Here is a 57671-nt window from a genome sequence, read left to right as displayed (position 1 = left end):
CGTTCCACCAGACGGGCGACCGCGCTCGCCGAGGCACCGTCGAGCAGCCGCCGCAGCGGGACGTCCACGCCGCCGGCCTTCCGCAGCCGGTCCCGCAGCAGCACCGCCGTCCACGGCTGGAGCCCGAGTGCGGTCAGGGGCCGGTCGGGGGAGAGGTGCCGGGTGTCCAGACCCAGGACGGCGGCCAGGTGGCCGGTCACCACGTCGGCGGGGATGGGGGATGTCACCGTGCCTCCTGAGCGATGAGTTCGCGCCTGCCGGGACCGTGCGGTCCGGGTCCGGGTCCCGGTGCCGGGGACGTGCCGGCCGATTGCCCGGCCCGCCGGTCGCGCTCCTTCACGATCCGGTCGACCATGCCGGTCAGGACGGTGCCCCCGCCGACCTCCGTGAAGCGCGGCGGGCGGTCCTCGTCCAGGCCGATCAGGTACTCCACCGACTCCGTCCAGCGCACCGGGTGGTCGATCTGCTCGGTCAGGGCGGCGGCCAGCTCCGCCGGCCGGTGCGGGCGGGCCGTCCGGTTGGCGATGACGGGACACCGCGGCGGACGGAAGGGCGTGTCGCGGAGCAGGGGGCCCAGCTCGCATGCGGCGGGGCTCATGTGGGGGGAGTGGAAGGGGCCGCTGACCGGCAGCCGGCGCGCCAGCTTCGCGCCGGCGTCCGTGAGGATCAGCTCCATCAGCTCCAAGTCCTCGCGCGGCCCCGCGAGCACCATCTGGTCGGGGGCGTTGAGGTTGGCCAGGTGCACGGACGCGAACCCGGAGCGGTGCAGGAGGAACCGCAGCGTGGACTCCCGCAGCCCGACGACCACGCTCATGCCGCCGCCCGTCACGGCGGCCATCGCCGCCGCGCGCGCCGCCACCAGGCGCAGTCCGTCGGTGAAGCCGAGCATCCCGGCCGCAACCAGGGCGTTGTACTCGCCGAGGCTGTGGCCGAGGACCGCGTCGGGGTGTTCGCCCCGGTCCGTGAGCGCGCGGTGCGCCAGGGCGTTGACGACGTAGACGGCGGGCTGGGTGTAGCGCGTGTCGTTCAACTGGCCGTCCCGCCCGCCGGTCAGGCACAGGTCGCGGATCGAGTAGCCGAGCACCGCGTCGGCCTCGGCGGTGAGGTCCGGGTAGAGGTCGAACAGGTCCTCTCCCATCCCCCGTCGCTGGCTGCCCTGCCCGGCGAACATGTGGACCGTGGTCATGTCGTCCTCTCCCTTCCCGCGACCCGGGCGGCCAGCAGCTCGCCGAGGGCGGCCGCGTGACGGTGCGAGAGCAGGCTGATGTGGTTGCCGGGGATCTCCTCCACCGTGACGAGCGGACAGTGCTCCGACCAGCCCATCGCGGGCCGCGCGTAGTAGCTGTCTGAGGCGTCGAAGGTGCTGCCCCGGCCGAAGTCCGTCTCCGCGGCCCGCAGGACGAGCAGCGGACCCGGGTAGGGGCCCGGACGGTACGACTCGACCGCGCCGAGTGTCTCGCGCAGCAGCGCGAACGGGTCGGGGCCCGTGGTGCCCATCCAGTCGGCCACCGAGGCGAGTTCGTCGAGGTACTCGTCGGGCGCCAGGCCGGCCGCGTCGGGGCCGCCGGACTCCGGGACGCGGGCCGCCGCGCCGGCGCGGGTGCGCTCGTACGCCTCGACCTGGCGCAGGAAGCTCCCGTCGGCCGTGGTGTCGGTCCGCTCCCCGGTCGGTGCCGCCGCGTCCAGCATCACCACGAGGTCGGGCGCCCGTCCCTGGGCGTGCAGTTCCCGTGCCAGCTCGTAGGCGATGACGCCGCCTCCGGAGAACCCGCCGAGGACGACCCGCTCGCCGGGTGCCGGCGGCGGGAGCGCCCGCGCGTAGGTCCGGGCGAGTTCCCCGACGGTACGGGCCGGGGGCTCACCCGTCAGGACGGTGCGTACGTCCTGGACGCCCACGAGGCGGGCCGGGCCGGGGAAGTGCGCGGCCAGCGCGCCGTAACAGGCGATCTGGCCGCCCGGCGGGTGCACCAGGTACACCGTCGCAGGGGTGCCGTCGGCGTCCGGGCCGGGTTCGCGCAGGGGCACGAGCGGGTCCACGGCGTCCGGCGTGCCGCCGCCGCGCACGCCGTCGGCGCCGTCCGTACCGCCCGCGCCGTCCGTACCGCCCGTGCCGTCCTCGCGCCGATCGGCCAGGAACGCGGCCAGCTCCCCGGCCACCGGGTGCCGGACCAGGTCACCCAGGGTGAGGGGAGGGGCGCCCAGATCGGCCAGCGCCCGCAGCAACCGGACCGAGAGCAGCGAATGGCCGCCCAGCTCGTAGAAGTGGTCGTCCGGGGCCACGTCCCGGGCGCCGAGCACCTGGCGGAAGGCGTCGCGCACCAGGTCGGCGTCGCGCGCCGAGGGCGGCCAGGCCACGGGCCGGTCGGCGGGGCGGACGGGGGCCCTGCCGGTGCCGCGCGGGGTGAGGCCGGGCAGGTCCTCGTCCTCGACGCCGCCGACCAGGTCCCGCACGGTCAGGCCGTCCGGGTCCTCGGCCAGCCGGCGCAGCGCACGGCCCCACAGCTCGGCGAGCCGGGCCGCGTCCCCCTCCCCGACACGGCCCGGGTCCGGCACGAACACCGTCACCAGCTTCCCGGCGGCACGGTGCACGACCGCGGTCACGGCGTACCCGGTGCGCGCCCCAGTGGCCGTGGGCACCTCCACCTCGCAGCCGGCCGCCGCGAGCCGCGCACCGGCGTCGCCCAGGGAGGCCGGGTAGTTCTCCACCACCAGGAGACTGTCGAAGAGCGGTTCGCGGCCCGGCAGCCCGGCCCACTCGTGGATCTGACCCGTGCTGACCCACTCGAAGTCCTGGAGGTCGAGCGTCGCCTCCCGGGCCTGTTCGACCAGGGCGGCGACGGGCTCGTCCGGGTCCACGGACAGGTCCAGCGGCAGGGTGGTGGCGAGCATGCCGGGAATACCGCGCACCCCGCCGGGGCCGTTCGCGCGACCGGACAGCGTCACGCCGAGTCGGGACCGGCCCGTGCCGCCGCCCCCCGCGCAGCGCCACAGCAGCGCGGCCCACACGGCCTGGAGCACGTTGCTCTCGGTGGCGGCGTGCCGGGCCGCCCATACCCGCAGCGCGTCGGCGGTGTCACCGGGCACTTCGGTGCGCACCTCCGCGGCCGGTGCCTGTGCCCGATCCGGTGCCGGTGCGGCCGGAGCGGTGAGCGGCCGGAGCACCCCGGGCAGGACGGCCGCGCCGGGACCGGCGAGCCGGTCCGACCAGTAGGTGCGGGCCCGGTCCTCGTCCCGGCCGGCCACCCAGGCGGTGTGGTCGCGGGCGTCGGGCCGCTGCGGCCGGACCGCCGCCGGGTCGGTGCCGTCCAGGTACGCCTCGTAGAGCTGGTCGAGGAGCAGGGCGACGCTCCAGCCGTCGAGCAGTGCGTGCTGGAACGTCAGCAGGACGCGGTGACCGTCCGCCTCCTGCCGGACCGTCACCCGGAACAGGGGCTCGCCGACCGCGCCGAAGCCCCGGTCGCGTTCGGCTCGCACCACCTCCTCCCACGGCGTGGCGTCCGGGCCGTCCGCCGTGAGCCAGGTCAGCGGCGGCCGGTCCTCGGGCGGGGCCGTGAGACTCGGGCGCGCGCCGTCCGTCAACCGGGCTCGCAGGACGACGTGACGGCGTGCCAGCACGTCCCAGGCGCGGGCGAAGCGATCCCGGTCGAAGGCCCCGCGCCACCACCAGTGGAACTGCTCCACGTGCCGTCCGGCCGCTGCCGCGAGGGACTCCGCCACCACGCCGTACTGCTGGGGGGTGAGCGGCCAGCTGACGGTGCCGGGCGTCCCGGTCCCGCCCGCCGGGTCGTCACCGGGGCCGGCCAGGTCGGTCAGCGCGTCGCGCAGTCGTGCGCACAGGGAGCGCACGCTCCCGGCGTCGAGGCCGTCGGCCGCCACGGGACTCCACACCACGCCCACCCGCAGCCGACCGTCGCGGACCACGGCGTACACCTCGACCGGGTGCGGGCGCCGCGCCCGCGGCGAGCGGTCCCCGGGCGGCGGCGGGGCCGGTGCGAACCGGTCCGAAACCGTCAACCGGTCAGTCTGCCCGAGGTAGTTGAACGAGACGAGGGCCGGCGGAACGGCGGCCAGCTCCTCCCGCAGGTCCGGGTCGGGGGAGAGGTGACGGTAGGCCAGGAAACCCGCGTGGCCGGCCGGGGCGGCGAGCGCGCCGGCGGCCTCGCGCAGGAACTCCCCGGCACCGGCCTGCCGCGGGCCGCTGACGACCACCGGGTCGACGGAGGTCAGCCAGCCCACGGTGCGGGACAGGTCGGCGTCCGCGCACGTCTGTGGTCCGGGTCCGGCCGCGCTGCCGAGGCGGCCGTGCGTCTCCACGTCCAGGGTCACCAGGCGGCAGCCGCGCCACCGGGCGAGCGCGAGGGCCACCGCGCCGGTGAGAACGGTGTGCACCGGCAGACCGAGCCGCTGGGGCACGTCGCTCAGCAGGAGCCTGGTCGGGTCGGCGGCCAGGGCGAACTCCTCGTGCCGCGCCTCCTCCTCGCTGCACGGCGGCAGGGAGGCGAGGAGGCCGTCGCACTCGTGCCTGGCCTCGGCGACCGCCCGCCAGTAGGCGGCGCCCTCGGGATCGGTGGCGGCCCGGGCGAGGAGGGCGGTCCACTCGCGTTCCCCGGTCGGCTCGGGTGCCAGGCGGGGCAACTCGCCCTCTTGCAGGGCGCTGAGCGCCGTGTCCAGGTCGGACAGGACGATCCCCCAGGAGACGGCGTCCATCACCAGGTGGTGCGCGGTCAGACGCAGGACGTCGCCGCACTCGGCGCCGGAGTCCTCACCGGAGTCCGCGCCGGACGCAGCGCCGGAGTCCGCGGCGGCGGTGGGGGCGCCGCGGACCAGCAGGGCGCCGAAGACCCGGCCCTCCTCCGGATCGAGACTGCGCTGCACGTCCAGCCAGCGCCGTTCCACCCCGCCGCCGTCCTCGCCGCTCCCGCCGTCCTCGGCGGCTTCAGCGGCGTCGACGACCGCGAGCAGGTTGCGTACGGCCCCGCCCGAGGACGCGGGCGAGGGTCGCACCCGGTGGGTCTCGCCGTCGGGGACGATTCGGTGGGTGAGAGCCGGGTGAGCGGCGAGGACGCACTGCAGGGCCAGCCTGAGGAGGAGCGGGTCGGCCGGCCGCCGCAGCCGCACGGCGGCCGACAGGTTCCAGTGCCGGCGTTCCGGTCCGGCGACGCGCTCGAAGAACCACGACTGCACCGGCGAGGGACCGGGGACGGCGGGCGCGGCGTCCGCCCGCGGCGCTACGGGTGCCGGGGCGTCCCCTCCGTCGTCCGAGGGCGCCTCGGACGCGCGGCCGGTCAGCAGACGGGCCAGGGCGCCGGGTGTGGGGTCGCGGAAGACGTCGCGGGCCGACAGCGAGAACCCGGCCGAGCGCAGCCGGGACACCAACTGCACGGCGAGGATGGAGTCACCGCCCGCCGCGAAGAAGTTCGGCCCGTCCGAATCGGCGTCCGCCCCTTCGTCCCCCTCGTCGGCGGGGAGTGCGGGCAGCAGGGCGGCCCAGGCCTCGCGGCAGGCCGTCAGCGCCCCCGTGTCCACGGGGGAGGGCGCGCCGGAGTCCGCTTCGTCCGGAGCGGTGCCGTCCCGCGTCCCGGGAGGGGCGGTCGTGCGCGTCGCGGAATCCGCGCCGTGCGCAGGGGCGGTCGGGTGCGCCGCGGAATCCGCGCCGTGCGGCACGGAGGCTCCCGGTGTCCCGGGCAGCGCGCGGCCGAGCACCTCGACGACCGTGTCGTCGGGGGCGGCGGCCAGCGCACCGGCCACCGCGGCCACCTCGGCGGCACAGCGTTCCGCCGAGGGCCGGTCGAAACGTTCCCGGTCGTACTTGAGCAGGCCCCGGATCTCGCCGTCCCGTTCCACCAGGGTCAGGTTGACGTGCCCCACGCCCGGCTGCTGGATCTCCTCCACGACCTCGGCCGTGAGCCCGGGGGCGACGTCGCCCGCCGGGTCCACCTGCTCGTGCAGGAAGGCGAACGGGCAGGTGAACGGGGAGCCGTCCTCCGGGTCGAAGCCGTCGTCCAGGAGTTCCGCGATACGGGGGAAGGGCAGGTCGCAGTGGTCGAGGCCGGCGGTGAGTTCGGCGCGTACGGCACGGACGTAGCCGGCGGCCGTCGTCGAGGCGCCGGCGTCGCCCGCGGGGAGGGGGGAGCGGACCGGGATCAGGTTGGTGAGGTAGCCGACGGTCCGGTCGAAGCGCGCGTCGTGCCGGATGGCGACCGGTGTGCCCACGGCCAGCCGCCGCCCGGGATCGTGCCGGCCGAGGGTCAGGAGGTAGGCGGCGAGCAGTACGGAGAACACGCTGGAGCGGCTCCGAGCGGCGAACGACCGCAGCGCCGCCGTCTCCCCGGCGTCGAACCGGACCGGGACGCTCGCCGACGCCCGGGTCCGCCGGGTGGTTCCGGGCCGGTCGAAGGGGAGCACCGGTGCTCCCGTCACCCCGGACATCCGTGCGCGCCAGAAGCCGGTCAGCCGCTCCTGGTCCTGTGCGGCGCGCTCGGTGCGCAGGGCGGCGTAGTCGGCGAACGACGACCCCGCCGGACCCGGGGCCCCTGGCTCGTCCGGGGCCCGGTACAGGGCCCAGAGGTCCTGAAGCAGCACCACCGACGAATGCCCGTCGAAGACCAGGTGGTGCACGACGAGCAGCAGGGTGTGGTGGTCGGGGGCGTGGGCGAACAGGACGGCGCGCAGCAGGCCCCGTTCGGGGTCCAGGGGCCGTTCCGCCTCGCGCGCCGGGACCGCCCGGTGCGACCCGGGCGGTGCGTCCGGTCCGACGGCCGCCTCCCGCACCTCCAGGCGCGGCGCGGTGGGAGCGGCCACCAGGACCGGCCCGTCCGGACGGGCCGTGACGCGGGTGGCCAGTACGGGATGACAGGTCGTCAGCGCGTCCAAGGCCCGCACCAGTCGGGGCACGTCGAGCGGCCCGCGCAGGTCGACGGCGACCGGGATGTCGTACAGGCCGGTGCCGGGGTCGAGCCGGTGCAGGAACAGCAGGCCGCGCTGCTCGGGGGTCAGGGGGATCTCCGACGGCTGCCCGGACCGTTCCGGCGCGGCGGTCGCGGGGCCCCGCGCCGGAGCGGGGTCCCCTCGGCGGCTCAGCAGGGACTTCAGCCGCTCCCGCTTGGCCTCGACGCTCTCGTCGGGGGTGCCGTCCGTGCGGGTGCTCGTGGGTGCGCTCATGTCTCCTCGGCAGGTCGGAGGGAGGCGGTGTGCCGGGCCAGCAGGGCGTCGAGGACGGACTCGTCGAGTGCGTCGATCTCGTCCTCGGACAGGGCGAAGGCGTCCTGCGGAACGGACCGCGACGCGACGGGCGGGAACGCGGCCGCCGCGAGGGCGCCGAGCACCGGCCGCTCGTACAGCTCCGTCAGGGACGGGGCACGGCCGCCCGCGGCGGAGATCGCGTGCACGATCCGCACCAGGCGCAGGCTGTCCACGCCCAGCGCGAGCAGATCGGTGCCCCCGGTGAGGCGGTCGGGGGGCAGACCGGTCTCGCGCGCCACGATCGCGGTCAGGCGGGGCAGGGGACCACCGGATGCGGGGAGCTGCGGTGGGGGCGCCGGTGCGGTGGCTGTGTCCGGTGGTGTGGGTCCCGGTGCGGTGGTCGTGTCCGGTGGTGCGGGGGTCTCCTGTCGCGGTGGGGTGACGGGAGCGCAGTCGACTGGGGCGCTGTCTACGGGAGCGCTGTCGACGGGGGTCGGGGGCAGTGCGGCCCGGGGGACGGCGTCCGTCGCGGGGGGCCACGGGGCGTCCGCGCCGTCGAGCCATCCGGGGGGCAGCTCCGGCTCCCGGTCCGGGGGAACCCCGTCGCCGGTCACCACGAGGCCGCCGTCCTGGTGCGACGCCCGCCCCGCCAGGGTGCGCAGCGCCGGTACGGCGCCGTCCCCGGTGACCACCACCGCCGCGCGGCAGCGCCGGTCGCGGCGCCCGCCGCGCAGCGCCGCCGCGACGCTGTGCAGCGGCGGCGCCTCCCGCTCCAGGTGGTCGGCGAGGCGGTCGGCGTACGCGGCCAGGGCGGCCGGCGAGTCGGCGCTCAGCGGCAGCGTCACGGGTCCGGCGGGCACCGGGCCGCGCGCCCGCTCCGGCGGTGCCTCCACCACCACACTGGCGTAACCGCCCGTACCGGCGAAGCTGTTGAGCAGGACCCGGCGTTGCGCGGGCCAGGGCTCCACGTCCTCCACGACCCGTACCCGGCCGTCGCCGTCGGGGGGTGAGGCGTCGGACGGCAGGGGGGTGGGCAGCAGCCGGTCCTGCCGGAACTGCGCCAGCACCTTCGCCAACTGCCCGAACGCGGAGGCTGCTTCCATGTGTCCCAGCACGCCCTTCACGGAGCCGACCGGGACCGGCTGCGGCCGGTCGCCGAGCACCCGCCCGAGCACCTCCAGTTCCAGGGCGTCCGCGACGGCGGCGCCGGTCGCCGACGACTCGACGTACCCGATGTCGTCCGCGGTGACGCCCGCGTCGTCGAGGGCGGCGCGCACCGTCTCCTCCTGGCGGAGAGGACTCGGCATGCCGTAGGCCCGGGTGGTCCCCGCGTGCCGGCAGGAGCCGCCCCGCAGGACCGCGTGCACGGGGTCGCCGTTCGCGAGCGCGCGCTCCAGGGGCTTCAGGAGCACCGCGCCGACGCCCTCCCCGAGGATCCAGCCGTCGGACCGGCCGGACAGCGGACGGGAGTCGGCCGATGCGGCGAGCAGTCCCGTCTCGGCCAGGAACTCGAGGTGCGCACCGTCCAGCACGAGGTTCACCGCCGCCGCCACGGCGGCGGTGCACTGACCGTCCCGCAGGGACCGCAGCGCCGCCTCGACGGCGGCGAGCCCCGAGGCGCAGCCCGCGTCGACCACCAGGCTCGCCCCGTGGAAGTCGAAGGCGTGCGAGATGCGGTGCGCCAGTCCGGTCATGGTCGGCACGGCGCGCGGAGCGGTGCCGTTCCCGCCCCCGCGTCGTGCGTGGTCGTGCCACATCGCCCCGGTGAACACCCCCACAGGGCCCGCCGCGGAGAGCGCCTCGGGGCGGGTCCCGGCGTTCTCGAGGCAGTCCCGCACCACGGCGAGGAGCAGGTGTTCCTGCGGATCGACGGCGGCGGCCTCCTGCGGCGGGATGCCCCACTCGTCCGGCTCCCGGGCGGAGACGTCGGGCAGATAGGCGCCCACGGTGGCACCACCGCGCGGGGCGTGCGGGGCGGGGGAGGGCGTACGGCCGGGCGGCGGGGGGCCGATCGCGGTGCCCCCCTCGGCGAGCAGCCGTCCGAGCCCGGCGATGCTGTCGGCGGGGTCCGCGCCCGGCAGCAGCCCGGCGAAGCCGATGACCGCGACCGCGCCTCGGGGAACCTCACTCGGAGCGGGCCCCGCCGACGACGCCGAGAGGGCCGGCGCCGGGACGGCTGCCGGCGAACCGACCGCCGGCGTCGTGGCCGGTGTCGCCGGGGCGGGCCCGGCCGCGGCGGGCCAGGCCGCGGCCGGTTGCGTCGCGGCGGGTTGCGTCGCGGCGGGTTGCGTCGCGGCGGGTTGCGTCGCGTCCGGCGCGTCCGCCGGGGTGCCGCCCCACAGCGAGACCACCAGGTCCTGGCCGTCGTCCAGGGCGAAGTGCTCCCGCACCGCGGTGAAGTCCATGTCGCCGATGGGACACAGGCCCAGCCCCAGTGCGGTCGCGCGCTCCATGGCCGCCTGGCACATGTGCCCGGCCTCCACCGCGGTGTACCGGGTGCCGAGGGCCCGGCCGTAGGCCGGTTCGATGGCACGGGGCGTGGAGACCAGGAAGAGACCGAAGGCGGCGCCCGTGAACAGCGGCCGGTTGTACCGGACCTGGCTGCCCTCGTCGAGCACGGCGCCCTCGGTGACGGGGACCAGGGCACGCTCCGCCGGGTCCAGGTAGTAGACGCCGGGACCGAGGCCCGCGACCCGGCCCGGCTTCACGTACACGTACACCTGGACCGGGTAGAAGCCGCCCGCCGACGGGTAGGGCCGGCGGGTCCCCTTCCCCGGGCCCGGCTGTGTGAACGAGCGGACCAGCAGCGACAGTCCGCGGAAGGACAGCGGCGCCGGGTCGAACTCCCGGACCGAGCCCCCGCACCCGACCACCGTCGCGTCGTCCGAGGGCAGATCGAGCGCGACCCTGGACCGGGCCTCGGGGAACCGGCGCAGCGAGCGCCGCTCCGCCTTGAAGGCGGCCTTCGCCTCCGGGTCGAAGGCGATCCGCACGTCCGCGGCGTCCTGACGGCCGGCCGGGCCGCCCCGCTCGCCGACGCAAACGTCGTCATCGGCGTCGGCGTCGCTCCCACCGGCGGACGCGGGGGCCAGCCCTTCGGCTATGCCCCGGGCGGTCGGGCGGGTCACCAGGAGGTCGACCGGCACCCGGGTGCCGTGCCGCCGCTCGATCTCCCGGGCCAGCCGGATCATGGTGAACGAGGTGGCGCCGAGCGCGAACAGGTCGTCGTCCGGGGCTACCGCCGTGCCGTCCAGCAGGGAGGCGGCGAGCGAGGCGACGGCCTCGGCGTCCGGGGCGCAGGGCACCGCCGGTCCCGGGCGGTCCGACGGCGCGGGCGCGGCGTCGGTGCGCTCCGGAGCGTCCAGCAGGCGGCCGGCCGCCGCCCGGTCGAGCTTGCCGTTCGGGGTCAGGGGCAGCGCGTCGGTGAACACCGTCCGGGACGGAAGCAGCGGGGCAGGCAGCGCACGCGCCAGCTCCGCCCGCACCCGGGCCACCGGGACGGGGCCCGCGTCCCCGGCCACGCACACCGCCGCGAGCTGCACGTCACCGCCCGGTCCCCGCCGCGGCAGGACCCGCGCCTGGGCGATCCCCGGCACCGCCAGCAGCGCCGCCTCGATCTCGCCCGCCTCCACCCGCAGTCCGCGGATCTTGAACTGGTCGTCCTGGCGTCCCAGGTAGCGCAGCAGGCCGTCGGGGCCGACGCGGCCCAGGTCGCCCGTGCGGTACAGCCGGGCACCCTCGCCCTCCGGGAACGGCGAGGGCACGAAACGACGGGCCTGCTCCTCGGGACGCCGGTGGTAGCCGAGGCCCACCGCGGGCCCGCCGACGCAGATCTCCCCCGGCTCACCGGAGGCGACGGGGCGCAGCCGGTCGTCCAGGAGCCGGATGACGGTGTTGTCGATCGGCCAGCCCAGGGGTACGTCGGTGCCGGACCAGCCGGGGGGCACCGCCCAGTGCGTGACGTCGATGGCGGCTTCCGTGGGCCCGTACAGGTTGTGCAGCTCGGCACCGGGCAGTACGCGGCGGAATCCGTGCGCGGTGGCGGCCGGCAGGGCCTCCCCGCTGGCCAGCACGAGGCGCAGCGAAGCGGCACGCGCGGCCTCCGGTTCGGTCAGGAAAAGCGCGAGCATCGACGGGACGAAATGCGCGACCGTCACCCCGCTCTCCCGGAACCAGCGGGCCAGGTGCGCGGGTGACCGGTGCTCGTCGGGCCGGGCCACCACCACCGCCGCCCCGGCGAGCAGCGGCCAGAAGAACTCCCAGACCGACACGTCGAAGCCGTACGGCGTCTTCTGCGCGACCCGGTCGCCGGGCCGGAGCCGGAAGGTTTCCTGGGCCCAGTTCAGCCGGTTGGAGACGGCCCGGTGGGAGTTGGGGCAGCCCTTGGGGCGGCCCGTGGTGCCCGACGTGTAGATCATGTACGCCGGGTCGGCGGGCGTGGCCCCGGACTCCAGCGGGCCGTCGTCGAGGTGCCGGTAGGCGGCGCCGGACGGGTCGACGGTCACCACCTCGGCGGTGATCGCCTCCAGGCCGTCGCGACAACGTTCGTCGGTGAGGACGAGGACCGGTTCGCAGTCCTCCGCCAGCAGGCGGGTGCGGGCCGGCGGGTGGGCGGGGTCGAGCGGGACGTACGCCGCACCGGCGCGTACCACCGCCAGCAGCGTCGTCACCAGGGTCGCGGAGCGGTCCATGCGCACCGCGACCCGGGTGCCGGGGCCGGCGCCGGACGTCCGCAGGAACCGGGCGAGCCGGGCGCTGCGGGCGCCGAGTTCGCGGTAGGTCAGCTCCTCGTCCTCGAAGCGCACCGCGATCCGGTCGGCGTGGGCCGTCAGGGCGCGTTCGAGGCGGTCGGCGAGTGTCAGGTCCGGGTGGAAGTCCCGCTCCCGACCGCGCAGCGTGGACTGCTCGGCGGCCTCGGCCGGTGCGGGGGCCGCGTCCCGGGCCGGACGGGTGTCCGCACCGGTCAGTTCCCGCACGACGGCCGCGTAGTCGGAGAACAGCGCGTCGAGCAGGCCGTCGGGCAGGACTCCCTCGCGGGCGTCCCACTGGCAGACCAGGGTGTCGCCGACGAACATCGGCACGTGGTCGACGGCCACCCCCGAGGTCCTCGACTGGCTGTGGCGCAGCTCCACCGCGGGTGTGCCGTCGGGCCGTTCGGCCGGCAGCCGGGTGAAGACCACCGGGAACGGCGGGGCCGCGTCCGGCCGGGTCCGGGCGCGCGCCGCGGCCAAGCCGTCGGCCACCGCCGAGCGCTCCAGGTCGGCACGGAGCCGCGCGTCCACCTCCCGCACCCGCGCCCCGAAGTCCGCGGGCAGCGAGTCGTCCACGACGAGCCAGCTCAGCCGGGTGAAGTCCGTGACCAGTTCCCCGGCATCCGGCGGGTTCTCCGGCCGGTCCCAGGAGACCACCACGACCGTGAACGGCTCACCCGGGGCACAGGCCCGGCGCCAGACGTCGCAGTAGACGGTCAGCAGGACGACGTCCGGGGACACCCCCCACTCCTCCGCCCGGGCCCGCAGCGCCCGCCACCCGGGTATGTCGAGGCGCCGGTGCTCGCTGCCCGCCGACGCCGGCGCGACCGCACGGCGGGCGGGCCCCGGCCCGTCCGGTACGCGCGAGAGCACCTCGTCCCACTCGGCGCGCGCCGCGTCCGCGGCGGGGCCCTGCCGCGCCTGGTCGCGGGCCCGGAGGAAGGGGCCGAAGGCAGGGGGCGCCGAGGGGAGCACCCGCTCGGGCGGCTCGCCGGCGTGCAGCCGGAACAGCTGGTGGAACAGCGTCGCCACGGCGCGCGCGTCCGCCACCAGGGCGTCGAACAGGACGTGCAGGACGACGGAACCGTCGGGCAGCGCACTGGTCTCCAGCCGCCACGGCGGGCCCTCGGCGAGCGGCAGGGAGGTCGCGGCGAGCCGGTCGCGCCGCTCGCCCTCGGTCCGCTCCGCCTCGGCCGGCGACAGGTGCGTCAGGTCGTGGTGCGGGATGCGCGGGGCCGCGGGGTCCGCGGGCGCGGCGTCCACCGACAGGGTGCCGTCCTCGCCGATCCGTGCCCGCAGCGCAGGATGCCGCCGGACGAGCAGCCGCCACGCGTCACCGAGGCGCCGCAGGTCGGGGGAGGTGAGCCGGAACTCCTGGTGCACCCGGGTCTCCCCGGCGACACCGGGGGTCGTCATACGGCCCACCAGGTAGGCGGTCTGCATCGCCGTCAGGGGCAGCTTCGTCAGGGCCTCCGCGGCTTCCGCAGCCTCCTGAGCCTCCGCAGCTCCCTGGGCTTCCGCAACCCCCCGAACTTCCGCGGTTTCCGCGGCGGCCCGAGTGTCCGGCGCCGGCCCGGGCTCGAACAGGACGGCCGGGTCCGGCAGACCGGCAGCCTCGTCCGGGGCGAGGTCCGCCAGCGTGTCGAGCGCCGTCGACCAGGCGGAGCGGAGCCGGTCGGCGAGGTCCGGGCCGAGCGCCTCCTCGTCGTGGTCGAGGACGAGGTGCAGTTCGCCCGCCCGTTCGTGCGCGATGCACTCCAGCCACACCCCGGGGGTACGGGTCCGGCCGGCCTCGGTGCGCGCGGCGGCCGCCCAGGCGTCGTCCCCGGCGCCGGTCCCCGCGGCCCCGAGACCGTTCCCGAGGGTGCCGAGCATGCTGGTGAAGACGTACGGCGGCGCCCCGGGGCCGTCGCCGTCGCGCGCGGCCCGTTCCCGCAGCGCGCGCACCCCGCTGACCGTGCCGTGCTCCAGGTCGGCCCACAACTGGTCGCGGACCGCACCGCTCAGCACCGCGAGGGAGGAGACCGGCGGCGGCGCGAGGAACACCGACGTGGACACGAAGGGACCGACGACGCGGGGGACGTCCGGGTGCACGGGCAGCCGGTTGTACGTCGTGATCACCAACGGCACCGGCCCGGCGGCGTCCTCCGGCGGCAGGAGCCGGTGCAGCAGGCTCCCGTACAGGGTCAGTAGCAGCGCCGAGGGGGTCACCCGCAGCGTGGCCGCGTGCCCGGTGACGCGCCGCCAGCGGTCGGCGGGGAGCCGCAGCGTGAGCCGGCGCCGCGCGGTGCCCGCGGTTCCCCGGACGCCGCCCGGGCCCGTGGCGCCGGGGCCTGCGCCGCCCGCGTGCGGGGACGGCCGCATCCGCACCCCGGACAGCTTGTCCCGCCAGTAGGTCAGGGCGGCCTCGGTGCGCGCCGGGTTCTCGCGGGCGCGCACCGCCTGGACGTAGTCGCGGAAACCGAGGGCGGGCGGGGGACCGGCCGGGCCGCCCCGGTACAGCGCGTACCAGCGGTGCAGCAGCAGGGACACGCTGGGACCGTCCACCACCAGCTCGTCGAGCGCGAGGTGGACCCGTGCGCGGTCACCGGGCAGCAGGGCGACCGCCATGACGAACAGCGGCCCGTCGTACGGGTCCAGGGGCGTCTCGTGACAGCGTTCGCGCAGCCGCTCCAGCGCGGCGTCGCGGTCGTCGGGGCCCGCGGCGCGCAGGTCCGTGACGGGCACCCGGTAGCGCGGCACGCGCGGCCGTACGGCCTGCCGGCCGTCGGGCAGGATGACGGCGCGCAGCATCCCGGTCTCGGCGACGACCTCGTTCCAGGCGTCCTCCAGCGCCGTCGGGCGGACGTCCGCGACGTCGAACTCCACGTAGACCCGGGCCGCCGATCCGGCCTCCCAGAAGCGGCCCACGCAGTAGGCCTCCTGCATGTCCGTGAGCGGGAAGGCGTCCGGTGGCGACACCGTGCCCGCCGGGGCGGAGGCCACGCTGTCGGTTCGGGTCGGCTTCACTGCGGCTCCTTCAGGAGTGGTTGCGGGGGTGGCGGGGCAGGCCGGCGGCAGGGGCCCCGATCCGCTCGGCGAGGGCGGTGAGCGGGGCGTCGCCGCCGAGCAGGTCGAGCGGCAGCTCCACCCCGAACTCCTCCTCGGCCGCGAAACGCAGACTCATCAGGTTCAGCGAGTCCATGCCCAGCCCGGTCAGGGAGTGCTCGGGCTCGACGCCGGCCCCGGGGTCCGGGACGCGGGTCCGGACGAGGGCGACGAGACGGGCGAGCACGTCGTCGTACCCGGGGTGCGGCCGCGCCGTCGGAAGCGCCGCGCGCTCGCCGCCCCCGGCGTCCGCCCCGGCGTCCGCCGCGTCGCCGGCCGGACGGGCACCGGCGGGGGCACCCGGCGGCGCGGTGGGGTTCGGCCGCCCCGGGCCGCGGTCCGGGCGCGTCCCGGGGCCGGCGGACGCGTGCGGCCCGTCGTTGAGCGCGCCGGTGTCCGGGGAGGGGTGACCGTTGGCCGTCGCGCCGGTGTCCGGGGCCGGGCGGCCATCGGCCGTGGCGAGGGTGTCCGGGACGGAGTGACCGTTGGTCATGGCGAGGCTCGGGGCCGGATGGCCGGCGGGTGTCGCGCCGTTGGTCGGGGCGGGGTGACCGGCAGGCGTCGCGCCGTTGGTCGGGGCGGTGGCCTCCACCCAGATGCGCCGGTGCAGGAAGGCCGGCGGCGGCAGCGGCACGATCCGGCCCCCGGGGGCCAGTTCGCTCCAGCGCACCGGCACCCCCTGGGTCCACAGGCGGCCGACCCGGCCGTGCTCTCCCGCGGTCCACAGTGCGGTCAGGTACGACCGCAGCGCCTCGTCGTCCACGAAGGACTCGGTGTCGGCCGGGTGGGACCGTACGTCGTTGAGGTGGACCCCGGGCGGCAACGGGGCACCGGGAGCCGCGCCGGCGGCCGCGACGGCCGCGAGGGTACGGGCCAGCTCCGCCGTCGTGCGGGCGGTGCAGGCCAGCCGGCAGGGCTGTTCGGCACGCCCGCTCCGCAGGGTGTACGCCAGGTCGCCGAGGTCGGTGCCGGGTCCCGGACCGCCGGTGTCGTCCAGCCAGGCCCCGAGCCGTCCGGCGGACGCGGCCAGGTGCGCCGTACTGGGGGCCCGCAGCAGGACCAGCACCGGTGCCCGGGCCGCGCCGCCGTCCGGGGCGGGCCGGCCCGCCCGCCTCCCCGCACCGTGCAGCACCGGGTCGTACGCCTCCAGCACGGCGTGCGTGTTCACCCCTCCGGCGCCGAAGGAACTGACCCCGGCGCGGCGCGGCACCGCACCGCCGCCCGGCCGGTCCGGCGCGGGCCAGGCGGAGTGCCCGGTCGTGAGGGCGAACGGCCCCGCGGAGAGGTCGAGCGCGGGATTGACCTCGTCGGCGTGCAGGGTCGGCAGCAGTTCGCCGTGGCGCAGTTGCAGCACCACCTTGGTCAGCGCGGCCAGGCCCGCCACGGACTCACCGTGTCCGATCTGCGACTTGACCGAGCCGAGCGCCACGGGGGCGGGGCCGCCCGCCCCGGCACGCCCGCCGAACACCCGCGTGAGCGCGGTGACCTCGATCGGGTCGCCCAGGTCCGTCCCGGTGCCGTGCGCCTCGATCAGGCCGACCGTCGCGGGGTCCACTCCGGCCCGCGTGAGCGCCCGGCGGATGACCCGCTCCTGCGCCTGCGGGCTCGGGGCGGTGTAGCCGTGACCGCGCCCGGCGTGGCCGACGGCGGTGCCGCGGACCACCGCGTACACCTGGTCACCGTCGGCGAGGGCCCGCTCCAGCGGCTTGACGACCACGGCGCCGACCCCCTCGCCCGGGCCGAAGCCGGTGCCCCCGCGTCCGAACGAGCGGCACCGCCCGTCCGGCGAGAGGAACCCGAACTCCTTCAGCAGCAGCAGCCGTGAGGGGTGAAGGTAGAGGTTGACGCCCGCCACCAGGGCCGCGGCGCACTCGCCCCGCTCGATGGCCTGCGCGGCGAGGTGCAGGGCCGTCAGGGAGGAGGAGCAGGCGGTGTCCACGGGCTGGCTGGGCCCCCGCAGGTCCAGCAGGTAGGAGATCCGGTTGGCGGTGCTCCAGTAGTGCCCGGCGGGGACGGTGCGGTTGCCCCGGTCCCAGGTCTCGATCCCCACCTTCTGGTAGTCGCTGGAGGTGATGCCGGCGAACACACCGACGCTGCGCGGTTCCCCGGTGTCGTCGCACAGGGCGTCCAGCCGTTCCCCGAGCGCCCCGGCGTCCTCGAGGGCCTCCACCGCCGTCTCCAGCAGCAGGCGTTCCTGCGGGTCCACCAGGGCCGACTCGTACGTGCTCAGCCCGAAGTAGTCCGCGTCGAAGTGGTCGATCCCGGTCAGGAAGTGGCCGCGTACGTCGTCGACGGCCGAACCCGGGCGCCAGCGGTCACGGGGGACCGGCCCGGAGGTGTCGCGGCCCTCGCGCAGGTTGGCGAGGAACGTCGTGAGGTCGGGCGCGCCGGGATAGCGGCCGCTCATGCCGACGACGGCCAGTGCGTCCGCGGACCGCCGTTCGCCGGGACCGGTGCGGAGTCCGGGCGCCGGGTCCTCCCGGGGGACCGGCATCCGGTCCTCCCCGGGAGCGGACACGGTGGCCGGAGCCGGAGCCGGAGCCGGAGCCGGAGCCGGAGCCGGAGCCGGAGCCGGAGCCGGGGCCGGGGGCGAAGGCGGGGTAGGAGGCGCGGTGGTGGCGGTGGCCGCCGGGAGGGGCGGCGGGAGGGGCGCCGGAGCGGGTCGGCCGGGCGCCCGGGGGCCGGGTGCCGGTGCCTCGCCGGTCCGGGGCCCGAGCAGCGTGGCCAGGTCGTCGAGGGAGGCCGCGGCGAAGATCTCCGGGGCGGAGACGCGCGCCACGCCCGCGGTGAGGGCGTCGGCGAGCGCCCGCAGCGTCAGCGAGTCGAAACCGAGGTCGTGCAGCGCGGCCCCCATGCGCACCGTCTGCGGCGGCATCCCGGTCACCTCCGAGACGACCCGGCGCACGCGGTCGGACACGTCCCCGCCGCCCGGGCCGGCGGACGCGGGCGGCGCGGCCGGCACAGGGGCGGCCGGTGCGGGCTCGGCGGACGGGGACACAGCGGGTGCGACCGGCGGGGAGGCCGGGGGGACCGCCGGGACGGGGGCGTGTGCACGCTCCCCGTGCGTGCCGTCCGCCTCCGGGCCCGAGGAGTCGAGTACCCGGAAGGCGTCCAGCGTCGCCTCCCAGGGCTCCCGTCGCCCGTGGTGCACGGCCACGACCGGGGGCGCGTCGGGCAGGGCCAGGAGCGCTTCCAGCGCGGTCAGTCCGGTCGCCATGGGCAGGGGCTCGGATCCCGTGCGCTCGCGCATGGTGGCGAGCACCGCGTCCGGCACGGACATCCCGCCGTCCCGCCACAGCGGCCAGCCCACCGAGAGGGTGCGCCCGGACCGTTCGCCCCGGGACACGGCCGCCCCGCGCGCCTCGGCGAAACCGTCGAGGAAGCCGTTGCCGGTCGCGTAGTCCGACTGACCGAGATTGCCCACGGTGCCCGACAGCGACGCGTACAGCACGAAGAGGTCCAGCGCGACGTCCGCGGTCGCGGCGTCCAGGGCGCGGACCCCGTCGGCCTTCGGCCCGATCACGGCGTGGGCGTCCTCGGGCCGCTTGCGGACGAGGTAGGCGTCGCGCAGCAGCCCGGCCGCGTGGAACACCCCGTGCAGGGCTCCCTCCGTGCCCAGGACGTTCGCGACCAGCGCCCGTACGGCCGCCGTGTCCGTGACGTCCACCGGTGCGTAGCGCGCCGAGGCGCCGAGGCCGGCGAGGGCGGCGCGGTCGGTGTCGGCGAGCGCCTCCAGCGGGCGCCGGCCGCACAGGACGACCCGGGCGCCGTGCCGTTCGACGAGGTGGCGGGCCGTCAGCAGGCCGAGGCCGCCGAGACCACCGGTGATCAGGTGGACGCCGCCGGTGCGGATCGGGAGGTCCGGACGGCCCGTCGTGCCCGGCGCGTCGATCCGGCGCAGCACACGGCTGAGCCGGCGGCCCGCCCGCAGGTCCACGATCCGGCCCGACCGGGCGTCGGGATCCGCGCACTCCCGGGCCAGCGGGGCCGCGCAGCCCGCGTCGAGCCGGTCCACCAGGACGACCCGGCCGGTCAGGCGCGGACTCTCGTGCGAGAGGCTCTGCACGAACCCGGCGGCGGCCAGTGCCGTCGAGGGGGCCTCGGCGGCCACCACCAGGTGCAGCGACCGCTTCCACAGCCCGGTCAGCACCTCGCGGACCGGACCGAACAGCGGAGCCCAGCAGGGCTGCGGGGCGTCGGCGGGCAGCGGGACCAGGACGGTCACCCGTTCGCCGCGCGCGTGGGCCGACGGCTCCGCCACCGCACGGACGGGCTCGCCGCCGGGTCCCACCGGCCGCACCGCCCCGGACCACTGCGGGGCGAGGGCCGCGAGCAGCCCGTCCGGTGCCCCGGAGGGGTGGACACCCTCCCGTACGGTCATCGCGTCCGTGACGACCAGCAGCGGTCCCGGCGCGTCCCCGGGCGCCGGCGGCGGCTCGGGCCGCCACCGGGGTACGTAGAGGCTGACGCCGTCCAGCGACCGGGCGGGCGGGCCCGCGGCCGGGGGAGCGGCGAGGCTTCCCGCGCCGGCGGCCGGACGCTCCGGACCGCCCGGCGCGCCACCGCCCTCGGTGCCGGTGCCGGTGGCGGTGGCGGCGAGGTCGGCGCCGTCCCTGCGGGCGGTGGCGACGGCGGTGGTGGTGGTCCCCGCGTCCTCCTCCACCCAGTAGCGCCGCGCGGACGGCACCGAACCGGGCAGCGCGGCCCTTCGGCCGAGGCCCGGCGGGAACACCCGGTGCCAGTCGACGGGGCGCCGGTGGGTCCAGAGCCGGCCGAGGGCCAGCAGGTCGTCACGGGCGGCCGGGCCGGAGGCGGCAAGCCGTGCGTAGAGCTGCTCCGGCGACGGCTCCCGGTCCGGCGCGGGGCGGCCGCCGGGGTCGCCCGGGTCCGTGACCGTCCACGGCCCCGCCGTCCGCCCGTCGGCGAACGCGGCCAGTGCCGCGGCCAGTTCGTGCCGGTCCTCGGCCACCACGGCCAGCCGCCGTTCCCGGTGGACCCGGCCGTGGGCGAGCGTACGGGCCACGTCGTGCACCGTCAGGTCCGCGTCCGCGTCCGGGCCGGCCAGCCAGTCGGCGAGCGCCCGGGCCTCGGCGGTGAGCAGCTCCGGACCGCGCGCGGAGAGCACGACGAGCACCGCCCCGGTGCCCTCGCCGGCACGGCGCGCCGGGGGTGCCTCCACCACGACGTGCGCGTTGGTCCCGCTCAGTCCGAACGAGCTGACGGCCGCCCGCCAGGGCCGCCCCGTCACGGGAGGCAGGCCGACGGGCCGGCCGACCGGCCGGAACGGTCCCTGGCCGAACGGGATGCGCGGGTTGGGCTCGGTGAAGTGCGGGGTGGCCGGGACCCGCCCCGAGACGACCACCTCCATCGCCTTGAACAGTCCGGCCAGCCCCGCCGCCGCCGAGCTGTGCCCCACGTTGCCCTTCACCGACCCCACCGGAACGTGTCCGGCGGCCGGCGTGACGCCGGCGAAGGCGTCGTTCAGGGCGGAGATCTCCAAGGGGTCGCCCAGGGGGGTGCCGGTGCCGTGGCACTCGACGTAGTCGATCGTCGAGGCGTCGATCCCGAACCGGCGGTAGGTGTCCCGGACGAGTGCCGTCTGGGCGCGGGGAGAGGGCGCGGTCAGCCCGTTGCTCGCGCCGTCGTGGTTGATGCCGGAGGCCCTGATCACGAGCTGGACGGGGTCACCGTCGGCCAGCGCCCGGCGCAGCGGCTTGAGGAGGACCACGGCACTGCCCTCACCGGGCACGAAGCCGTCCGCCGCCGCGTCGAAGGGGCGGCACCGGCCGGTGGGGGACAGCATCCCCGCCTTGCTCATGTAGATGTACGGCAACTCGGTGGTGTAGAGGGTGACCCCGCCGGCCAGCATCATGTCCGCCTCGCCCAGCCACAGGGCCTGGCACGCCTGGTGCAGGGCGACGAGGGAGCTGGAGCACGCGGTGTCCACGGCGGCGACGGGGCCGGCGAGGTCGAGCAGGTAGGCGACCCGGGCCGCGAGGATCGACTGGGAGTTGCCCTGCATCACCTGCGGCAGCCGGGAGTGCGGGCTGGAGCGCTCGATCCGGTGGGCGTAGTCGTTGAGCATCACGCCCGCGTACACGCCGCAGCGCGTCCCGGCCAGGTCCGGCGGCGCGTACCCCGCGTTTTCCACCGCCCGCCAGCACTCCTGGAGGAACAGCCTGGCCTGCGGGTCGGCGAGTTCGGCCTCGCGCGGGGTCATCCGGAACAGTTCCGCGTCGAAGCCGGCGGCGTCCTCCAGCATGCCGCCCCAGCGGGAGAGCGACCGGCCGGGCGCGGCCGGGTCCGGGTCGTACCAGCGCTGGACGGGCCAGCGGTCCGGCAGCACCTCGCCCACGGTGTCCAGGCCCTCGCGGACCACGCGCCGGAACGCGTCGAGCCCGTCGGCGCCCGGGAACCTGGCACCGCACCCGATGACGGCGATCGGCTCGGGCGTCCCGGGCACGTCGCCGCGGGGGGCCGGACCGGCCGGCTCGGGGGAGGGGGGCAGGGGTGCGGCGCCCGCTTCCGGCGCGGCCACCGGTGTCGGCGCGGCCCTCGGTGTCGGCGCGGCCTCCGGTGCCGGCGGGCCCGCCGGTGGGGCGGTCAGCAGGGCCAGGACCTCGTGCTTGGACAGCTCGCCGGCGGTGAACCGGCCCAGGATCTCCCGTGTGCCTGTACCGGACGGCTCGCTCATACCGGACGGCTTCCTCTCGTCGTCGTGGGTCATCGGCTCGCCTCCAGCAGCGAGACGGCTTCCTCCAGGCCGATGCCGCCGCTCGCCAGCGCGTCGAGCACGGCGTCGGGTGAGCCCGCCCCGGCCTCCGGCGCGGGCGGGACCGAGGCGGCGAGATGCCGGGCGAGCCGGTCGGCGGTGGTGTGTTCGTAGAGGGCCCGCACCTCCAGGGTGAGATCCAGCCGTTCGCGCAGGGCCACGGTCAGTTCCTCCGTCAGCAGCGAGTCGAGGCCCATCTCCTCGAACGGGCGGTCGGCGCCGATCGCGTCGGGGTCCTCGTAGAGCACCGCGCCGAGGATGTCCAGGAGTGTCTCCCTGATCCGGTCGACGCGGGGACCCGAGCCGGGCTCCCCGCTCGGGGCCGGGACCGGGACCTGCGCCGCGACCGGTGCCGTAGTCGCGACCGGGTCCGGAGTCGGTGCCGGCGTCGCCACCGGGGCCGGAGGCGGGGTCGTCGTCGCCACCGGGGTCGGCGCCGCGACCGGGGCCGGGGCGGGCGCCGGGGCCTGCGCCTCGGCGGGCGGTGTGTCCGGTGCCGGCCGCGGTGCGCGCCCGAAGTCCCTCAGGTCGCCCCGCACCAGGACCCCGGCGTCCGTGTCCCCCCGCGATCCCGCGGCGTCGTCCAGCCGCTGGAGCTGGTTGTCGTACCAGCAGCGGATGCGCTCGAACGGATACGGCGGCAGCGTGACGCGTCGCCCCCGCCCCGCCGCACCGCACAGCTCCACGAGGTCCGCCCGGTCTCCGCGCAGCCAGGCCCCGGCCGCCGGTTCCTGCTCCCCGGTGTCGGGAGCGCCGCCCCGCGACTCGATCCGGGCCAGCCCGGCCAGCAGCTCCTCCTCGTCGCGATGGTGCACCGCGGCCCGCGTGCCCAACTGCGTCCGGCCGACGGCCAGGGTGTACGTCACGTCGGCGCGGGCCGGCGGGGTGCCCTCCGCCCGCGCCCGCACCAGGTACCGGCGCAGCCGCCCGGCCAGCTCGGCGAGGGCGGCCGGGGTACGGGCCGACAGGAACGCCACCAGCGGCCGGCCGTCGTCGGCCGGCGCCGCACCGCGTCGCGGCCCTTCCTCGACCACCACGTGGGCGTTGCTCCCGCCCGCGCCGAACGAGCTGATCCCCGCCCGCAGCGGCGCTGTCGGACCGTCCGCCCTGGCCGGTTCCCAGGCGGCGACCCGCCGCTGCACCGTGAACGGGGTCGCGGCGAAGTCGATCTCCGGGTTGGGCGGGTCCGCGTGCAGGGACGGCACCAGCGTCCGGTGCCGGAACTGGAGCAGGACCTTGGCGAACGCGGCCATCCCGGCCGCCGACTCCAGGTGTCCGACGTTCGACTTCACCGAGCCGATCGGACAGCGCGGGTCCCGGCCCCGCGCGTCCGCCCCGGCGACGCGACCGTCGCGGCCGAACGCGGAGGCCAGGCCGCGTATCTCCAGCGGGTCGCCGAGCGCGGTGCCCGTGCCGTGCGCCTCCACGTAGTCGAGGTCCCACGCGGACAGGCCGGCGTCGGCGAGCGCCCGGCCCACCAGGTTGGCCTGGGCGCGCGGGTTGGGCACGGTGTAACCGTTGGTGCGGCCGCCGTGGTTCACGGCACTGCCGCGGATCACCGCGTGGATCTGGTCGCCGTCCCGAAGGGCGGCCGCCAGCGGTTTGAGGACGACGGTCGCCACCCCCTCGCCGGGCACGTAGCCGTCGCCGCCGGCACCGAAGCTGCGGCAGCGTCCGTCACTGGACAGGAACCGCCCCTGACTGAGCATCAGGTACTTGTTCGGGTGGACCGTCACGTTGACGGCGCCCGCCAGGGCGACCGCGCAGTCACCCGCGAGCAGCGCCCGGCACGCCGAGTGCAGCGAGCTGAGCCCCGACGAGCAGGCGGTGTCCAGGGCGATGCTGGGACCCTCGAAGCCGAAGAAGTACGAGACCCGGTTGGCGATGCACCAGAAGGCGCTGTTGGCATGCGCCGGATTGCCGCGCAGCCGCTCCTCGCCCTCGTGCACCTGGTACTCGCTGTACATGGCGCCGACGTACACGCCGACGTCCCGGGGGCGGTGCGGGTCGTCGTCGGGGGCGAGGGAGGACGGGGTGTACCCGGCGTCCTCCATCGCCGCCCAACAGCTCTCCAGGAAGAGCCGGGCCTGCGGGTCGACGGTGCCGGCCTCCCGCGCCGAGATGTTGAACAGCGGGGCGTCGAAACGGTCGATGCCGTCGAGGAACCCGCCCCACTTCGCGTACGACGTGTTCGGGCGGTCGCGCTCGGGACGGAAGAACCCCTCGAGCGGCCAGCGGTCCGCCGGTATCTCGGTGACGCAGTCCCGGCCGTCCAGGAGGTTGCGCCAGAACGCGTCCAGGTCGTCGGCCTGCGGGAAGCGGCCCGCGATCCCGATGACGGCGACGGCTCCGTCGTCCCCGGCGGTCGTGTCGGGCCCGGCGGCCGCGTCGTGCTCCGGATCGCCGTCCTGCGCCTGCGCCTGTGCCGGGGTCGGGGCCGAGGCCTGGGCCTGGGCCGAGGGCAGAGGCTTGGCGGGGCCGTCGGGCGGGGGCGCCGCCTGCTCGTCCGGGCCGGGTGCGGCGGCCTGCTCCAGCCGGCTCTCCGCTCCCTCGGCGCGCAGGTGGGCGACGATCTCCGCGGCGCTGCGGCATTCGAAGAGCAGGGTGCGCGGCAGGCGCCCGAACCGTTCGGAGAGCCGTTCCACGGCGCGGATACCGGTCAGGGAGTCGACCCCGAGATCGTCGAAGAGCGTGTCCGCCGTCACCGCCCGCAGCGGATGGCCCGTCACCTCGGCCAGCACCTCGCGGACCACGACGATCAGCGGGTCGCGCGCGGCGGTGCCGTCACCGGCGTCGTCGCGGACGGGCGGCGTGACGGCGGTGGTGCCCTCACCCCCGCCCGCGCCGTCCTGACCGGTGCCGGTGCCGGTGCCGGTGCCGGTGCCGGTGTGGGTGTGGATGCCGGTGTCGGTGTCGGTGTCCGTGCCGGTGTCGGCGTCCGGGCCCGGGAGGAACCACGCCGACGGGCCGGCCGGGTCGCCGTAGAAGACCAGCGGGCACACCGGTCCGTCCGGGTCGGCGCGCAGCAGCGTCTCCAGGACGTCGAGTCCGGCCCGCGTCGGCAGCGGCACGGCTCCCGAGGGGGCGAGCAGCTCGGTCGGGTCGACGGGCGTCGTCATGCCCCCGTCGGCCCAGTACGGCCAGGCGACGGACAGCGTGCGGCCGGTTCGGGTGCCGGCCCGCACGGCGGCGGCCCGGTCCACGGCGATCCGGTCCATCGCCGCGTTGGCGAAGGCGTAGTCGGCCTGTCCCTCGCTGCCCACGGCGGCGGAGACGGAGGAGTACGCCACGAAGAAGTCGAGGTCGAACCCGGCCGTCGCGGCGTCGAGCGCGACCGTGCCCCGCACCTTGGGCCCGGCCACCGCCATGGCCGCCTCCGGGTCCTTGGTCAGCAGGAAGCCGTCGCGCAGGAAGCCCGCGCAGTGGAACACCCCGTGCGGCGCGCGCCCCTCGGCCGTCAGCCGGGCCGCGACCGCTTCGAGGGCGGCGGCGTCGGTGGTGTCCGCGACCACGTGCTCCACCGATCCGCCGGTACGGGCGGCCAGCGCGCGCAGCCGCTCCCAGGCGGGGTCGTCCGGGGCCCGGTCCCGGCGACCGGTGAGGAGCACCTCGGCCCGGTACGAGGCGAGCAGGTGTTCCGCGAGCAGAGCCGCGAGCCGGCCGTGCCCGTTGATCCAGTACCGCCCCCGTTCACGCAACCCGGGGCCGCCTCCCGCGCGCGGGGTGGCGGGCCGGAGCACCGGGGTGCGGCGACCGCCGTCGGAGCCGACGAGCACCAGGCGGGTGCCGGGCGCGGGAGTGGCGGCCTCGGCGGCCAGGACGGCGGCCGTCCGGTCGTCCGGGAACCCGTCGGGCAGCCCCACCGGACACAGGTCGAAGCGCGGGTTCTCCCGGGCCAGGGAGCGGCCGAGCGCGGCGAGTCCGGCACCGACCGCCCCGTGCCCCGGGTCGCCGGACCGGTAGGGGACGCGCAGCACGGCCCCGGTCCGGGCCAGAGGCCGCAGCAGTTCGCGCAGCAGGGCCACGGCCTCGCGCAGGCGGTCCCCCGCGGTGTCCGGGCCGACGGCGGCCGCCGCGTGGACGCCCAGCCAGACGACGACCGGACGGTCCGGGGAGGCGGCACCGCCGTCGGCCGCGCCGGCCGTCGCCGCCGCGATCCTGCGGCCGGCCAGTGCGGCGTCGCCCTCCGGCAGGTCGGTCGCGGGGCCGAGGTGCCGGACCACCGCGTCCCGCAGCGAAGGGGCGCCGCCGAGCACGAACAGCGGCCCCGCCGCCACCGGGGAGCCGGTCCGCCGCGCGGGCGGCAGCGGGACGTCGACCGGGGCGAGCACCCGTACGGCAGGGCCGTCACCGCCCGACTCGCCGCCCGCCGGCACGGTGGGCCTCAGCGCCAGACCCCTCAGCTCCGCGCACGTCCCGCCGTCCGGGTCGTACAGGGTGATGTCGAACTTGCGGACGCGCGCGCCGCCGCCCGCCAGCCGCTGCGGCCTGGCGTGCGCGACCACCTCGGTCGGCAACGGCCCGAAGACGTCGAGGCGTTCCACGGCGAAGGGCAGGTAGCGCTCGCTCGCACCGCCGCCGTGCGCGAGGAAGCCCATCACCGTCTGCAGGGCGCCGTCCAGCAGGGCCGGCGGCAGCACCGCCCCGGCCGGTCCGTCCGCCGTTCCCGAGCGGATGCGCGCCACGACATCCCGCTCGCCGAAGGAGAACTCGGTGACGACCCGGTACAGCGGGCCGTAGTGCACCGCGTGCCGGTCGAACAGCGCGTACAGGTCGGCCGGGGCCAGCGAGGACGGACACCGCTCGCGGAGCGCGGCGAGGTCGGCGGCCGGGGGCGGTGCGGGCGGTGCCGCCGGGTCCGCCGGTGCCGGCACGCGCGCGGTCACGTGGTCGCGGCGGTCCGAAGGCCCGGCGTCGGCGGACGGCGGCGCGGAGGTCACGGTGACGGTCAGCGCGGTCTCGTCGCCGCTCACCTCGGCGCGCAGCACCAGGGGCCCGTCGGCCTCGGCAGGCTGCCGGAAGGTGAGGTCCTCCAGCCGGTGCGGCCGCGCACCCGCCGCCGCGGCGGACGCGGCCCGCACGAACTCCATGGACGCGGCGGCGGGCAGGACCGGCCTGCCTCCCACCACGTGGTCGGCCAGCAGCGGTTCGCCCGGGTCGAGATCCCGCTCGAAGGAGACTCCGCGCAGTGTGGAGGTGTTGCGCTGCACCATGCCGCGGGGGCCCTCCGTCCGGCGCCCGGCCGGGTCGGCCGGGCTGGCGGGGTCGGCCGGGTCGTTCCGGGGGGCGCCCAGGGGCCAGCTGCGGCTGTGGTCGAAGGGGTAGCCGGGCAGCCGCGCCCGCCGGGGCCGGCCGGTGTCCGGGCCGGTCCGCGGCACGTCGTCGCTCTCGCCCGCCTCCCACGCCCGCGCCGCACGCTCCAGGGCGGTGGCTGGTGCGTCCGCGGCGTCGTCCGCCGCGCGTGCGCGCAGGGCCCGTGCCGCCTCCGTCACGTCCCGGGCCACCACGGCCAGGCGGCAGGGCAGTCTGCCGCGCCCCTCGCGGAGCGTGCGGGCCACCGCGTCGAGGGAGTCGGTGTGGTCCTGGCTCTCCAGGTGCGCGGCGAGCCGCTCGGCGGACGCCCGCAGCGCCTCGGGGGTCCGCGCCGACAGGACCAGGGGCACCGGCGCGGCGACGGGTTCCGGGTCCCGCGCCGGGAGCGGGGGTGCCTGCTCCAGGACGACGTGCGCGTTGGTGCCGCCGATGCCGAAGGAGCTGACGGCAGCCCGCCGGAGCCCCTCGGGCACCGGCCAGGACTGGGGCGTCCGGGGCACGAAGAAGCGGCTCGTGGCCAGGCCGAGCAGGGGGTTGGGGGTCTCGTAGCCGTACTGGGGCGGGACGATGCCCTTCTCGAGGGCGAGGACGCACTTGAGGAGCCCGGCGAGGCCGGCGGCCGTGTTGAGGTGCCCCACCACCGACTTGGCGGACCCCAGGGCGCAGGGGACCGCACCCGGACCGTCGCCGTACGCCTCGCGGAGGGCGGAGAACTCCACCGGGTCGCCGAGGGGCGTGCCGGTGCCGTGGGCCTCCACGAGGCCCACCGTGCCGGGAGCCACCGCTCCGACGGCGAGGGCCTCGCTGAGGGCGGCGGCCTGGCCCGCGGGGGAGGGGGCCTGGTAGTCCTGGCGGTCCGCGCCGTCGTTGTTGACGGCGGTCCCGCGGACCACGGCCCGCACCGGGTCGCCGTCGCGCAGCGCGTCGGCGAGGCGGCGCAGCACCACCACGCCGCCGCCGTTGCCGAAGACCGTGCCGTCGGCGCGTGCGTCGAAGGGGCGGCAGACACCGCTGGGGGACAGGATCATGCCGGGGGAGGACGGGTAGCCCGCCTGCGGGAGGTGCAGCGACACCGCGCCGACGAGGGCGGTGTCGCACTCCTCGCCCAGCAGGCTCTCCACGGCCAGGTGGACACCGACCAGCGAACTGGAGCACGCCGTCTGCACGGTGAGCGCCGGCCCGGTCAGGCCCAGGCGGTGGGCGATCCGGGTGGCGGTGAAGTCACGGTCGGCCGAGGAGAAGCGGGCCATGCCCGTCGCGTCGAGGTCCGTGATGCCCACCGGCGGCAGCGTCGGCCGGGCGGAGGAGGTGAACACCCCGGTGGTGCCCGGGGTGTTGCCGGGAGCCAGCCCGGCGTCCTCCAGGGCGGCCCACGCCAGTTCGAGGAGGACCCGCTGCTGCGGGTCGAGCCATTCGGCCTGCCGCGGGTTGAAGCCGAACAGCTCCGCGTCGAAGCGGTCCGCGTCGGACAGCGGGCTGCCCGCGGGCACGAACCCGGGGCGCTCCAGGCGCGCGGGTTCGTGGCCGAGGGCGAGCAGCTCCTCGCGCCCGTGGCTTCGCACCGCCGTCTCCCCGCGGACCAGCAGGTCCCAGTAGGCGGCGGGCGAGGACAGCGGACCGAGGCGGCACGACGCCCCCACGACCGCGACGGCGGTGGGGTCGTCCACGGCCGGTGACGTCTCCTGCTGAACGAAGGACATGGTCATCCTGCTTCCGTGACTGCGCTGCGAAAGGACCGCCTGCGGGCCCGGCGGAGCGCCTGCGGGGACAGCTCCCGGGTGACGGGCCGCCGGACGGCGGGTTCCTGCGGTTCGGCCGGGTCCGCCGCCTCGCCCGGGAGCGCGCCGGGGGCCGGCGGCCTTTCGGGGTCCGGGGGTGCCGGAGCGGCCCCCGGTTCCGGCCGGGCGGTGGCCGGCCGCGGCTCGGCGGTGTGCCCGGCGGCCAGGCGTTCCGCCACGAGGGCCGCCTGAGCGGCCGGTGTCGGGTGGGAGAAGAGGTCGCCCATCTCCAGGCGGGCGGCCGGGAACCGGGCCGAGAGGCGGGCGAACAGGGTGCCCAGGAGGACCGAGTTGCCCCCCGCCGCGAAGAACGTCAGGTCCCGGTCCACCTCGTCCACGCCGAGCAGCTCCCGCCACTCCTGCGCGATCCGCCGTCCGGCGTCCTCCGGGCCGTCCCCGGGGCCGATTTCGACAGGGTCGGCCGGGGACGCCGCGCGACCGGCCGGGGTGGCAGGCCCGGTGGCCGACCCGATGGCAGGTCCGGTGGCCGAGCCGGTGACCGGCCCGGCGGCCAGCTCGGAGGCCAGGGCGGACCGGTCCGTCTTGCCGTTGGGTGTACGGGGGAGCCGCGCCCGCACCACGTACTCCTGCGGCCGCATCCACTCGGGCAGGCGGCACGCCGCGAACCCGGCCAGGTCCGCCGGGTCCGGGTCCGCACCGCCCGCCCGGGGCACCACGACCGCCACCAGGCGCGCGGCCGCACCGTCCCCCCGGACCAGGACCACGGCGCGTCCCGTCCCCGGGTGCTCGCCGAGGACCGTCTCGACCTCGCCCAGTTCGAGCCGGTGGCCGCGGATCTTCACCTGGGTGTCCGCGCGGCCCACGAAGCGCAGGGAGCCGTCGGACGCACGCCTGACCAGGTCGCCGGTACGGAACCACCGTCCACCGAGCCCCGGAGCCAGCGGGTGCCCGGTGAACCGCCGCGCGGTCTGCTCCGGCAGCCCCCAGTACCCGAGGGCGACCGCGGGGCCGCCGATCCACAGTTCACCCGTGTCGCCGTCCGCCGCGACCGCCGGCCGGCCGTCCGGCCCCGGCACGGTGACGGCCAGGGCGGTGGCGCCCACCGGCTCGCCGAGGACCACCGGCCCCTCGGCGGACAGCTCGGCCGCGGTCGACCAGATGGTGGCCTCGGTCGGCCCGTACACGTTCCACAGCGAGCCCACCCGGGCGGCCAGCGCGCGGGCGAGCTGCGGCGGCAGCGGTTCGCCGCCGCACAGGGCCGTGAGCCCCGGCCGTCCCGGCCAGCCGCCGTCCAGCAGGAGCTGCCAGCCACTGGGCGTGGCCTGGAGCACCGTGATCCCCTCGGCCTCCAGGACCCGGTCCAGCCGGGTGGCGTCCCGCACGGTGTCGCGGTCCGCCACCACGACGCGGCCGCCCCCGCAGGCCAGGGGGAGGAAGAGCTCCAGCACCGAGATGTCGAAGCTCGCCGTGGTGACCGCCAGCAGCCGGTCCCGCGCCCCCCAGCCCAGCAGCGTCCGGAACGCGTCCAGTGTGTGCAGGACGCTGCGGTGGCTGACGGCCACTCCCTTGGGCCGCCCGGTGCTGCCGGACGTGAACATGAGGTACGCGGGAGCGCCGGGGTCGGTGGGCTCGTCGCCACCCGCTTCCGCACCGGCGTCCGGCGGCCCGTCGGAGAGCTCGTCGAGCAGCACGGTGCGCACCCCGGCGTCCGCCAGGTGCCCGGCCTCCGACCGCTCGGTCACCGCGACCGCGCACCCCGCGTCCGCCAGGACGTTCCGGATGCGCTCGGCCGGGTAGGACGCGTCGAGCGGCACGTACGGGCACCCGGCCCGCAGGACGCCCAGCAGCGCCACCGGGAGGCGGGCGCTGCGGCCCACGAGCACGGCGACCGGCTCGCCCGGCCGCGCACCGGCCGCGCGCACCGCCCGGGCCAGGGCCGCGGTACGCCGGTCCGCCTCGGCGTAGGTCAGGGTGGCGCCCGACGTGTCGCGCACCGCCACCTCGTCCGGACACCGCCGGACCAGGGCGCGGAAGCGTCCGGGCACCGTCAGCGCACCGGGCCGCAGCAGGTCGCCGGCCGGGGCGTCGAGGTCGTCGGCGAGCGCCGCGGCCAGGACGAACCAGGTGTCCGTGAACGCGTCGAGTTCCGAGGACGTCAGCGCGGTGCGGCGGCGGTTGGCGAGGATCTCCACGCCGTCGGCCGTGTCGGTCAGTTCCAGTCCCAGGTCCCAGTGGCCGCCCTGGCTCCGGATGAAGATCCGTTCCGCCAGCGGGCCGGGACCGGCGCCGGGCGGGCGCGGCCAGTTCTGGTAGGCGAAGGTCAGGGTGGGCACCGCCGGGTCGCCGCCGGCGTCCCGGCACAGCCCGGCGGCGGCCGGATAGGGCAGGTCGGCCAGCGCCTGCGCCGAACGCACCTCCTCGTGCAGCTCGGTGAGCCAGTGGCGCAGCGACCGACCGGGGTCGGGCCGCAGGCGGACCACCACGGAGTTGACGAAGTGCCCGACGGTCCGGTCGTACTCGGGGCCCGGGCGCCCGTAGGTGGGCACCGAGACGAGGAAGGAGGTCCGGCCGGTGACCGAGGCGACGGTGAGGGCGTAGGCGGCGAGCTGGACGGTGAAGTCGCTGACCCCGGCCGCCCTGGCGGCGGCGCGCAGGCGGTCGCGCAGCGCGCCCGGCATGCGGTACTCGCGGTGTCCGGCCGCCCAGGGGTCCGCGTCGGGCGTGCCGCCGGGGAAGCGTGGAGCCTCGGGCACCGTGCGCAGCCGTTCCCGCCAGGCCCGCCCCGCCTCCTCGCGGCGCGCCGTGTCCGTCTCCTCCAGGGAGAGGAACCGGCCGAACGAGGCCGCGGCGGAGGCCGGCTCCGGCACCGCGCCGTCCGGCGCCGGGCGCTCCAGCAACGCGCTCAGGTCCTCGGCGAGCAGCTCCACCGACCGGCCGTCCGCGACCAGGTGGTGCACCGTCAGCTGGAGCACGTCACGGCCCGAGCCGTCGTCCCACAGCACGGCGCGCACGGCGGGTCCGGTCTCCAGCGGCAGTCGCCGGGCCGCCTCGTCGCGCAGGGCGTCGAACAGCTCCTCGGGGGGCACGCCCCGGAGGTTCCACACCCCGGCGTCCGCGGTCACCGGCAGCAGACGGAGGGATCCGCCCTCGGGGCCGACGCGCCGGGCGAGCGCAGGATGACGGGTGAGCAGAGCGGCCACGGCAGCCGCGGCCGCGTCCCGGTCCTGGTCCGCCGGGAGCCGCCAGGCCACCGACAGGTTGTAGGGGGCGTGGGGCCGGGCCGCGTACTCCGCGGCCCACAGGGGCATCTGGCGCTCCGTCACCGGCCAGTGGTCCGCGGTGCCGGGGTCCGGCGCCGTGCGGTCCGCCGTGCGGTCGTCCGCGGTGCCGGGGTCCGGCGCCGTGCCGTCCGCCGTGCGGTGCGCCGTGCCGTGGTCCGTCGTGACGTACGTCGCCGTCTCCGGCGGGCCGGGCGGTCGTGCGGGGGCGGCGGCCCGCGCCAGGGCGTCGCCGTGGGTGGCGAGCAGACCCTCGGCGAGTTCGGCGATGCTGTCGTGGTCGTACAGGGTGCTGCGCGGCAGCCGGCCGAGGGAGTTCTCCAGGGTCCGTCCGAGCCGCGTCAGGGCGATGGAGTCCACCCCGAGCGCGGTGAGTTGGGCGTCCGGCGCGAGGTCGTCCACGGGCAGGCCGGTCACCGCGCGGACCTGCTCGGTCAGCCATCGGACCGCCGCGGCGCGGAGATCCTCGGCGCCCCGGGGCGGGGCACCGGCCGCGGCGGCAGCCGGTGGTGCGGTGCCGGCGGTCGGGGAGGGGCGGGGGTCCGGGGTGGTGCCGGCGGCCGGCGTGGGGCCGGGGTCCGGCGTGGGGCCGGGGTCCCGGAGGACGCCGGTCTCCGGGGCGGAGCCGGTGGTGCGGGCGCCGGTCGCCCGGGCCCAGCGGCCGAGGTCGCCGTGGGCGAGGACGGCGTGCGCCGCCGTCGCGCCGGGCGCGAGCAGCCGCCACAGCTCCTCGGCGGCCTCCGTGACGGGCAGGGCCTCCAGTCCGTAGGTGTCGCGCAGGAAGTCGAGCGTCGCGGCGGGCGGACGCATCCCGCCGCCGGTCAGCGCCGGCCAGCCCACGGCGAGGGTGCGGCCCGGCCTGTCCCCGGCCGCCACCCGCAGGGCCCGGGCCTCGGCGAAGCCGTCGAGGAAGCCGTTGGCGAAGGCGTAGTCCGCCTGCCCCTGGTTGCCGACGTGGACGGCCACCGACGACGCCAGGACGAAGAAGTCCAGCGGGTGACGGGCCAGTGCGGCGTCCAGCGCGGCGGCGCCCAGCAGTTTCACCCGGCAGACCTCGTCCACCGCCTCGGCCGTCTTGGTGCGCAGGAACCCGTCGCGCAGCACCCCCGCCAGACACACCACGCCGTTGAGCCGCAGGCCCCGGGAGTCCAGTTCGGCGGCGAGAGCGGCCACCGCTCCGGGATCGGTGACGTCGCACGGCAGGGTGACGACCCGGTCGTCCGGCCCGGTACCGGGCGCGCCGGGCGCCGGGGTGACCGGCGCGCGCCGCCCGGCGACCACCACGCGCGCCTGCGGCGCCCGGCGGAGGATCGACGCGGTGACGGCCCGGCCGAGCCCGCCCGTACCGCCCACCACGAGGTAGCAGCCGTCGGCCCGCAGCTCCGACGGGCGCCGGGACCGCGGCAACCGCTCCAGCGCGGCGGCCAGGCGGGCGCCGCCGGACGTCAGGCGCACCCACGGGAGAGGCGCGGACCGGGCCAGCTCGGCGCGGACCGAGGCGGCCGCGTCCCCGGGCGCGTGCGCGCTCCACGGACGGTCCACCGAGACCAGCCCGATGCCGAAACGGCCGGTCTCGCCCGCGGCCGTGCGCACCAGACCGTGCAGCGCGTGCTGCGCCGCCTGCGCCGCGCCGGTACCGGCGCACGCCACCAGGCGAACCTGCGCTCCGGGCGGCCGGCGGCCGGCGACGAGCGCGCGCAGCGCCGCGAAGACCGGCAGGGCCACCGTCGCGGCGAACCGCTCGTAGCCGCCGGAGGCCTCGGAGGGGCTGTCCCACAGGCGGTCGCCGTCGGGCGCCAACTCCTCCTGGTCCAGGAGCAGGAGGGCGTCCGCGTCGTCGTCGAGCCGGGCGAGGGCCGCGTCGAGGGCGGCACGGGCGGCCGCGGGGTCGGCGGGGGGAAGGGCGTCCCAGGTCAGGGTCGCGCCGGCCAGGTCCGCCAGGGCGCCGCCGAGGGGGCCCCGGCCGCCGACGACCAGCAGACCACGGCGGCCGGGCACCGGCGGCGGCTCGGCCGCGGAGGACCACGTCAGGGCGTACGCGGCGGTGCGTTCGCCGTCGCCGTCGAGGACAGGCGGGCGTCCCGTGCCGTCCGTCGCGGGGCCGGGGCGCGACACTGCGGCCGGGGGCGGGGTCAGGGCGTCCGCGCGCAGCAGGAATCCCTCGACGTCGGCGACCGGGGCCCCGGTGGGGTCGACGAGCCGCAGATCCAGGACGTGCGTGCCGCGCGGGCCAGCGGCGCGTGCCGGACGCACATGGACGTACACCGGGCCGACGGCGGGGCGGTGGACCCTGAACCGGTCGACGGACAGGGGATGCAGCCGTTCCCTCGGCGGCTGCCCGTCCGTAGCCATGACCGCGTAGCCGGCCGCCTGGAAGGCGCCGTCCAGCACGGCCGGGTGCAGCACCGGCCGCCCGGCGGGTGCGGCCGGGCCGTCGGCGTCGATCCGGGCCAGGACCTCGGCGCCGCGGCGGACCACGTCGGTGACGCGCCGGTAGCCGGGGCCGTAGGCGAAACCGTGGGCGGACAGCACCCGGTAGAAGGCGTCGGCGGAGCCGGTGCCGGCGCCGGCCAGCGCCGCGTCCAGCCGCTCCGGCAGGTAGGCGAGCAGACCGGCGAAGGCATCGGGGTCCGTCCCGTCCCGCGGTTCCCGGGCGACGGAGCCGCGCACCACGGCCGTGTCCGCGCAGCGGACGGCGAAGGGGAGCCGGTCCCCGGGCGCCGGCCCGTCGCCCCGCGGCCCGTCCTCGAACACCACGTCGGCGCCCGCGTCGGTGCCCCGCCAGGGGCTGGCGAAGGTGACGTCCTCGACGGCCACGGCGTACGGATCGGTCCCCCGGGCCAGCAGCGACTCGCACACGGTCTCCAGGGCGAGCGCGGCCGGGACCAGAGGGGCGCCGTCGACCACGTGGTCCGTCACCCACGGATGTCCCTCGGGCAGGCCGACCCGCACCGTGTCGCCGGCCGGCGCGGCCGTCACCACGGGCAGCAGCCGGCCGGTCCGCAGCGGCAGCACGGCGGCCTCCAACGCGCCGGCCGGGGGCCCGGCCACCCGGTGCCGCCGCCCCGCGAAGGGAGTGGTGGGCAGGGCGACCCTGCGGTACGGGGCGGCCTCCACCGTGTCCCACGCGCTCGCTCCCGACGCCACCCAGGCACGGGCCACGCGCGGCGCCTCCCCGTCGGGCGTGTCCGCCCACCCGGACCCGTCCGAGCCCGGCTCCGGCTCCGGCTCCGGTGAGAGGCCGTCACCGCCGGCGACGACCAGCGCGGGGTGGTGTTCCCCGGCTGCCAGCGCCCGCAGCGCGGCGCGGGCCGTGCCGACGTCCTCGGGTCCCGCGCAGAGCACCGCGGCCCGGCACGGCCACTCGTCGCGCCCCTCGCGCAGGGTGCCGGCCACGTCGGCCAGGGACACCGGGCCCGTCAGCGTCTCGCCGGAGCCGTCGAGCAGGGCGGCCAGGCGGTCCGCGACACGGGCGAGGCGCCCGGGGTCGGGGGCGCCCACCGGGAGGACGAGCGGCCCCGAGGCCGGGTCGGGCGCGGGCCGGTGACCGGTGAACTCCTCGACCACCACGTGCGCGTTGGACCCGCCCGCGCCGAAGGAGCTGACGGCCGCGCGCCGCACGTCCGGGGCGCCCTCGCCCGCGGACCACCGCTCCTCGTCGTGCTGCACCCGCAGCGGGCCGCCGGCCAGTTCGAGGCGGTCGTTCTCCGGACGGGCGTGCAGGCTCGGCACCAGCTTCCGGTGCCGCAGTTGCAGGATGGCCTTGGTCAGCCCGGCCACGCCGGCCACCGCTTCGCCGTGCCCGATGTTCGACTTCACCGAGCCGATCCGCACGGAACCGGGGCGCACCGCGGGATCGGTCCCGAACGCCCGCGCCAGGGCGCGTACCTCGATCGGGTCGCCCAGTTCCGTCCCGGTGCCGTGCGCCTCGACGTAGCCGATGTCGTGCGGGAGCAGTCCCGCGCGGTCGAGCGCCAGGCCGATCAGTTCGGCCTGCGCGACGGGGCTCGGCACGGTGTAACCCCCGCCCTGGCCACCGTGGTTGACCGCGCTGCCGGTGAGGACCGCGTACACGGTGTCCCCGTCCGCGAGCGCCCGTTGCAGCGGCTTGAGGAGCACGGCCCCGGCGCCCTCGCCGGGCACGAAGCCGTCGCCCCCGGCGCCGAAGGCCCGGTTCAGCGGTCCGTGCGAGGTCATGCCCACCGAGGCGAGCGCGGCGAACCGGTCCGGGTGGGTGAACAGGTGCACGCCCCCGGCCAGGGCGAGGTCGGCGTCCCCGCAGGCCAGTGCCTGGCAGGCCAGGTGGATCGCGGTCAGCGAGGAGGAGCACATGGTGTCCACGGCCAGGCTCGGCCCGCTGAGGTCGAAGGCGTAGGACACGCGGTTGGCGACGGAGGAGTAGGCGGTGATGCCGTACTCGGCGTTGTCCGCGCCCGCCAGGCGGGCGTCGCGCTGCGCCAGCAGGCCGCTGTGCGAGGTGACGCCCACGTACACGCCCACGCGGTCCGCCGACACCCGCTGGGAGAGCCGGGACCGGGAGTAGCCGGCCGACTCGAACGCCTCCCACGCCGTCTCCAGGAACTGCCGCTCCTGGGGGTCGAGCACGGCGGCGTCACGGGGCGGGATGCGGAACAGTTCCGCGTCGAACCGGTCCCAGTCGTCGAGGAAGCAGCCCCACCGGGTCGTGTTCGGGTCCAGGACGTGCGCCGTCCGCCAGTCCCACCGGTCGGCGGGGACCTCGCGCACGGCCGTACGTCCCTCGGACAGCAGCCGCCACAACCCGTCCACGTCGGACGCGCCGGGGTAGCGGCCCGCGAGGCCGACGACCGCCACGGGCGGCTGCGCTGCCGCCCCGCGGGAGGCGGCCGGGCGCGGGCGGCGCGGCGGCGCGGCCGGGGGTTCGGCGTGGGGCGGCCGGGCGGCCGGGTACGGGGCCTGCGGCGGCCGGGCGTCCGGGGATGCGGCGAGGGGCGCGTTCCGCACGGCGGGGCGCTCGTCGGCGCCGTCCGCTGCGGCGGCCGAGGCGAGGCGGCCGGCCAGTGCGCCGATCGTGCCGTACTCGTGGAGGGTGGTGCCGGGCAGCGGCCCGAAGACGCCGCTCAGCGCCGCCGTCAGCTCCACGTGCAGCAGCGAGTCCACCCCCAGCTCCCGCCACGGACGGTCGGCGGGCAGGGGCCGGTCGCCGGGAAGCACGCCCCGCACCACGGAACGGATGCGTTCCTCCAGCGCGGCCCGCGCCGTCCGCCCGTCCCGTCCGGTCGCAACGTCGGCCTGCTCCGGCACGTGCGCTCCCTCCTCGTGGCCCTGCGCGTACGGGCCCCCGTGGTCGTCGTGGTCGTCGTGGTCGTCGGTGGCCGTCGGCGAAGTGCGGCGGGCGTCGTCACCGGCGGCGACGGTGCCCACCGCGTCGGGACGGAAGGCGTCCAGCGCCCGGGGACGCCCGCCGAGCACGAGCGCGTACGGGTCGGGCGCGCGCACGCACCGCTCCAGTGCCGCGCAGGCGTCGGCGGTGTCGAGGGCCTCCAGGCCCGGGTGGGCCGCCCGCACCGCCTCGGTGTAGCGTCGCGCGAGCCCGGTGTCCCGCCACAGGCCCCAGGCCACCGCCCGGGTGGGCGTCCGCGGCCCGTCGAGGGCGACCGCGATCCGGTCGAGGCAGGCGTTGGCGGCGGCGTACGCGAGACCGCCCTGGCTGCCGAAGACCCCCAGGAACGACGAGAACAGCACCAGGGCCGTCCCCGGGCGGCGGGCCCGTGCCCGGTGCAGCGGCCCGATCGCGGCGAGCTTCGCGTCGCGCAGCGGGTCCAGTGCGTCGCCGGTGAGCTGGGACAGCAGCGCGTCGTGCGCCGCCCCCGCCGCGTGCAGGACGGCGTCGGGCGGCCCGTACCGCTTGGCGCAGTGCGCGAACGCCGCCTCCACGTCGGCCTCGTCCCGGACGTCGCCCCGCACGTAGTGGGCGTCCCCGCCGGCCTCCCGGACGTCCCGGACCAGCGAGCGCACGGTGGCGTCGGGCGCGGAGCGGCCCACCAGGACCAGCCGGGCGCCCCGCCGGGCGGCGAGCTCGCGGGCGACCGTCCCTCCCACGCCGCCCGCGCCGCCGAACACGAGCAGCACCGGGGACCGGTTCGGCCACAGGGCGTCCCCGGACGCGGCGGAGGGCGTGTCGGGTGCCGGGACGAGGCACTCCACGCGCCGCTCCCCGTCGGCCCCGAGCGACACGAGCGGCGCCCGGCGGCCGCACGGTTCGGCCAGGACCGCCGCGAGCGGAGGCGCCCCGGCGGCCCCCGGACCGGGCAGGTCGACGGCGGCCACCGACAGCAGCGGGGACTCCAGCGGCAGCGAACGCACCGCGCCGAGCAGCGCCCCCTGCAACGCGGCGCCCTCACCGCCGGGCGCGGCCAGGCCGGTGGTGACGAGCGTCAGCGTCGCGGCCGACCGGCGCGCGTCCAGCGCCGCGGCCGTCCGCACCACGGTGCGCAGCCAGCGGTGCAGGCGGGCGCTGCCCGAGGCGTCGAGGTGCCAGCGGGCCCCGCCCACGACGAACAGCACGCGCACCGGCGTCCGCCCGCCCGGCGGCTCCGGCGGCTCCCCGTCGTACGGGACCAGCTGGGGGGCGGGCAGCACGCCGTCCGCCCAGGAGCGCGCCAGGTCCTCGGTGCCGGGGTCGTGGAACAGGAGGGTGACGGCGCCCTCGGCCCGCCCCGGGTCCGGCAGCGCCCCGGCCGCCGGGGCGTGCACCCAGCGCGGAACGTGGACCGAGGCGGGAGCGTGGGACGCGGGTTCGCGCGGTGCCGGGCCGGCCGGTGCGCCGTCCCGTTCCCAGGGCGGTGCGAACCGCTGGCGGAGAAAGGGGTGGCCCGGCACCGCTGCGCGCCGTGGCGGACGGTCCGGGCCCGGCCAGTGCGCCGCCCAGTCGACGTCCTGCCCCGCCGACCAGCGCGCGGCGGGCCCGTCCGGGTCGCCGGCGCCGTCGAGCGCGGGGTGGGGGGTGCCGGCGGCGAGCGCCCGCAGGGCGTCGCGCAGCTCGTCGGGACCGCCCGCCGTCACCGCCGCCCGCACCGGCAGCGCCGCACGGCCCGTCTGCAGGGTCCACGCCCAGGCGCCGAGGTCGGCCGTCCGCCCTCCGGCGGTGGCCCGGTCGAGGTGGTCCAGCAGGGCCCGGGCCAGGGCCGGCAGGGCCCGCGGAGTGGCCACCGACAGCGGCAGGACGTACGGCACGTCCTCCCTGACGGGCGCTCCGGGCTCCTCTGCGCACTCCTCCAGTACGGCGTGGGCGTTGGACCCCCCGATGCCGAACGAGCTGACGGCGGCCCGCCGCGGCGACCCTCCCGCGGGCCACGGCCCGGTCCGCCCGGCGACGACGAGGGCGCTGTCCGAGAGGTCGACGGCGGGGTTGAGCCGGGTGAAGTGCGGGGTGCCGGGGATCGTCCGGTGCCGCATGGCCAGCAGCACCTTCACCACCCCGGCGAGCCCCGCGGCGGCCTCCAGGTGTCCGATGTTGGCCTTCACCGAGCCCACCGGCAGCGCCCCGCCGGGTCCGGCCGCGTCACCGGTGCCGACGGCCGCGCGCAGCGCCTCCAGCTCGATCGGGTCGCCGAGCGGGGTGCCGGTGCCGTGGGCCTCCACGTAACCGAGGTCCCGGCCGCTCAGCCCGGCCCGGTCGAGCACGTCGCGGATCAACCGGGTCTGCGCCCGGGGGTTCGGCGCGGTGGGGCCGCTGGCCCGGCCGCCGTGGTTGGCGCGGGCCGCCCGCACGACGGCGCGCAGCGGGTCCCCGTCCGCCCGCGCCCGGTGCCGGGACCTGAGCACCAGCCAGACCGCCCCCTCACCCCGTACGTAGCCGTCGGCGCCCGCGTCGAAGGCGCGGCTCAGACCCTGCGGGGACAACATCCCGGCCTGCTGGAACGCGGCCTGGTTGAAGCCGTTGCCGAGCAGGTTCACCCCGCCGACCAGCGCGGTGTCGCACTCGCCGCGTTCGATCGCGCTCACCGCCAGCACCAGCGCCGTGAGCGACGCGGAGCAGGCGGTGTCCACGGTGATGCTGGGGCCCGTCAGGTCGTAGTGGTACGAGATCCGGTTGGCCAGGAAGGTGGGGAGCGTGCCGAGCGTGGCGTACCCGTCGGCGGCCCCCGCGGCGACCGTGCGCTCCCGGAAGTCGTAGCTGGAGGCGCCCACGAAGACGCCGGTCCGGGTGCCGGCGAGACGGGCGGGCGGCAGGCCGGCGTCCTCCAGGGCGTGCCGGCTCAGTTCGAGCAGGACCCGCTGCTGCGGATCCATCGACCGTGCCTGGCGCGGCGGTATGCCGAAGAACTCGGCGTCGAACGCGTTCGGTTCGGCCAGCAGCCCGGCGCGGTGCGTGCCGTGCGCGGCGTCCCCGTCCGGGACCGGTCCCAGACGCCCGGCCGGCACCTCGGTGACGGTGCACTCCTCCCGCACGAGGACGTCCCAGAAGGCGTCGGTGTCCTCCGCGCCGGGGAAGCGGCACGCCATGCCCACGACGACGGCCGCCCGGTCGTCCTCGGCGGAGCGGGACCTCCCGTGGCCGGTGGCGGCGACAGCGGTCGAGGGGGCGGGGGAGTGGGCCGGCTCCCCGACGGCCGACGCCAGCGAGCGCAGGGTCGGGTGATGCCAGACCGCGGTTTCCGGGAGGCGGCAGCCGAAGGTCTCGTTGGCGAGCGTGACCAGGTGCACGGCGCGCTTGGAGGTCAGTCCGTGCTCCCCGAGCGGGGCGTCTGGCGCCGGGGCGTGCTCCATCACCTGTCCGGCCAGGGCGGTCAGGCGGGCCAGGACCCCGCCGTCCGGGCCGTCGGGACCGGGCGGCGCGGACGCGGGACCGGGCGGCGCGGACGCGGGGGCGGGGGCGGCGGTCCGGTGGTCCGGCCGCTCCTCGCCCGTCTCCACCACCCGTTGCCGTACGGCCTCCAGGAAGCGTGCCGCCTCCCGGCCGTTGAGGACGGCGTGGTCGTAGGCGAGGGTCAGCAACCGCCGGCCGTCCGCCGCGGACGGCGCGCCGAGCAGCAGGGTGCCCACGGCCGGCGGCACCACGACGGGCGTGCCGTGCAGGGCGCCGTCGTCGTCGAGCGCCGACACCAGCAGCGTGGCGGTGCCGTCCACCGTGGACCACCCGCTCCGCGCCGCGTCGATGCCCTCTACCCAACGCCCGGCGAAGGCACCGAAGTCGTCGTCGGCGGCGTGCGGCAGGCCCGCCACCACCAGGTCGGCGTCGTCGGTGGCGACCGCCAGCCCGAGCGTCACGTCCCGGAAGACCCGCAGGGTGTCGCGGCCCACCCGGCGTGCCCGCAGCCGGGGGTGGGCCCGCGCGGTGAGCGCCGCCAGCCGGGCCAGCGCCTGGAAGTCGCTGACGAAACCCACGTCCGTCCCGGCGCGCAACCGGGCCGCCGTCCGCCGCAGGGCCGCCGCGTCCAGGGCCACCGTGACGGTGCCGGCCGTCACTTCGGCACGCGCACGGTCCAGGGCCCGGTTCAACCGGACCTGCGAGGCCGACAGCGGCACGTCGTCGTAGCCGGGCTCGTCATGACGGGGCTCGTCACGGCCGGGCTCGTCATGGCCGTGCTCGTCCGCGGGCGCGGCCCCGGCCTCCAGGTGGCGGTCGATGTCGGCGGGGGTGAGCATCGAGCCCCGGCGCGGTATCCGGGACAGCTCCTGCGGGCCGAGTCCGCGCAGCCGGGCGTGCTTGCGTGCCGGCGGTGACATACGGAGGTCCGCGGGCGTCACCTCGGCGGGAGCACCGGCACCCGACACGTCGGTCCCGGCCGGAGTGCCCCTCCCGGCCGGCGTGTTCGTCTCGGCCGGTGTGTCCGTCTCAGCGGGCATGTCCGTCTTGGCGGGCGTGTCCGTCTCGGCCGACGCGTCCGTCCCCGCGGGGCCGGCCGTCGCGTCCCGCCCGGGGCCCGGCGCCGGCGCCACAGGGGCCGGGGCGTCGGCCTGGGCGAGGGCCATCGGCGCACCGGTGGCGACCACGTCGCCCTCCTCGACCAGCCACCGTGTCAGCCGGCCGCTGAAGGGGGCGTCGACGTCCACGGTGACCTTGTCCGTCTCGCACTCGTACAGCGGCTCGCCCTCGGTGACGCGCTCACCGGCCGCCCGGTAACACCGCAGCAGCCGTGCCTCGGCGACGTCCTCGGACAGCCGTGGAAGCCGTACGGACGAGGCGGCGTCCGTACAGTCGCCGGTCGCGTCCTCCCGGTTGCCGTCTGCCGTCCCCGCTCCCATGTGGCCTCCTCGCCGGTTGCCGCCGCTGCCCGGTCCACTATGGGCGCCGCTCCTGATACGGCCATGACGGTCACCTGACGGGTCCGGCACGGCCCCGCTCGCCGTCACCGCCGGGTGAGCAGACTCACTGGGGGCCGGGCCGGGGCGGCTCACCGGACGGTCCGCGACGACGGACGACGATGGACAGGGAGAGACATGGCAGCCAGCGAACCGCGCCACCCGTACCCCTTCGACCGCGCGGTCCCCACCGCGATCCCACCGCTGTACGAGGAGCTCCGCGAGACCGAGCGGGTCGCCGCGATCACCATGGCGACCGGTGACCCCGGCTTCCTGGTGACCCGTTACGAGGACGTCCGGTTCGTGCTGTCCGACCCGAGGTTCAGCGTCCGCCAGGACCTTCCGGGAGCGCCGCGCCTGACCGAGATGACCTTCAAGAGCGTCATGACGACGGACCCGCCCGTCCACACCCGGCTGCGCCGGCTGCTCTCCCGGGACTTCACGGCGCGGCGGATCGAGCGGATGCGCCCGCGGCTGGAGGAGATCGCCGAAGGGCTGCTCGACGACATGGAGAAGAAGGGGGCGCCGGCCGACATCGTGGAGTCACTCGCCGTGCCGTTCCCCATCACCGTGATCTGCGAGCTGCTCGGCGTGCCCATGGTGGACGTCTCCCGCTTCCGCGGCTGGGCCGACACCATGGTCTCGTTGACCGGTTACTCCATGGAGGACTGGACCGCGGCCCGGGACTCCCTGGAGAACTACCTGGACGAGCTGGTCGTCGCCAAGCGCGAGGACCCGGGTCCCGACCTGCTCAGCGCCCTGGTCGCCACGGCGGCCGAGGACAACGAGCTGACCGACCACGACGTCCGCTCCCTCTCGCTGATCCTGCTGCTCGCCGGGTACGAACCGGCCTCCAACCAGCTCGGCAGCAGCGTGCTGACGCTGCTCCGCTTCCCCGACCGCCTCGCGGAGCTGCGCCGTGACCCGGGTCTGCTGCCGTCGGCGGTGGAGGAGCTGATGCGGTACGCCCCCGCGGGCGACGGCGCCCTCTTCCGCGTCACCCTGGAGGACGTCACCATCGGGGGCACCCACATCCCCGCCAACAGCGCGGTTCTCGCCTCGACCCAGGCCGCCAACTGGGACCCGCGCCGCTTCGACGACCCCACCGGGCTCAGGCTGGACCGGCCGGACAACCAGCACACCGCCCTGGGCCACGGCATCCACTTCTGCCTCGGCGCGGCACTGGCCCGGGTGGAGCTCCAGGTAGCCATCGGTGCGCTGCTGCGCCGCTTCCCGAACCTGGCGCTCGCCACCGACGAGGCCGGGCTGCGCTGGTCGAGCCCCGGCTCGATGCTCAGCGGGTTCTCCGAGATCCCCGTCACCTGGTGAGCCGTGGCGGCGCCGCCCCGCCCGTCTCCCGGCGGCACCCCCGCTCGTCGCCCCCGGCCCACCGGCCGGCGGGGCCCACCAGAGCCCGGTGGGCCCACGGCGGCACCGGGCCGCGGTCCGCACCGCCCACCGGCGGGTGCGGACCGCGGCTCCGTCCGGAACTCAGGTCCTGCTCAGGCGTCGGGCGTGGCGGCCGGTGACGTACCGGCGGGCTGTGCGCGACGCAGCACCCCGTCCCGCAGGTCCACCGGTTCGCCGCGGAACCGCGAGCGCAGCCGGCGGTCGTGCGAGACGATCACCACGGCGCCCCCGAACAGCGCCAGCGCTTCCTCCAGTTCCTCCAGCAGGGTCAGCGCCAGGTGGTTGGTCGGCTCGTCGAGCAGCAGCAGGTCGGCCGGCTCCACCACCAGGCGGGCCAGGACCAGCCGCCGCTGCTGACCCACCGACAGTTCACCGACGGGCACGTGGAAGGTGTCCGGGTCGAACAGGCCGAGCGAGGCGAGCTGTTCACGGTGTTCCTCCTCGGTGCCCGCCCGGCCCTCGGCGAACGCCGCGAGCAGCGGCTGCCGGGGCCTGCCCACACTCACCTCCTGCGGCAGGTAGCTGATGCGGCCCTGCCGCACCACCTCGCCCCGGTCGGGCTCCACTTCGCCGGCGATGACGTCGAGCAGGGTCGTCTTCCCCGCGCCGTTGGGCCCCTGGACGAGCAGCCGGCTGTCCGGGCCGATGCTGAGCGAGTCGACCCGCAGCCGGCCGTCCACCACCACGTCCGTCAGCGTCACCAGGGGCTCTTCGAACGTCCGGCCGGTGCCCGCCAGTCCGGCGCCGAACCGCAGCGGGTCGGGCGGCCGGGGGACCGGGTCCTCCTCCAGCCGGCGCAGCCGTTCCAGGGCGTTGCGGACCCGGCTGCCGACCTGGCGCTCCGCCCGCAGCCCGTGGTTGAAGTACTGGAGCTTGTTGGAGTGGAAGCGGTTGGCGTAGCCCACCCGGTGGGCGGTGGTCACGCTGCGCACCCGCTGGAACTCCATGTCCTCCAGCCACTTCTGGTACGCCTCCTCCCACCGCCTGCGGGCCGCCGCCTTCTCCTCCAGGTAGCCCGGGTAGCCGTTGCCGTAGCGGTTGACGGTGTGCCGGTCGCCGTCGACCTCCAGGATGGTCTCGGTGACCCGCTCCAGGAAGACCCGGTCGTGGGAGACCGCGACGACCGTGCCGGGGAAGTCCCGCAGCCGGTTCTCCAGCCAGGCCATGGCCTGGTCGTCGAGGTGGTTGGAGGGCTCGTCGAGCAGCAGCAGGCCGGGCTCGGTGGCCAGCATGCAGGCCAGCGCGAGGCGACTCTGCTCGCCGCCGGACAACGCGCCGAGCGGACGGTCGAACGGGATGTGGCCGATGCCGAGTTCACCGAGCATGGCCGCCGCACGGGCGTCGGCCAGGTATCCGCCGCGGGCCTCGAAGCGGTTGAGCAGCTCGCCGTAGGCGTCGAGTTCGGCGCGGGTCGCGGTGGCCATGTCGGCCTCCAGGGAGTGCAGTCGGCGCTCCGCCTCCCGCAGGTCGGCCAGGGCCCAGTCCACCGCGTCCTGGACCGTGTAGTGGGCGGGCAGGTCGAGGGTCTGCTCCAGCAGTCCGACGCCGTTCTCGGTGTCGAGGGTGACCGTCCCCTCGTCGGGCTGCTCGACGCCCGCCATCAGGCGCAGCAGGGTGGTCTTGCCGGCACCGTTCTCACCGACGACGCCGACGGTGTCGCCGGGACGGATGCTGAAGGAGACCTGGTCGAGCACGGGGTGGTCGCCGAACGCCTTGGAGACGTCGGTCAGCGTGAGTTGAGAAGGCATACGCAGAGATTTCCTCCGGAGACGGGTGTGCCACAGCCGGGCCCCGGCCGCTGTGCGGCTCCGGCGCGGGGGGCGCGCCAAGGGGGCGAGGGGCTGTGGAGGGCTGGGGTGTCCCGCCGACCGGTCAGAAGATCATGCCTCTCAGTGTAGCGGCCGGCTCCGCCGGGCGACAGCGCTCTGCCGTCGGGCGGGCCGGCGGACGGCCCGCCGTGGGACCGGCCGCCGGTCGCGGGGGACGTCACAGGTGCAGCGCCAGGGTGGCGGGGCGGTTCACCGCCCGGGCCACGAGGCCAAGGAAGTCGGCCGCGGTGGCGCCGTCGCAGACCCGGTGGTCGAAAGTCAGCGACAGCGGGGCGGTGCTGCGGGGCAGCACGGCGTCCCCGACCACCCAGGGTCTGCGGGCGATGCGGCCCACCCCGAGCATGGCCGTCTCCGGGTGGTTGATCAGGGGGACGGCCCCGTCCGTGCCCAGGACGCCGTGGTTGTTGACCGTGAAGCAGCCGCCGGTCAGTTCGTGCGGGGCGAGGGTGCCGTCCCGGGCGCCCGCGGTCAGCCGGGCGATCTCCTCGCCGAGCCGGGCGGTGGTCAGCCGGTCGGCGCCGTGCACCACGGGGACGACGACGCCCCGGTCGGTACGGGTGGCGATGCCGAGCCCGATCGACCGCGGCGGTCGGACGCCCACGGCCGTGCCGTCCGCGTCGTGCACCACGCGGGAGCCCAGCGCGGGGTGGCGCGCGAGGGCGGCCACGCACATCCGGGCGATGAGCGTGAGGACGCCGATGCGCGGACCGGGCGGCGCGTCGGCGGCGTCGGCGTCGCGGCACAGTTCGAGCAGGCCGGTGGCGTCGGCCTCCAGCCAGCAGGTCGCGGCCGGGATCTCCCGGTGGCTGGCGGTCAGCTTCCTGACCGCCGTCCGCCGGGCGCCGTGCCAGACGAGCACGTCGTCCTCGGGCCGTACGTCGCCGGCGGAGGCGGCCTGTCCGGCGGCGGGACGAGTGCCCCGACCAGTGGTCATGCCGGTGCCCCGACCGGCGGCCGGATCGGCGGCCGGATCGGCGACCTGACCGACGGGCGGGCCCTGGAGGGTGGCCCCGGTGGGCGGGGCGTGGGGTGCGGAGGCGACGGGCGCGGTGCGGTCCGGTTCGCGCCCCTCCCCGGACCCGGTGAGCGCCTCGACGGCCCGGACCACGTCCGAGCGCCCCACGAGTCCGGCCGGCCCCGTGCCGGACACCGTCCGCAGGTCGATGCCGTGGTCGCGGGCGAGGCGCCGCACCAGGGGCGACACGACCGGCACCGGCCCGTGGCGGGTCCCGGCCGCGGCGGCAGCCGCAACCGGGCCCGCGGCCCGGTGCGGCGGCGCGGCGGGAGCGGCGCCCAGGCTGCCGTAGCCGACGAGCACCGGCTCCCGGCCGGGCGGGTCCGCCCAGGCCGGTGCCGCCGAGGACGTCCCCGCCGGGCCCGGCGCCCCCGGCGCCGACCGCCGCGGCCGGTGACCGCCGGCGGAGCCGTCGTCCTCCGCGATCACCACCAGGGGCGACCCCACCGGCAGCTCCTCGCCGGCCGCGCCGCGGCACTCGAGGACCTCACCCGCGTACGGGCTCGGGATCTCGACCCGTGTCTTGGCCGTCTCCACCTCCACCAGTGGCTGGTCCACACCGACGCGGTCCCCCTGCCGGACGAGCCAGCGGACGATCTCCGCGCCGGTGAGGCCCTCGCCGAGGTCCGGCAGCGGGAACTCCCGCCGCACGGCGCTCACCCCTGGTCCCACTGGAGCCGGGCCACCGCGTCCAGCACCAGGTCTGCCGTGGGCAGGTGGTGGTGCTCCAGGAGGGGCGGCGGGTAGGGCACGTCGAAGCCGGTCACCCGCAGCACCGGCGCCTCCAGGTGGTGGAAGCAGCGTTCGGTCACCCGGGCGGCGATCTCCGCTCCCGGCCCGGCGAAACCGGACGACTCGTGGACGACGACCGCGCGGCCGGTGCGCCGCACCGAGGCGCACACCGTCTCGTCGTCGAACGGCACCAGCGACCGCAGGTCGACGACCTCGAGGTCCCGCCCCTCGGCCCGGGCGGCCTCGGCGGCGGCCATGCACGCCGGCAGGGACGGCCCGTAGGTGAGGAGCGTGGCGCTCCGTCCCGGGCGGCGCACCACCGCGCGGCCGATCGGTTCCACGGCCGGCGGCTCCTCGGCGTCCCAGGCGTCCTTGGACCAGTAGCGGCGCTTGGGTTCCAGGAAGACCACCGGGTCGTCGGAGGCGATGGAGGCGCGCAGCAGCCCGTAGGCGTCGGCGACGGTCGCGGGCGTGACGACGTGCAGCCCCGGAGTCGCCATGTAGTACGCCTCGGACGAGTCGCTGTGGTGCTCGACGCCGCCGATCCCGCCGCCGTAGGGCATCCTCACGACCAGGGGCAGCGGCAGCGCTCCCCGTGTCCGGTTCCGCATCTTCGCCACATGGCTGACGACCTGTTCGAACGCTGGATAGGCGAAGGCGTCGAACTGCATCTCCACGACCGGGCGCAGCCCGTACATGGCCATGCCGACGGCGGTGCCGAGGATGCCCGCCTCGGCGAGCGGCGTGTCGGTGCAGCGGTCCTCGCCGAACTCCGCCGTCAGCCCGTCGGTGACCCGGAAGACGCCGCCGAGCGCGCCCACGTCCTCCCCGAGCACGTGGACCGAGGCGTCGGCGCGCATCGCGTCCCGCAGTGCCCGGTTGAGGGCACGGGCCATCGGGGTGTCGGCCGGTCCGGCCGGACGGGGGAGCGGAGCGCGGTCCGCGGCGCTGCCCGGCGGGGCCCCGGTGTCCTTGATCGTAGTCATGCGGAGACCTCCCGGGGTGCGGCCGCCGCCCCGGCCCGAGCGGCCGCGGCCTGCTCGTGCAACTGGGTGGTCGGACGGGCGTACACGTGGGTGAACAGCTCCTCCGGACCGCCGGGGGCCGGCGTGCCCGGGACCGCGGCCCGCAGCTCGGCGGCCGTGTGCTCGGTGGCCTCGGCCGCGGCGGCCGCGGTCTCCTCGTCGAGCAGCCCGGTGTCCCGCAGATGACCCTCGGCCAGCTCCACCGGGTCGTGCGCGCGCCAGTCCGCCCGCTCCGCGTCCGAGCGGTAGCGGCGCGGGTCGTCGGCATTGGTGTGCGGATCCATCCGGTAGGTCACCGCCTCCACCAGGACCGGCCCGGCACCGCTGCGCGCCCTCGCCACGGCGTCGGCGACCACCTGGTGGGCCGCGAGGACGTCGTTGCCGTCGACCAGACGGCCGGCGACCCCGTAGCCCACCGCCTTGTGGGCGATGCTCGGCGCGGCGTTCTGCCGGGCCAGCGGCACGGAGATGGCGAACTGGTTGTTCTGCACCAGGAAGACGACCGGCGAGCGCAGCACCCCGGCGAAGGTGAGCGCCTCGTGGAAGTCGCCCTCGCTGGTGCCGCCGTCGCCGACCAGGGCCAGCGCGACCACGTCGTCGCCCCGCAGCCGGGCCGCGTGCGCCAGGCCCACCGCGTGCGGCAGGTGGGTGGCCAAGGGGGTGCACAGCGGCGCGGTGCGCCACCGTCGCGGGTCGTAGCCGCCGTGCTCGCCGCCGCGCAGCAGGGCCAGGGCCTGGGCGGCCGGCACATCCCTGAGGTGGACCGCGAGCGTGTCACGGTAGGTGGGGAACAGCCAGTCCCCCGGCCGCAGGACGGCCGCGGCCACCGCCTGGCACGCCTCCTGGCCCGTCGAGGACGGATAGACCGCCAGGCGTCCCTGGCGGGCGAGCGCGGTGGCCTGTTCGTTGAAGCGCCTGCCGCGCACGAGTGACCGGTGCAGCAGCCGCGCGGTCTCCGGGTCGGCGCCGGCCGCGGCCGGGGTGCCGATCACGCGCACCGGCGCGGTGTCCGGGAGGAGCGGCGCGGGGTCGCGCAGCGGTCCCGCCGCGCCGGGCCGCCAGGCCGCCGGGGCGGCGGCGTCGCGCGCCGCGCGGCTCTGCTCGGTGCCGGGCATTCAGCGCTCCCGGTGCGCCGTGGGCGGCCGTCGCACGGACCGGGCGACGCCCTCGTGCCGTGTGCTCGCCGCCGCGGCGTGCATTATCCACTCCAGCAATTGCGGGGCGGTGAGCCGCATGGATTCTGCGGCAGGCGGGCCGTAAAAGCCTTCGAGCGGTTCGCCAAACGCTTTAGGCGCATTCTTGGACATGGTCCTCACCCCATTTTCTCCGGTCACTTGCCGTGGCGGACGGGACGTCGGAGGGAAGCACGAGAAGGCCGCGGTGTGGGAGATCTGATCGGCCGGAACGGAGCGGCGCGCCGACCGTCGGACGAGGTCCGAAAGGCCGCCGGGACTGCCGCCCCGTCATTTCGGAGACTAGCAGCCGCCTCTTGCCGGGAAAGAGCCGCAAATGGTGTGCCCGGCGGTTCCGCCGGAGACGGTGACGTTTCGTCAGCAGTCTGTCAGCGAGGGGTCAGATCGCTTTGTAAGGCTACGGGCGACCGCAATTCTGGGAACGGCGCGGAGGCAGGTGCGCACCGCCGGGGCACGCGACGTGAGGAGACGTAGTGACACGTACGGGACTGACGGACGTGCTTCCGTTGTCACCGCTTCAGAACGGCCTGCTGTTCCACGCCCTGTACGACGAGCGGGCCGCGGACGTGTACGTCGTCCAGTTCGTCCTCGACCTGCGCGGGCCGCTGGACGCCGACCGGCTGCGGGGCGCCGTGGAGGCGCTGCTGCGCCGCCACCCCAACCTGCGGGCAGGCTTCTGGCAGGAGGGTATGAAGCGCGCCGTCCAGGTCGTCCCGCGGTCCGTGCACCTGCCCTGGACGGTCCACGACGCCGCCGGGGTGCCGGCGGACCAGCGGGCCGCCGCCCTGGAGCGGGTGCTCGCCGCCGACCGGGCCCGGCGCTTCGACCCGGCACGCCCGCCGCTCGCCCGGTGCACCCTGGTCGCCTTCGGACCCGAGGACCACCGGCTCGTCCTCAGCCACCACCACCTGCTCGTCGACGGCTGGTCCATGCCCCTGCTCCTCGCCGACCTGTTCGCGCTGTACGGCAACGGCGGCGACGAGGCGGCGCTGCCCCCGCCGGCCCCCTTCCGCGACCAACTGGCCTGGCTCGGGGCGCGAGAGACCGCCGCCGACGCCCGGGCCTGGCGGGAGGAGCTGGCCGGACTCGAACAGCCGACCACGGTGACCCGGACCCCCGCCCCGACCGCCCCGGCCCCCGGAGCGGATCCCGCCACCCCGGCGCCCCGGCAGGAGTACGTCGAACTCGACGAGACGGCGACCGCCGCCCTCGTCGCCCGGGGACGGCACCACGGCCTCACCCTCAACACCCTGGTCCAGGGGGCCTGGGCGCTCCTGCTCGGCGCGCTCACCGGCAGCGACGACGTGACGTTCGGCGCGGTCGTTTCCGGCCGGCCGCCCGAGGTCGAGCGGTCCGAGGCCATGGTGGGCCTCTTCATCAACACCGTGCCGGTCCGCGTGCGCCTCGACCCCGGCAAGTCCCTCGCCGGCAACCTGCGGCGGCTCCAGGACGCCCAGGCGCGGCTCACGGACCACCAGTACGCCGAACTCCCCGCCGTCCAGCGGGCGGCCGGGCTCCCCGAACTCTTCGACACCCTCGTCGTCTTCGAGAACTATCCGCTCGAGGCCGACGCCCTCGACCTGGCCGCGGCCGGCGTCCGGCTGCACGGCCTCGACGTGCGGGACGCCACGAACTACCCGCTCAGCCTGGTCGCCATCCCCGGACCGCGGCTGCGCCTGCGCGTCGAACACGATCCCGGCCGGTGCGCCCCCGAGGTGTCGCACGGTCTCGCCGGGCGCCTGGAGCGCCTGCTGCACGCCATGGCCCGGGACCTCGACGTCCCCACCGCCGGCGTGGAGCTGCTCTCCGCCGGGGAACGCGCCACCGCGGTGCCCACGCCGCACACCACCGAACGGCCCTTCCTCCGCGAGCCGCTGCCCGGGCTCCTGGACCGCCAGGCCGCGCTCACCCCGGACGCCACCGCCGTCGTCGACGACGACGTCCGGCTGACCTACCGTGAACTCGCCGCCCGCTCCAACCGACTGGCCCGGCTGCTCGTCCGGCGCGGCGCGGGCCCTGAGGGCCTCGTGACCCTCGCCCTGCCCCGCGGCGCCGACCAGGTCGTCGCCTTCGTCGCCGTACTGAAGTCCGGGGCGGCCTACACCCCCGTCGACACCTCGTACCCGCCGGAGCGCGTCCGCTTCCTCCTCGCGGACGCCGCACCGGCGGCCGTCGTGACCACCGCCGCCGAGGCCCACCTGCTGCCCCCGGGCACCGACCCCGTCGTCCTGGACGACCCCGCCTGCGCCCGGGAGCTGGAGGCCCTGCCCGACACCGACCTCACCGACGTCGACCGGCTCGCTCCGCTGACCACCGCGCACCCCGTGTACGCGCTGTACACCTCCGGCTCCACCGGCCGTCCCAAGGGCGTCGTGATGCACGCGGAGCCGCTGCTCAACCTGATGGCCTGGTACACCGGAGCGATACCCGGCCCGGCCGGCCCGGTGGTCTCCCAGTTCTCCACCCTCGCGTTCGACCCCGCCCCGCTGGAGATGCTCTGCGCCCTCACTCAGGGACAGACCGTCACCGTGGCGAGCGACCTCGCCCGCCACGACCCGCGGGAACTGCTGCACTGGCTGGAGCGGGACGGCGCCCGCCACCTCTACACCACCCACACCGTGCTGGAGGCGCTCGCCGACGCGGCCGCCACCGCGGACCGCGACCTGCCCGCACTCCTGGAGGTCGTCCAGGCGGGGGAGGCCCTGACCCCCGGCGAGGACCTCAAGCGGCTCTTCCGCGGCCACCCCGGCCGCCGGCTGCACAACCTCTACGGGCCCACCGAGACGCACGTGGTGACGGCCGCCGTGCTCACCGGCGACCCCGACGGCTGGCCCGCCGAGGTGCCCATCGGCACCCCCGTGCCCAACACCCGCCTGTACGTGCTCGACGCGTGGCTGCGGCCCTCGCCCCCTGGTGTCGCCGGGGAACTCTACGTCGGCGGGGTGATGCCCGCCCGGGGCTACCTGCGCCGGCCCGCGCTGACCGCGGCGCGGTTCGTGGCCGACCCCTTCGGCCCGCCGGGCTCCCGGCTGTACCGCACCGGCGACCTGGTACGGCTGCGCCCCGACGGCGCCCTGGACTTCCTCGGACGCGCCGACGACCAGGTGAAGATCGGCGGCCAGAGGGTGGAGCCCGGGGAGACCCGCGCCGCCCTGGAACGCCTCCCGGGCGTGGCCCAGGCGGTCGTCCTGGGCCGCGAGGACACCCCCGGGGCCAAGCGGCTGGTCGCCTACGCCGTTCCCGCGCCGGGCCACACCGCCGACCCGGCGGACCTCCGGGACCGACTGGCCCGCACGCTGCCCACCGCGCTGGTCCCCGCGGTCTGCGTCGTCCTCGACGCACTGCCGCGCAACGCCAACGGCAAGATCGACCGGCAGGCGCTGCCCGCCCCCGACGTCACCGGACGCGGCACGGGGCCCGCGCCCCGCGACCCCCGCGAGGCGCTGCTCGTCCGGCTCTTCGAAGAGGTGATCGGCGTCCGCGGCGTGGGCGTGGACGACGACTTCTTCGCCCTCGGCGGCGACAGCATCATGTCGATGCAGCTTGCCGGGCGCATCCGCAAGGCCGGCCTCACCGTCTCCCCGCGCGACGTCTTCGAGCGGCGCACCGCGGCACGGCTCGCCGCCGGCGCCGTCCCGGCCGGCGACGCCGCCGACGCGCGGCCGGCCGGAGCGCACACGGAGGCCGCGGGCCCCTTCCCGGTGACACCGATCATGCACTGGTTCCGCACCCTCGGCGGTTCCGTGGACGGCTTCAGCCAGTCCGTCGCCCTGCGGGTCCCGGCAGCCCTGGACGAGCCCCGGCTCGCCACGCTGCTCCAGAGCCTCGTGGACCGCCACGACGCGCTGCGACTGCGCGTGACCACCCGTCCCGACGGTACCTGGGCCCCCGAGGTCCTGCCGGCCGGCTCGGTGGACGCCGCGCGGCTCATCCGTCGGGTCGACGTCCGCGGGCTCGACGCCGAGGCGCTGCCCGCGGTGCTGGAGCGGGAGGGCGCCGCGGCCGACCGGCTGCTGCGCCCCGCCCTGGGCGACGTGCTGCGCGCGGTGTGGTGCGACGCCGGCGACCGCCCCGGCCGACTGCTGCTCACAGCCCACCACTTCGCCGTCGACGGCGTCTCCTGGCGCGTCCTCCTCGCCGACCTCGCCGCCGCCTGGCCGGCCGTCGCCGCCGGACGCCCGCCCGAGCCGGAACCCGTCGCCACGCCGCTGCGGCAGTGGGCGCACCGGCTCGACGCACTCGCCCGGCACCCGGACCAGCTCGCGCACGAACCGTTCTGGCGCCGCGTGACCCGGCCCGCCGAACCACTGCCGTCCCTGGTGCCCCCGGACCCCCGGCGCGACGTCGCGGGCACCGCCCGGCTCGTCACCGCCGAACTGCCCGCCGACCTCACCCGGGCGCTGTTGACCTCGGTGCCCGCGGCGTTCCACGCGGGCATGAACGACGTCCTGCTCACCGCCCTCACCGCCGCGGTCACCGACTGGCGGCGGGCCCGCGGCTCGTACGCGACCGACCTGCTCGTCGACGTCGAGGGCCACGGCCGTGAGACGGCCGGCGGCGACCTGGACCTGTCCCGCACCGTCGGCTGGCTCACCTGCCTGCACCCGGTGCGCCTGGACATCGGCCGCGTCGGCCACCGGGAACTGCGGGCGGGCGGTCCCGCGCTCGGCCGCGCCGTCAAACGCGTCAAGGAGCAACTGCACGCCGTACCGGACCAGGGCCTCGGCCACGGTCTGCTGCGCTACCTGAACGAGGACACCGCGCCCCGGCTGGCCGACGGCGCCCGCGCGGAGCTGCTCTTCAACTACCTCGGGCGCTTCCCGGAACCGGACGACGCCGACTGGTCGCCCGCGCCCGAGGCACCGCCCCTCGGCGGCGGCGTCGACCCCGGCCTGCCGTTCGGACGGTCCCTCACCCTCAACGCGTTCACCCGGGACCACGCCGACGGCCCGCGGCTCACGGCCCTGTGGTCGTGGCCCGGGGCGCTGTGGACGCCCGCCGACATCGAGGAACTGGCCGAGGGCTGGTTCACGGTGCTCCATGCCTTGGTGCGGCACACCGGGGCCGGGGACGCGGGCGGCCGCACCCCTTCCGACCTGCCGATGGTGGAACTGAGCCAGACGGACATCGACCTGCTCGAGAGCGAACTGGGCGAGGAAGACGAGGCAACGCAGTGACCAGGTCCCGGATCGACGACGTACTGCCGCTGTCCCCCCTCCAGGAGGGGCTGCTGTTCCTCTCCCGGTACGACGACAGCGGCAGCGACGACGTCTACGTCGTGCAGTTCCGCTTCGACATCGACGGCCCCCTGGACGCCGACCGCATACGGACGGCCGCCGAGACCCTGCTCGAGCGCCACCCCAACCTGCGGGCCGGCTTCCGTCAGCAGCGCCGTGAGGGACGGCCCGTCCAGGTCGTGCCCCGCACGGTCCGCCTCCCGTGGGACGAGGTGGACCTGTCCGGCCTGTCCGCCGCCGAACGCGCCGCGGAGACGGACCGGCTGCTCCAGGCCGACCGGGCACTCCGGTTCGACCTCGCGCGCCCGCCGCTCATGCGGTTCACGCTGATCCGCCTGGGCCCGCGCACCCACCGCCTCGTCTTCACCCACCACCACCTGCTGCTCGACGGCTGGTCGATGGGCCTGCTCATCAAGGAGCTGTTCGCCCTCTACGAGCGGCCCGCCGACCGGCACGCGCTGCGACCCCCCGTCCCCTACCGCGACTACCTGGGCTGGCTGGCCCGGCAGGACGAGACCGCGGCCCGGCAGGCGTGGAGCGGCGCGCTCGCCGGCGTCGAGGAGCCGACGCTCGTCGCGGGCCAGGAACGGGGACGCGCCACCGGTGCGCCCGCCGAACTCGTCACCGACCTGTCCGAGGAGCTGACCGCGGCCCTCGTCGCCCGCGGGCGGTCCGCCCGCCTCACCCTCAACACCCTGGTCCAGGGCGCCTGGGGGCTCCTCGTCGGCGGACTGACCGGACGGCACGACGTCATCTTCGCCGAGATCGTCTCCGGCCGCCCGGACGACCTGTCCGGCGCCGAGACGATGATCGGGATGTTCGCCAACGCGCTGCCGGTACGGATGACCGTCGCGCCCGGGGAGTCCCTGGTCGCCGCGCTGCGCCGGCTCCAGGAGAACCGCGGCCGGCTGATGCCCCACCAGCACCTCGGGCTCAGCGCCATCCAGAGCCTCGTCGAGCCCGCCGAGCTCTTTGACACGATGGTGATCTTCGAGAACTACCCCCTCGACCCGGACACCCTCCAGGTCGCCGCCGGCGACATCCGGCTCACCGAGGTCAGCGAACACGCCGCCACGCACTACCCGCTGTGCCTGATGGTGTTGCCCGGCGACCGGCTGCGCCTGCGGCTGAGCTACCGCACCGACCTGTACGACCGGGCCACCGTCGCCCGGCTGACCGAGCGGCTCACCGCGCTCCTCGAACTCCTCGCCCACGACCCGGACCGCCCGGCCGCGACGGTCGACGTGCTGTCCGCGGCCGAACGCTGGGACCTGCTCGTCACGCGCAACGACACCGCCCGCCCCGTGCCAGGCGCCGCGGTATCACAGCTGTTCGCCGCACAGGTCCGTGAGCACCCCGGGGCCGTCGCCGTCCGGGCCGGCGGACGGGAGCTGACCTACGCCGCGCTGGACCGCCGGTCCGCCCGGCTGGCCGGCCGGCTCGCCGCACTGGGCGCCGGACCCGAACAGCGGGTCGCGGTCATGGCCGAGCGCACCACGGACCTGCCGGCCACCCTGCTCGCCGTCCTGCGGACCGGAGCCGCCTACGCCCCCCTCGACCCGCTCCACCCGGCCGAGCGCATCGCCCAGGTCCTGGACGACGTCCGCCCGGTGTGCGTGGTGACCGACGGCACCACCGACGTGCCGCTGCCGGCCGGCGTGCCCGTGCTGCGGCTGGCGGACCTGCCCGCGGACCCGTCCGCCGACGACGAGACCGGAGGCGAGGGCGGGGACCCGGCCGCCGTGCCCCACCCGGACCAGGCCGCGTACGTCATCCACACCTCCGGTTCCACGGGCCGCCCCAAGGGAGTCGTCGTCCCGCACGGCGCGCTGGCCAACCACCTCGCCGACATGGGCGAACGGGTGCCGCTGGGCCCCGGCGACCGGCTGCTCGCCGTCACCACCGTGTCCTTCGACATCGCGGCCCTGGAGATCTTCCTGCCGTTGACCCGCGGTGCCGCCGTCGCGCTCGCCGATCAGGACACCGTCCTCGACCCGGCCGCCCTCGCCGGGACGATCACCGCCTGCGGCGCTACCGTCATGCAGGCGACGCCGACCCTGTGGCGCACCCTGGCGGGTGACCACCCCGAGGCGCTGCGCGGCCTGCACGTCCTCACCGGCGGCGAGCCCCTCCCGGACGACCTGGCGGCCGCACTGACCGGCGCCGCCGCCGAGGTGACCAACCTCTACGGGCCCACCGAGACCACCATCTGGTCGACGGCCGCCTCCCTCCGCCCCGGCGCCCCCGTCACCATCGGCCGGCCGATGGCGAACACGCGGGTGTACGTGCTGGACGGTGCGTTGCGGCCGGTGCCGGTGGGGGTGCGGGGGGGTCTGTACGTGGCGGGTGCGGGGCTGGCGCGCGGGTACGGGGGGCGTGCGGGTCTGACGGCGGAGCGGTTCGTGGCCGATCCGTTCGGTGGTGCGGGGGAGCGGATGTACCGCACCGGTGACGTGGCGGCGTGGCGGGCGGACGGTGTGCTGGAGTTCGCCGGGCGGGTGGACGGGCAGGTGAAGATCCGCGGTTTCCGGGTGGAGACCGGCGAGATCGAAGCCGCCCTGCGCACCCACCCGCAGGTCGCCGAGGCCGCCGTCGTCGCCCGCACCGAGCAGGGCGGCACCCGGCGCCTGGACGGCTACGTCGTCCCGGCCACGGCCGGTGGGGAGAGCGCGTCCGCGCAGCGCGAACAGGACCGCGAGCGGGCCTGGCGCGACGTGTACGACACGCTCTACCGGGAGCGGGAGGGCGAGCCCTACGCGGCCTGGACCAGCAGTTACGACGGTGCGCCGATTCCGGTGGCGGAGATGGACGAGTGGCGGGC

14 protein-coding genes (1 of these 14 running past the window's edge) are annotated in these 57671 nt (G+C 77.0%); 3 read left to right on the top strand and 11 right to left on the bottom strand.

The features are described from left to right. The 7 genes in view from ABEA26_RS01325 to ABEA26_RS01295 are tightly spaced (at most 10 nt apart) and all read right to left on the bottom strand, a layout consistent with a single transcriptional unit that may run on beyond the window. Positions 1–227, bottom strand: the 5' portion of a protein-coding gene (locus ABEA26_RS01325) for an amino acid adenylation domain-containing protein (protein ID WP_345588335.1). 2236 nt of this gene lie to the left of the window's left edge; 227 of the gene's 2463 nt are visible here — the first part of the coding sequence; the start codon lies at positions 225–227; its stop codon lies off the left edge, out of view. Continuing rightward, positions 224–1186, bottom strand: a complete 963-nt coding sequence (fabD, locus tag ABEA26_RS01320) for an ACP S-malonyltransferase (protein WP_345588333.1) — start codon at positions 1184–1186, stop codon at positions 224–226. Before fabD ends, ABEA26_RS01325 begins: the two co-directional genes overlap by 4 nt. After that, positions 1183–7161 (bottom strand): condensation domain-containing protein, encoded by a 5979-nt coding sequence (locus ABEA26_RS01315; RefSeq protein WP_345588331.1) that lies wholly within the window; start codon positions 7159–7161, stop codon positions 1183–1185. Before ABEA26_RS01315 ends, fabD begins: the two co-directional genes overlap by 4 nt. After that, the gene (locus ABEA26_RS01310; RefSeq protein ID WP_345588329.1) at positions 7158–14942 is read right to left on the bottom strand and encodes an amino acid adenylation domain-containing protein; all 7785 of its coding nucleotides are present in this window, start codon (positions 14940–14942) and stop codon (positions 7158–7160) included. The genes ABEA26_RS01315 and ABEA26_RS01310 overlap by 4 nt, the downstream gene beginning before the upstream one ends. A 10-nt stretch (positions 14943–14952) precedes the next feature. After that, the gene (locus ABEA26_RS01305; RefSeq protein ID WP_345588327.1) at positions 14953–21747 is read right to left on the bottom strand and encodes an SDR family NAD(P)-dependent oxidoreductase; all 6795 of its coding nucleotides are present in this window, start codon (positions 21745–21747) and stop codon (positions 14953–14955) included. Beyond that, positions 21744–28811: a beta-ketoacyl synthase N-terminal-like domain-containing protein gene (locus ABEA26_RS01300; protein WP_345588325.1), complete on the bottom strand. Its 7068-nt coding sequence runs from the start codon at positions 28809–28811 to the stop codon at positions 21744–21746. Before ABEA26_RS01300 ends, ABEA26_RS01305 begins: the two co-directional genes overlap by 4 nt. After that, positions 28808–42352 carry an amino acid adenylation domain-containing protein gene (locus tag ABEA26_RS01295; protein ID WP_345588323.1) on the bottom strand — a complete coding sequence of 4515 codons (13545 nt, stop codon included), beginning with the start codon at positions 42350–42352 and terminating at the stop codon, positions 28808–28810. The genes ABEA26_RS01300 and ABEA26_RS01295 overlap by 4 nt, the downstream gene beginning before the upstream one ends. Before the next feature lie 195 nt (positions 42353–42547). Between ABEA26_RS01295 and ABEA26_RS01290 the strand changes: the two genes are divergently transcribed. Then, positions 42548–43738: a cytochrome P450 gene (locus ABEA26_RS01290; protein WP_345588322.1), complete on the top strand. Its 1191-nt coding sequence runs from the start codon at positions 42548–42550 to the stop codon at positions 43736–43738. 173 nt (positions 43739–43911) lie between these two features. Here ABEA26_RS01290 and abc-f read toward each other — a convergent pair whose 3' ends face one another. From abc-f to ABEA26_RS01270, 4 genes are all read right to left on the bottom strand, one after another. Then, a complete protein-coding gene (gene abc-f / locus ABEA26_RS01285) occupies positions 43912–45567 on the bottom strand; it encodes a ribosomal protection-like ABC-F family protein (RefSeq protein ID WP_345588320.1) in 1656 nt (551 codons plus the stop codon). Between the two features lie 238 nt (positions 45568–45805). Then, positions 45806–47323 carry a dihydrolipoamide acetyltransferase family protein gene (locus ABEA26_RS01280; RefSeq protein ID WP_345588318.1) on the bottom strand — a complete coding sequence of 506 codons (1518 nt, stop codon included), beginning with the start codon at positions 47321–47323 and terminating at the stop codon, positions 45806–45808. Further along, positions 47320–48291 (bottom strand): alpha-ketoacid dehydrogenase subunit beta, encoded by a 972-nt coding sequence (locus ABEA26_RS01275; RefSeq protein WP_345588399.1) that lies wholly within the window; start codon positions 48289–48291, stop codon positions 47320–47322. The genes ABEA26_RS01280 and ABEA26_RS01275 overlap by 4 nt, the downstream gene beginning before the upstream one ends. 86 nt (positions 48292–48377) lie before the next feature. After that, positions 48378–49535, bottom strand: a complete 1158-nt coding sequence (locus ABEA26_RS01270) for a thiamine pyrophosphate-dependent enzyme (protein WP_345588316.1) — start codon at positions 49533–49535, stop codon at positions 48378–48380. A 551-nt stretch (positions 49536–50086) separates the two neighbouring features. Here ABEA26_RS01270 and ABEA26_RS01265 point away from each other — a divergent pair. Both ABEA26_RS01265 and ABEA26_RS01260 read left to right on the top strand, forming a co-directional pair. After that, the gene (locus tag ABEA26_RS01265; protein WP_345588314.1) at positions 50087–54790 is read left to right on the top strand and encodes an amino acid adenylation domain-containing protein; all 4704 of its coding nucleotides are present in this window, start codon (positions 50087–50089) and stop codon (positions 54788–54790) included. Next, the coding region (locus tag ABEA26_RS01260; RefSeq protein WP_345588312.1) for a non-ribosomal peptide synthetase at positions 54787–57671 on the top strand (2885 nt) is incomplete at its 3' end. The genes ABEA26_RS01265 and ABEA26_RS01260, both read left to right, overlap by 4 nt.

Source organism: Streptomyces marokkonensis (assembly GCF_039539045.1).
GTDB lineage: Bacteria > Actinomycetota > Actinomycetes > Streptomycetales > Streptomycetaceae > Streptomyces > Streptomyces marokkonensis.
This window is presented reverse-complemented; position numbering and strand designations above follow the sequence as displayed.

Excerpts from the sequence above, each read along its gene's own strand:
- ABEA26_RS01295 (WP_345588323.1), bottom strand. The coding sequence starts at position 42,352 with ATGGGAGCGGGGACGGCAGACGGCAACCGGGAGGACGCGACCGGCGAC.
- fabD (WP_345588333.1), bottom strand. The coding sequence starts at position 1,186 with ATGACCACGGTCCACATGTTCGCCGGGCAGGGCAGCCAGCGACGGGGG.
- ABEA26_RS01305 (WP_345588327.1), bottom strand. The coding sequence starts at position 21,747 with ATGACCCACGACGACGAGAGGAAGCCGTCCGGTATGAGCGAGCCGTCC.
- ABEA26_RS01315 (WP_345588331.1), bottom strand. The coding sequence starts at position 7,161 with ATGAGCGCACCCACGAGCACCCGCACGGACGGCACCCCCGACGAGAGC.
- ABEA26_RS01290 (WP_345588322.1), top strand. The coding sequence starts at position 42,548 with ATGGCAGCCAGCGAACCGCGCCACCCGTACCCCTTCGACCGCGCGGTC.
- ABEA26_RS01270 (WP_345588316.1), bottom strand. The coding sequence starts at position 49,535 with ATGCCCGGCACCGAGCAGAGCCGCGCGGCGCGCGACGCCGCCGCCCCG.
- ABEA26_RS01275 (WP_345588399.1), bottom strand. The coding sequence starts at position 48,291 with ATGGCCCGTGCCCTCAACCGGGCACTGCGGGACGCGATGCGCGCCGAC.
- abc-f (WP_345588320.1), bottom strand. The coding sequence starts at position 45,567 with ATGCCTTCTCAACTCACGCTGACCGACGTCTCCAAGGCGTTCGGCGAC.
- ABEA26_RS01300 (WP_345588325.1), bottom strand. The coding sequence starts at position 28,811 with ATGACCATGTCCTTCGTTCAGCAGGAGACGTCACCGGCCGTGGACGAC.